The organism is Rahnella sp. BIGb0236 (genome assembly GCF_004364755.1).
Taxonomy (GTDB): Bacteria; Pseudomonadota; Gammaproteobacteria; order Enterobacterales; family Enterobacteriaceae; genus Rahnella; species Rahnella victoriana.
Genome location: NZ_SOAO01000005.1, coordinates 346,029 through 403,699, shown reverse-complemented (window position 1 = coordinate 403,699; position 57,671 = coordinate 346,029). Strand labels below are relative to the sequence as shown.

Annotated in this window: 54 protein-coding genes (2 of these 54 cut by a window edge); 24 read left to right on the top strand and 30 right to left on the bottom strand. The window is 52.6% G+C overall.

All coding sequences use genetic code 11. The features are described 5' to 3' along the window. The 10 genes from EDF78_RS13460 to EDF78_RS13415 form a co-directional block, all read right to left on the bottom strand. On the bottom strand, window positions 1-835 hold the 5' portion of the coding sequence (locus tag EDF78_RS13460) for a glutathione S-transferase family protein (protein WP_133823284.1). The gene continues 149 nt to the left of window position 1, outside the view; the window shows 835 of its 984 coding nt (coding positions 1-835); the start codon lies at window positions 833-835; the stop codon falls past the left edge of the window. Between the two features lie 170 nt (window positions 836-1,005). Further along, window positions 1,006-1,398, bottom strand: a complete 393-nt coding sequence (locus EDF78_RS13455; RefSeq protein WP_095924447.1) for a DoxX family protein — start codon at window positions 1,396-1,398, stop codon at window positions 1,006-1,008. A gap of 238 nt (window positions 1,399-1,636) precedes the next feature. Then, window positions 1,637-1,921, bottom strand: a complete 285-nt coding sequence (locus tag EDF78_RS13450; protein WP_095924448.1) for a YqjK-like family protein — start codon at window positions 1,919-1,921, stop codon at window positions 1,637-1,639. Next, window positions 1,918-2,325 carry a phage holin family protein gene (locus EDF78_RS13445; RefSeq protein ID WP_131693799.1) on the bottom strand — a complete coding sequence of 136 codons (408 nt, stop codon included), beginning with the start codon at window positions 2,323-2,325 and terminating at the stop codon, window positions 1,918-1,920. Before EDF78_RS13445 ends, EDF78_RS13450 begins: the two co-directional genes overlap by 4 nt. 2 nt (window positions 2,326-2,327) lie before the next feature. Continuing rightward, the gene (locus tag EDF78_RS13440; RefSeq protein ID WP_013577208.1) at window positions 2,328-2,630 is read right to left on the bottom strand and encodes a YqjD family protein; all 303 of its coding nucleotides are present in this window, start codon (window positions 2,628-2,630) and stop codon (window positions 2,328-2,330) included. A 148-nt stretch (window positions 2,631-2,778) separates the two neighbouring features. After that, complete coding sequence (locus EDF78_RS13435) at window positions 2,779-3,156, bottom strand: DUF1090 domain-containing protein (protein WP_095924450.1); 378 nt, start codon at window positions 3,154-3,156, stop codon at window positions 2,779-2,781. Window positions 3,157-3,290: 134 nt separating this feature from the next. After that, window positions 3,291-3,674 carry an EnvZ/OmpR regulon moderator MzrA gene (mzrA, locus tag EDF78_RS13430; protein ID WP_095924451.1) on the bottom strand — a complete coding sequence of 128 codons (384 nt, stop codon included), beginning with the start codon at window positions 3,672-3,674 and terminating at the stop codon, window positions 3,291-3,293. Next, complete coding sequence (locus EDF78_RS13425) at window positions 3,674-4,354, bottom strand: DedA family protein (RefSeq protein ID WP_133823283.1); 681 nt, start codon at window positions 4,352-4,354, stop codon at window positions 3,674-3,676. The genes mzrA and EDF78_RS13425 overlap by 1 nt, the downstream gene beginning before the upstream one ends. Window positions 4,355-4,740: 386 nt before the next feature. Then, window positions 4,741-5,517 carry a transcriptional regulator ExuR gene (gene exuR, locus EDF78_RS13420; protein WP_095924453.1) on the bottom strand — a complete coding sequence of 259 codons (777 nt, stop codon included), beginning with the start codon at window positions 5,515-5,517 and terminating at the stop codon, window positions 4,741-4,743. Window positions 5,518-5,706: 189 nt separating this feature from the next. Beyond that, the gene (locus EDF78_RS13415; protein ID WP_095924454.1) at window positions 5,707-6,999 is read right to left on the bottom strand and encodes an MFS transporter; all 1,293 of its coding nucleotides are present in this window, start codon (window positions 6,997-6,999) and stop codon (window positions 5,707-5,709) included. A 984-nt stretch (window positions 7,000-7,983) separates the two neighbouring features. Here EDF78_RS13415 and uxaC point away from each other — a divergent pair. From uxaC to EDF78_RS13335, 17 genes are all read left to right on the top strand, one after another. After that, window positions 7,984-9,396 carry a glucuronate isomerase gene (gene uxaC / locus EDF78_RS13410; protein ID WP_119822431.1) on the top strand — a complete coding sequence of 471 codons (1,413 nt, stop codon included), beginning with the start codon at window positions 7,984-7,986 and terminating at the stop codon, window positions 9,394-9,396. Window positions 9,397-9,566: 170 nt separating this feature from the next. Beyond that, window positions 9,567-11,018: a tagaturonate reductase gene (locus EDF78_RS13405; protein WP_133823282.1), complete on the top strand. Its 1,452-nt coding sequence runs from the start codon at window positions 9,567-9,569 to the stop codon at window positions 11,016-11,018. Window positions 11,019-11,029: 11 nt separating this feature from the next. Continuing rightward, window positions 11,030-12,520 (top strand): altronate dehydratase family protein, encoded by a 1,491-nt coding sequence (locus EDF78_RS13400; protein WP_133823281.1) that lies wholly within the window; start codon window positions 11,030-11,032, stop codon window positions 12,518-12,520. 96 nt (window positions 12,521-12,616) lie between these two features. Next, window positions 12,617-13,177 carry a YgjV family protein gene (locus EDF78_RS13395; protein WP_095924458.1) on the top strand — a complete coding sequence of 187 codons (561 nt, stop codon included), beginning with the start codon at window positions 12,617-12,619 and terminating at the stop codon, window positions 13,175-13,177. Window positions 13,178-13,352: 175 nt separating this feature from the next. Next, window positions 13,353-13,835 (top strand): hypothetical protein, encoded by a 483-nt coding sequence (locus EDF78_RS13390; RefSeq protein ID WP_133823280.1) that lies wholly within the window; start codon window positions 13,353-13,355, stop codon window positions 13,833-13,835. Continuing rightward, window positions 13,813-13,962, top strand: a complete 150-nt coding sequence (locus EDF78_RS25595; RefSeq protein ID WP_165772355.1) for a hypothetical protein — start codon at window positions 13,813-13,815, stop codon at window positions 13,960-13,962. The genes EDF78_RS13390 and EDF78_RS25595 overlap by 23 nt, the downstream gene beginning before the upstream one ends. A 263-nt stretch (window positions 13,963-14,225) precedes the next feature. Then, window positions 14,226-15,905 carry a sugar phosphorylase gene (locus EDF78_RS13385; protein ID WP_133823279.1) on the top strand — a complete coding sequence of 560 codons (1,680 nt, stop codon included), beginning with the start codon at window positions 14,226-14,228 and terminating at the stop codon, window positions 15,903-15,905. Window positions 15,906-16,008: 103 nt separating this feature from the next. Next, window positions 16,009-17,301 (top strand): extracellular solute-binding protein, encoded by a 1,293-nt coding sequence (locus EDF78_RS13380; protein ID WP_205948425.1) that lies wholly within the window; start codon window positions 16,009-16,011, stop codon window positions 17,299-17,301. 29 nt (window positions 17,302-17,330) lie between these two features. Continuing rightward, window positions 17,331-18,212 carry a sugar ABC transporter permease gene (locus tag EDF78_RS13375; protein ID WP_095924461.1) on the top strand — a complete coding sequence of 294 codons (882 nt, stop codon included), beginning with the start codon at window positions 17,331-17,333 and terminating at the stop codon, window positions 18,210-18,212. Next, window positions 18,199-19,044: a carbohydrate ABC transporter permease gene (locus EDF78_RS13370; protein ID WP_133823278.1), complete on the top strand. Its 846-nt coding sequence runs from the start codon at window positions 18,199-18,201 to the stop codon at window positions 19,042-19,044. The genes EDF78_RS13375 and EDF78_RS13370 overlap by 14 nt, the downstream gene beginning before the upstream one ends. 44 nt (window positions 19,045-19,088) lie before the next feature. Beyond that, window positions 19,089-20,141 carry a zinc-binding alcohol dehydrogenase gene (locus tag EDF78_RS13365; protein ID WP_133823277.1) on the top strand — a complete coding sequence of 351 codons (1,053 nt, stop codon included), beginning with the start codon at window positions 19,089-19,091 and terminating at the stop codon, window positions 20,139-20,141. A gap of 12 nt (window positions 20,142-20,153) precedes the next feature. Continuing rightward, window positions 20,154-20,945 (top strand): sugar phosphate isomerase/epimerase, encoded by a 792-nt coding sequence (locus EDF78_RS13360; RefSeq protein WP_133823276.1) that lies wholly within the window; start codon window positions 20,154-20,156, stop codon window positions 20,943-20,945. A gap of 15 nt (window positions 20,946-20,960) precedes the next feature. Then, window positions 20,961-22,019, top strand: a complete 1,059-nt coding sequence (locus EDF78_RS13355; RefSeq protein WP_133823275.1) for a Gfo/Idh/MocA family oxidoreductase — start codon at window positions 20,961-20,963, stop codon at window positions 22,017-22,019. Next, the gene (locus EDF78_RS13350) at window positions 22,016-24,262 is read left to right on the top strand and encodes a glycoside hydrolase family 65 protein (protein WP_133823274.1); all 2,247 of its coding nucleotides are present in this window, start codon (window positions 22,016-22,018) and stop codon (window positions 24,260-24,262) included. The genes EDF78_RS13355 and EDF78_RS13350 overlap by 4 nt, the downstream gene beginning before the upstream one ends. Beyond that, complete coding sequence (pgmB, locus tag EDF78_RS13345) at window positions 24,252-24,935, top strand: beta-phosphoglucomutase (protein WP_133823273.1); 684 nt, start codon at window positions 24,252-24,254, stop codon at window positions 24,933-24,935. Before EDF78_RS13350 ends, pgmB begins: the two co-directional genes overlap by 11 nt. Window positions 24,936-24,944: 9 nt before the next feature. Next, window positions 24,945-26,033 (top strand): sn-glycerol-3-phosphate ABC transporter ATP-binding protein UgpC, encoded by a 1,089-nt coding sequence (gene ugpC, locus EDF78_RS13340; protein ID WP_133823272.1) that lies wholly within the window; start codon window positions 24,945-24,947, stop codon window positions 26,031-26,033. 54 nt (window positions 26,034-26,087) lie between these two features. After that, window positions 26,088-27,098 (top strand): OmpG family monomeric porin, encoded by a 1,011-nt coding sequence (locus EDF78_RS13335; RefSeq protein WP_133823271.1) that lies wholly within the window; start codon window positions 26,088-26,090, stop codon window positions 27,096-27,098. Window positions 27,099-27,141: 43 nt separating this feature from the next. Here the strand turns inward: EDF78_RS13335 and EDF78_RS13330 are convergent, their stop codons facing one another. From EDF78_RS13330 to pyrB, 8 genes are all read right to left on the bottom strand, one after another. Further along, the gene (locus EDF78_RS13330) at window positions 27,142-28,173 is read right to left on the bottom strand and encodes a LacI family DNA-binding transcriptional regulator (RefSeq protein ID WP_133823270.1); all 1,032 of its coding nucleotides are present in this window, start codon (window positions 28,171-28,173) and stop codon (window positions 27,142-27,144) included. A gap of 100 nt (window positions 28,174-28,273) precedes the next feature. Continuing rightward, a complete protein-coding gene (locus tag EDF78_RS13325; protein WP_095924470.1) occupies window positions 28,274-29,005 on the bottom strand; it encodes a proteasome-type protease in 732 nt (243 codons plus the stop codon). Window positions 29,006-29,031: 26 nt separating this feature from the next. Then, on the bottom strand, window positions 29,032-29,826 hold the full coding sequence (locus tag EDF78_RS13320; RefSeq protein WP_119822434.1) for a transglutaminase family protein: 795 nt from the start codon (window positions 29,824-29,826) through the stop codon (window positions 29,032-29,034). Beyond that, window positions 29,826-30,767 carry an alpha-E domain-containing protein gene (locus tag EDF78_RS13315; RefSeq protein ID WP_095924472.1) on the bottom strand — a complete coding sequence of 314 codons (942 nt, stop codon included), beginning with the start codon at window positions 30,765-30,767 and terminating at the stop codon, window positions 29,826-29,828. The genes EDF78_RS13320 and EDF78_RS13315 overlap by 1 nt, the downstream gene beginning before the upstream one ends. Then, window positions 30,761-32,212 carry a circularly permuted type 2 ATP-grasp protein gene (locus EDF78_RS13310; protein WP_119822435.1) on the bottom strand — a complete coding sequence of 484 codons (1,452 nt, stop codon included), beginning with the start codon at window positions 32,210-32,212 and terminating at the stop codon, window positions 30,761-30,763. The genes EDF78_RS13315 and EDF78_RS13310 overlap by 7 nt, the downstream gene beginning before the upstream one ends. Before the next feature lie 208 nt (window positions 32,213-32,420). Next, entirely contained in the window at window positions 32,421-32,807 is a 387-nt protein-coding gene (ridA, locus tag EDF78_RS13305) for a 2-iminobutanoate/2-iminopropanoate deaminase (protein WP_095924478.1), read from the bottom strand. Window positions 32,808-32,862: 55 nt separating this feature from the next. Continuing rightward, window positions 32,863-33,327, bottom strand: a complete 465-nt coding sequence (pyrI, locus tag EDF78_RS13300) for an aspartate carbamoyltransferase regulatory subunit (RefSeq protein WP_095924479.1) — start codon at window positions 33,325-33,327, stop codon at window positions 32,863-32,865. A 19-nt stretch (window positions 33,328-33,346) separates the two neighbouring features. Then, window positions 33,347-34,282: an aspartate carbamoyltransferase gene (pyrB, locus tag EDF78_RS13295; RefSeq protein ID WP_095924480.1), complete on the bottom strand. Its 936-nt coding sequence runs from the start codon at window positions 34,280-34,282 to the stop codon at window positions 33,347-33,349. A 381-nt stretch (window positions 34,283-34,663) separates the two neighbouring features. Here pyrB and EDF78_RS13290 point away from each other — a divergent pair, with 381 nt between their 5' ends. Beyond that, window positions 34,664-35,140 carry a YhcH/YjgK/YiaL family protein gene (locus tag EDF78_RS13290; protein ID WP_095924481.1) on the top strand — a complete coding sequence of 159 codons (477 nt, stop codon included), beginning with the start codon at window positions 34,664-34,666 and terminating at the stop codon, window positions 35,138-35,140. Here the strand turns inward: EDF78_RS13290 and EDF78_RS13285 are convergent. Continuing rightward, window positions 35,115-36,917, bottom strand: coding sequence for a sugar phosphorylase (locus tag EDF78_RS13285; protein ID WP_095924482.1), 1,803 nt, complete (start codon window positions 36,915-36,917; stop codon window positions 35,115-35,117). The two genes, EDF78_RS13290 and EDF78_RS13285, sit on opposite strands and share 26 nt — an antisense overlap. Window positions 36,918-37,092: 175 nt before the next feature. After that, the gene (gene argF / locus EDF78_RS13280; RefSeq protein ID WP_095924483.1) at window positions 37,093-38,100 is read right to left on the bottom strand and encodes an ornithine carbamoyltransferase; all 1,008 of its coding nucleotides are present in this window, start codon (window positions 38,098-38,100) and stop codon (window positions 37,093-37,095) included. 168 nt (window positions 38,101-38,268) lie between these two features. Between argF and rraB the strand changes: the two genes are divergently transcribed. The 3 genes from rraB (at window position 38,269) to EDF78_RS13265 (ending at window position 41,898) form a co-directional block, all read left to right on the top strand. Next, window positions 38,269-38,694, top strand: coding sequence for a ribonuclease E inhibitor RraB (gene rraB / locus EDF78_RS13275; RefSeq protein ID WP_095924484.1), 426 nt, complete (start codon window positions 38,269-38,271; stop codon window positions 38,692-38,694). A 200-nt stretch (window positions 38,695-38,894) separates the two neighbouring features. After that, a complete protein-coding gene (locus tag EDF78_RS13270) occupies window positions 38,895-40,325 on the top strand; it encodes a glycoside-pentoside-hexuronide (GPH):cation symporter (RefSeq protein WP_095924485.1) in 1,431 nt (476 codons plus the stop codon). Between the two features lie 13 nt (window positions 40,326-40,338). Then, a complete protein-coding gene (locus EDF78_RS13265) occupies window positions 40,339-41,898 on the top strand; it encodes a glycoside hydrolase 43 family protein (RefSeq protein WP_119822440.1) in 1,560 nt (519 codons plus the stop codon). Window positions 41,899-41,936: 38 nt separating this feature from the next. Here EDF78_RS13265 and EDF78_RS13260 read toward each other — a convergent pair whose 3' ends face one another. From EDF78_RS13260 to EDF78_RS13245, 4 genes are all read right to left on the bottom strand, one after another. Further along, a complete protein-coding gene (locus EDF78_RS13260) occupies window positions 41,937-43,370 on the bottom strand; it encodes a 6-phospho-beta-glucosidase (RefSeq protein ID WP_119822441.1) in 1,434 nt (477 codons plus the stop codon). 56 nt (window positions 43,371-43,426) lie between these two features. Beyond that, window positions 43,427-44,959: a PTS transporter subunit EIIC gene (locus EDF78_RS13255; RefSeq protein WP_133823269.1), complete on the bottom strand. Its 1,533-nt coding sequence runs from the start codon at window positions 44,957-44,959 to the stop codon at window positions 43,427-43,429. Between the two features lie 147 nt (window positions 44,960-45,106). Continuing rightward, on the bottom strand, window positions 45,107-45,847 hold the full coding sequence (locus EDF78_RS13250; protein ID WP_133823268.1) for a MurR/RpiR family transcriptional regulator: 741 nt from the start codon (window positions 45,845-45,847) through the stop codon (window positions 45,107-45,109). Between the two features lie 44 nt (window positions 45,848-45,891). Then, window positions 45,892-46,395, bottom strand: coding sequence for a GNAT family N-acetyltransferase (locus EDF78_RS13245; protein ID WP_095924490.1), 504 nt, complete (start codon window positions 46,393-46,395; stop codon window positions 45,892-45,894). 259 nt (window positions 46,396-46,654) lie between these two features. On the opposite strand from EDF78_RS13245, the gene EDF78_RS13240 reads away from it, so the two are divergent. Together EDF78_RS13240 and EDF78_RS13235 are read left to right on the top strand one after the other, a co-directional pair. Beyond that, complete coding sequence (locus EDF78_RS13240) at window positions 46,655-47,845, top strand: DUF898 family protein (protein ID WP_133823267.1); 1,191 nt, start codon at window positions 46,655-46,657, stop codon at window positions 47,843-47,845. 3 nt (window positions 47,846-47,848) lie between these two features. Continuing rightward, window positions 47,849-48,874, top strand: a complete 1,026-nt coding sequence (locus EDF78_RS13235; RefSeq protein WP_133823266.1) for a M48 family metallopeptidase — start codon at window positions 47,849-47,851, stop codon at window positions 48,872-48,874. A 58-nt stretch (window positions 48,875-48,932) separates the two neighbouring features. On the opposite strand, the gene EDF78_RS13230 is transcribed toward EDF78_RS13235, so the two are convergent. The 5 genes from EDF78_RS13230 to EDF78_RS13210 form a co-directional block, all read right to left on the bottom strand. Beyond that, window positions 48,933-49,892 (bottom strand): fimbrial protein, encoded by a 960-nt coding sequence (locus tag EDF78_RS13230; protein ID WP_095924493.1) that lies wholly within the window; start codon window positions 49,890-49,892, stop codon window positions 48,933-48,935. Window positions 49,893-49,908: 16 nt separating this feature from the next. Continuing rightward, window positions 49,909-52,566, bottom strand: a complete 2,658-nt coding sequence (locus tag EDF78_RS13225) for a fimbria/pilus outer membrane usher protein (RefSeq protein WP_133823265.1) — start codon at window positions 52,564-52,566, stop codon at window positions 49,909-49,911. A gap of 38 nt (window positions 52,567-52,604) precedes the next feature. Continuing rightward, entirely contained in the window at window positions 52,605-53,279 is a 675-nt protein-coding gene (locus EDF78_RS13220; RefSeq protein WP_133823264.1) for a molecular chaperone, read from the bottom strand. 121 nt (window positions 53,280-53,400) lie between these two features. Next, window positions 53,401-53,934, bottom strand: coding sequence for a fimbrial protein (locus EDF78_RS13215; protein ID WP_133823263.1), 534 nt, complete (start codon window positions 53,932-53,934; stop codon window positions 53,401-53,403). A 76-nt stretch (window positions 53,935-54,010) separates the two neighbouring features. Then, on the bottom strand, window positions 54,011-54,538 hold the full coding sequence (locus tag EDF78_RS13210; RefSeq protein WP_133823262.1) for a fimbrial protein: 528 nt from the start codon (window positions 54,536-54,538) through the stop codon (window positions 54,011-54,013). Between the two features lie 480 nt (window positions 54,539-55,018). Here EDF78_RS13210 and EDF78_RS13205 point away from each other — a divergent pair, with 480 nt between their 5' ends. Beyond that, window positions 55,019-55,975, top strand: coding sequence for a LysR family transcriptional regulator (locus EDF78_RS13205; RefSeq protein ID WP_205948383.1), 957 nt, complete (start codon window positions 55,019-55,021; stop codon window positions 55,973-55,975). Window positions 55,976-56,063: 88 nt separating this feature from the next. Here the strand turns inward: EDF78_RS13205 and EDF78_RS13200 are convergent, their stop codons facing one another. Continuing rightward, window positions 56,064-57,671, bottom strand: the 3' portion of a protein-coding gene (locus tag EDF78_RS13200; protein WP_133823261.1) for a valine--tRNA ligase. The gene runs 1,248 nt beyond the window's last position; 1,608 of the gene's 2,856 nt are visible here — the last part of the coding sequence; its start codon lies beyond the right edge, outside the window — the gene reads right to left on this strand; the stop codon is at window positions 56,064-56,066.

The window sequence follows — 57,671 nt, the reverse complement described above, 5'->3', positions numbered from 1 at the left end:
GGTAGATATCCCGCAGGAAACCGTATAGGTTCGGGTAATCGCTGATGCGGTAGCGGTCGCATTTAAAGTGCGTGACGTACACCGGATCAAACCGCACCAGCGTGGTCCATAAACGCAGATCGGCTTCGGTCAGATGATTGCCGGTCAGATAGCGGTGCTTGCCCAGTAACTCCTCGGCGCGTTCCAGCGCAGCAAACACGCCATCAACCGCCTCATCATAGGCTTCCTGAGACGTCGCAAACCCTGCCTTGTACACGCCGTTGTTGATCTGCGGATACACCCACTCATTAATTGCATCAATCTCTGAGCGCAACGCCTGCGGATAATAATCCCCGGCTTTGGCGCCGGTGGCATCAAATGCACTGTTGAACATGCGGATGATATCGGCGGATTCATTGCTGACAATGGTCTGCTGTTTTTTATCCCACAGGATCGGCACAGTGACGCGGCCGGTGTAATCGTTCTGCGCCCGCAGATAGATTTCATAGGCGTAATTCAGATCATACAAATCATCGCCAGTGGCAGCCGGGAAGTCGGTACCAAATGTCCAGCCGTGTTCCAGCATCAGCGGATGCACCACAGACACCGGAATAATGTCTTCCAGACCTTTCAGGGTACGCATCAGTAAAGTGCGGTGCGCCCACGGACAGGCCAGCGAAACATACAAATGATAACGGTCGCGTTCAGCGGCAAAGCCCCCGACGCCATGCTCGCCCGGCGCGCCATCCGGTGTGATCCAGTTGCGGAACTGCGCTGCTGAACGTTTGAAATGACCGCCGGTCGATTTGGTGTCGTACCAGGTGTCCTGCCAAACGCCATTCACGAGTTGTCCCATGTTTCCTCCTTTCCCATCCTCCTTTGAGCCGCTTTGATGCAACCCGAATGATTCAGGGGAGATGTGCAGATACGTCATAAAAAAGGGCGAGGTGATAAATCACATCGCCCTGCAGGTATTCTTGTCTTATTTCATTATAGTCTGGTTACTGCGCCCTGGTGTCGGAGCAATTACCAGTTTTTCTTGATCAGGCGGTCGATGCTGAATGCGCCAGGACCGGAAGCAAACAGGACGAAGAAACCACCCGCGATGGACAGGTTTTTCATGAACATCATCTGGTTCACGCCCTGTGCAAAATCAGTGTGGAAGATCAGGGCGGTCAGGATAGTAAAGATGGCCGTGATCAGCGCAGTAGTACGGGTAAAGAAACCAAACAGAATCGCCAGACCGCCGCCGAATTCAAGCAGGATAGTCAGTGGCAGGAAGAAGCTTGGCACGCCCATGGATGTCATGTAACCCGCCGTTGCGGTGTAACCGTTAATTTTTCCCCAGCCTGCAACAATAAACAGAATTGGCATCAAAATACGGGCAACCAGTAAAGCTGTGTCGTTTAACTTATTCATCATCATTCCTGTAGCCCAAATCAGGCTCAATTATTTAAGTATTACCGGTACGGTCGGAAAATGTTTCCTGCCGTTACCGCATCAGTTGATGACGAGATAATAAGTCGGATGAATAAGTTATGTTAGCAAGTAAATCTGTCTGAATGATTCAAATAAATTGAACAGCCACCAGATTGTTATTCAAAAAGAAAAGGGCTGCCTGTTTCCAGTCAGCCCTTTTTACAGGAAGGAGGTTGCGCTATTTGTTGCCGATGGTTTTACGGAACAATTTGACCGTACCCCAGATGCCGAAAGCACGCCGGGACCAGCGGATAACGGCACTGGGATGACGGATACCGTAAACCGCCAGCAGGCTTGAGCCTACGACCAGATATTTACGCATATCCACCAGTTTTACCCAGTAGTGATCCACTTTGGCAGTGGCCTCCAGCCAGTCTGAACCGGCCTGAGAAAGCTCGCCGCGCTGACGTTCAATCTTGCGCAGCAACCTGACTTTTTCGACAGCACGGTTCGGAATACTCATTGCTCGTCATCCTTTTCCAGCAGGGCACGATCGACGTCCAGTTGCTTACGGGTGAGGCTCAGCAGGGTTGAACGTTTGGCTTTCGCCAGCGTCATCGCGCCGAGGATCACGGCCAGAAGCAGTAAAACGCCGGTTGTCGTGGCTATCGCCGTCAGACGATAGGCCGGGTCAATGGCCCAGAATAAAACAACCAGCAGACTCATAAGACCAAAGGCAGTAAAGATCAGGGTAATGCCAGCCATGAGCAGCAATTGGAAAATATTGGCCTTTTCCTCTTCCAGCTCAACCACGGCCAGACGGACACGCGTTTCAACAATGCTCACCACCACGGTGGCGATGCGGGAAACGATGTCAAACAGCCCTTTACCCGGACCTTGCGGTGAAGGTTTGATCGGTTCAGGCATAATCAGCGACGGGCTAACAGAACGCCAATCACAACACCGACCGCGGCACCAATACCGACGCCCGTCCAGGGTTTTTCATGCACGTAATCGTCAGCTTTGCCGGCAATTTCTTTAGTCTGATAGGCAATTTTATCGCCTGTATCGCTCAGACGTTCGCGGGTATCTTTCAGCAGGGATTCTGCTTTGCCACGCAGTTTGTCGAGTTCAGCTTTCGGCTTGTCGGTAGAGGTCTGGAGAACTTCTTCCAGGGTGTCCGCCAATGACTTGAGTTCAGCGCGCAGTTGTTCTGATGTATTACTAGCCATGTGTAAGTCACTCCATACGTTAACTGATTCGAACTTTTAACATAGCGGATATTCAGGTGATCGCAAATGCGAATTGTCTGTTTCAAAAGGCAAGTTCACTGAAAAATCCGCTATGGCGTGAGACAAAATCTGTCAGGCTGACAAGCGATTAACGGCTTTCAGCCTCTTTCAGTTCAGACCTGGCTTCTTCCAGTTTTTGCTGTTTCTTGCTGATTTTCTCGTGATCACCGTTCGCCTGAGCTTCTTTCAGCTCCTGCTCACGTTCGGCAACTTTTTCACGTTTCTCTTCAACACGTTTCTGGTTTTCCGCTTTCAGACCCGCATCGGTGCAATGCGCCTGATTTTCGCGCAAGGCTTTCTCCAGACCGTCAACGCGGTTCTGGTTTTTATGCGCACGGGCTTCGTCGATCTGTTTCTGGATTTCCTGTTGCTTGGTGACGCAGCTTTCATGCTGAGGTGCGGCCAGAGCAGCGGTGGTGAACAGTAAGGCAGGGACAAGCGTGAGGGCAGATAAAGTGAGTTTCATCGTCGGGCTTCCTTTTGACCATTAAGTGAGTGTGGCACTTAATTCCATTTGTTGATGTGTTTTTTGAATAACTAGCCGCTCAATCATATCACCACTGAATATATGGTGATATGAGACAAATCCTGAGCGCTGGCTTATCCGAACTTGAGGCGGTCACGATCCAGTTTCGCCACCCAGGCTTTGGCGTGCGGCGGTTCGCAGTACTGGATCACGAACCCGGCAGGTAAAATATCCTGCAACACGGTTTCGGCCATTTTGCGTTGTGAGGCGGAATCCAGCTGTACCACAAGACCGTCGTTAAGCGGGGTGATGCTTTTGATATGAATGCCGCGCTGACTCAGGCCCTGATAGACATAAAAACCGTCGGGTAGCGCGACGCCTGCTCTGGCAGGACGGATTTGCAGGGCGCTGGCCGGCGCCGGAAGACGGGACACCGCCAGCCCGAGCACCGCGGCCGTGGCCAGCAGCATCAGCACCACAGGCCAGATAAATGAACGTTTGAGAAATCTGCGGCTCATTATGCGTTTTTGCCTTTGTTCTGGCGGTCGGCGTGTTTTTTACGCCACAGCATCACAATCGAACCGACCAGTCCGCCGATCAACAACAGCACCGGCAACAGCATCAGGCAGTTCATCACCTGATCTTCATATTTCAGGAACAGCGGCGTTTTTCCGAGGAAATAGCCCAGCGATGTCAGGATCAGGATCCACAGCAATCCGCTGACCCAGTTGAAAAACTGAAAGCGGCTGTTGCTCAGGCCAGACAGACCGGCAATCGTTGGCAGCAGGGTGCGCACAAAGGCCAGAAAACGGCCCACTAACAGCGCGGAAAGCCCGTGTTTATGGAAAAGCGCATGGGCGCGTTCGTGATAATGCACCGGTAAATGTGCCAGCCAGCTCTGAACCAGCCTGGTGTTGCCGAGCCATTTCCCCTGTGCGTAACTCAGCCAGCAGCCCAGACTGGCGGCGCTGGTGAGCAGGAAAATCGTCAGCGGGAAATTCATCGCGTCTTTGGCAATCAGTACGCCAACCAAAATCAGCAGGCTGTCGCCCGGCAAAAACGCAGCGGGCAGCAAACCATTTTCCAGGAAAATAATCATGAATAAAATCAGGTACAACGCCCAGACCAACTGCGGATTAGCCAGGGTTTTATAATCTTGTTGCCACAAGGCATCGATAAGCGAACTGATAATTTCCATCTGTGTCGTAAAACTCCATCATTTGCAGTGGGTCAGCGAAAAAAACATCAGCGGAGAATGTGTCTCGACGCAGCCTGTTTTGCTGATAAGGTCGCCTCTTCCCTGGCGGGCTTTCTGGTCAAACGCGGTTCGGGGGTTTACACGTTTTTCGGCGTGTTACACACGGCCTGAACGGGTAAAAAAAGTGGTCTAACTGTAACAAAATAACAATACCTCAGACAGGTAAATATAGCGCGTTGCGACGGATCATTTAAGTCCGCAGCACGTTATGGAAAAGGGTTTTACATTGACTGACACTACCCGACAGTATCTGACAGGTGAGGGGGAGAAGGGCACAGAGGGAGAAAAAAGGCAGGTTGGGGAAGAAAACCTGCCTTAAGTGGAATTTATTTGCTGTTCAGCAAAGGCGGATCGAGATGAACAACCGGGTTTTCTGAATAAAGATAACGGTCTACGTTAAACTCGAAATCATCACTGGTGGCGCGGAAAAGCATTTGTTTGGTGTTTTCCAGATGCTGCCACATCGCCAGCTTGGCGGCGTGCGGATCACGACGGATCAACGCTTTGAGGATCAGATCGTGTTCCTCACACCAGCTTTCGATCGACTTCTCGTCGATGTGTTCATGCAGCTTGCGCCAGTAAGGGTTATGCAAACGCTGACTCCACATCTTCTCGACGATGGTGGCCAGTGCGTTGTTTTGCGTAGCCTGCGCGACCTGCACATGGAACTTCAAATCCCACTCAGAATCACGGAAGCGGTCTTCCTGCCGGGCGTGTTCCTGAATTTCCATCAGACGCATGATGTCCTGCTTGGTCACCTGCGTGGCGGCGAATTCAGCGATATTACTTTCGATTAACTGGCGTGCCTGCAACAACTCAAACGGACCGGCGGTGCCAAACTCGCTGCCGCAATCGGGCACGACAAGATGACGCTGCTGGTTTGACATCACATGAATTCCCGACCCTTTACGCACTTCTACATAACCTTCCACTTCCAGCATGATGATCGCTTCGCGCACCACGGTGCGGCTGACATCCATTTCATCCGAAATCAGACGTTCGGCAGGCAGCTTCTCGCCAACCGGATATAAACCTGTTTCGATGCGTTCCTTGAGCGTGGCAGCCAGTTGTTGATATAGGCGTCTGGTGTCTGTGGATTCCATATGAGTGCTCTTTAAAGTAGTGAAACCTGTAAGAAGTGAGTGTCGGACAGACCTGTGAACTTATTATACAAGTACCAGTATACGTTTTACGAAAGGTTGATGCACCGTGCATTAGCCAGAAAGGAGTGGGAGAAATGTCAGAAAAAAGCAAAGCCCGGTAAAGGATCTTACCGGGCTGATAACCGTGGATCAGGCTTTCGCAGCGTGCAGCGTAGCCGGTTGAGGTTCGACGGCTGAGCGGTTTTGCAACACAGTCCAGATGATGATGGCACCGAGCAGGTCGAAGACCGCAAGGGCTGCAAACAGCGGGCTGAAGCCGATGGTATCGGCCAGCGCACCCACCACCAGAGCGAACATGGTACTGGCCATCCAGGCCGCCATACCGGTCAGACCGTTGGCAGTCGCCACTTCGTTACGTCCGAACACGTCAGAGGAAAGCGTGATCAGCGCGCCGGACAGTGACTGGTGAGCAAAACCACCGACACACAGTAAAGCGATAGCGGCGTACGGGCTGGTGAACAGGCCGATCATGCCAGGGCCGATCATCAGTACCGCACCCAGCGTCACCACCATTTTACGGGAGACGATCAGGTTCACTTTGAAGTATTTCTGGAACAACGGTGGCATATAACCGCCGAGGATACAGCCGAGGTCAGCAAACAGCATCGGCATCCAGGCAAACATCGCGATTTCTTTCAGGTTAAAGCCATACACCTTGAACATGAACAGCGGGATCCAGGCGTTGAATGTCCCCCAGGCTGGTTCAGCCAGAAAACGTGGCAGCGCAATGCCCCAGAACTGACGGTTACGCAGGATCTGCCAGGCAGACATTTTCTTGCCGTTGTCGGTCTGATGCTGTGCTTCCTGACCTTCCAGAATGTATTCACGCTCTTCAGGGCTGAGTTTCTTTTGATCTTTAGGATGCTTGTAGAAGACCAGCCAGCTCAGTGCCCAGATCAGGCTCAGCGCACCGGTAATGATGAAGGCTAACTGCCAGCTGTGCATCACGATACACCAGACGACCAGCGGCGGCGCAATCATCCCGCCGATAGAGGAACCGACGTTGAAGTAGCCGACGGCAATAGAACGTTCTTTTGCCGGGAACCATTCGCTGCTGGCTTTCAGACCGGCAGGGATCATTGCGGCTTCCGCCATACCGACCGCACCGCGGGCGATGGCCAGGCCACCCCAGCTGCTTGCCAGCGCGGTCGCCATACAGAAGACGGCCCACATCACGGCGAACATGGCGTAACCGACTTTGGTGCCCATGACGTCAAGGACATAACCGGCCACCGGCTGCATCAGGGTATAGCATGCGGAATAGGCGGCGATAATATAAGAATATTGCTGTGTGGTGATGTTCAGCTGGCTCATCAGCGTTGGCGCTGCGGCGGCAATGGCGTTACGTGTTAAATAACCTAATACAGTGCCGCATGTGACCAGTGCGATCATGTACCAGCGTAACCCTTTAATCTTACCCATTTAACTCTCTCCCAGTAAATAATCCGGCGATGACAGCGTCAGGCTGTCAGGGCGTATTTCTCACCACCTGTACAAGCATGGGGTTCTGGCTTTCCTTAACGTGTTTTCCGGGAATGTCGCCGCCAGATGATTTCACTGGGAGCTGCCCGTGCTATTACGCACTGCGTTATTGTTATCTGTGCGTAAGTGTCCGATGAACGTCCTGAACACCAGAATTACTGCTTCACCAGGGGCGGAGTGCGCCAGGGAAGTGTTTTGCCCGGGCAACAGCGAAAGGACGTGGCAGGTAATCTCTGACGCTCTTGTCCGGGCGATGCAAAGATAACTTGTCATACAGATTTAAAATTTGAATGACATCACAAAACCACATTTAAATTGTGTGGTTACTTAACTTTTTTAACTACAGGCTTATTTACTTGATTTTACAATGAAAAGTGCCTTTCGTTTGATCGGCTTCACACTTTTCCGCCCATGAGTAACAATGACAACCTGATTATCGAAACGTAATTGGTGTAACAACTTTACGAAACGATCACATTTAAAACGAACAGTTAATGAACGACCTTATTTGTTCGCTTATGAGAAAGAGGCTGTACAACGAATGAACGAACCGATCGCCTGCGCCTTGCTGTGCGGCGATCTGCCCTGGCAGGGAAGACGGCGGGACGGGGCCAAAGGCGCTATAAAGCCGAAATAAAGCGACAACGGGGCTTTTGTCACATTTGGTACGAATTAACTTGTCATACAGATTTAAAGTTTGAGTAACATCACAAAATGACACTCTAATTGTGAGGATAATACGCACCAGTACCTGATGGTGATAAAGCCATTATTTTACAGCGAATTAGTTTGGGTTTTTGGAATGAAATCAGGCGTTTTAGCGGCTTTGCTGCGTTAAAAAGTACTGGACGATAGCTTAAATTGGTGTGATAACTTCGCACCATTGAGTGACAACTCTACAGAATTGATGATGAGGAACTTAAGATGGCGCAGTTTTTAACGGAAGACTTCCTTCTTGACACTGAATTCGCACGTCGCCTGTATCACGACTACGCGAAAGATGAGCCCATTTTTGACTACCACTGCCATTTGCCACCTGAGCTGATTGCGCAGGACTACAAATTCAAAAACCTGTATGACATCTGGCTGAAAGGCGATCACTACAAATGGCGCGCGATGCGTACCAATGGTGTGCCTGAGCGTATGTGTACCGGTGATGCCAGTGACCGTGAAAAATTTGATGCCTGGGCTGCAACGGTTCCTCACACGATCGGTAACCCGCTGTACCACTGGACGCACTTAGAACTGCGCCGTCCGTTCGGTATCACCGGAAAACTGCTTTCTCCGTCTACGGCGGGCGAAATCTGGGAACGCGGTAATGAACTGCTGGCGCAGGATCAATTCTCTGCCCGCGGCATCATGAAACAGATGAACGTGAAAATGGTCGGCACCACCGATGACCCGATCGATTCGCTGGAACATCATAAAGCTGTCGCACAAGATGCCGGTTTTGACATTAAAGTGCTGCCAAGCTGGCGTCCGGATAAAGCCTTCAACATTGAAGCGGCCACGTTCGTGGATTACATGAAGAAACTGGAAGCGGCGGCTGACGTCTCTATTACCCGTTTCAGCGATCTGCGTGATGCCCTGAAAAAACGTATGGATCACTTCGCGGCGCACGGTTGCAAAGTGTCTGACCACGCGCTGGATGTGGTGGTGTACGGCGAAGCGGATGACGCCACGCTGGACGGCATTCTGGCCCGTCGTCTGAACGGCGAAACGCCAACTGCGCAGGAAATTGCCCAGTTCAAAACCGGCGTGCTGTTGTATCTGGCTTCTGAATATCAACGTCGTGAATGGGTACAGCAATACCACATTGGCGCGCTGCGCAATAACAACACCCGTATGTTCCAGCTGATTGGTGCAGACGTCGGTTTCGACTCCATTAACGACCAGCCGCTGGCAGAACCGCTGTCCAAACTGCTGGGCGCGCAGGGTCTGGCCGGTGGCCTGCCAAAAACTATCCTGTATTGCCTGAACCCGCGTGATAACGAAGTGATCGGCACCATGGTCGGTAACTTCCAGGGCGAAGGGATGCCGGGCAAAATGCAGTTCGGTTCCGGCTGGTGGTTTAACGATCAGAAAGACGGCATGCAACGTCAGATGACCCAGCTTGCCAATCTGGGCTTACTGAGCCGTTTCGTCGGCATGCTGACTGACAGCCGCAGCTTCTTGTCCTATACGCGTCATGAATATTTCCGTCGCATCCTGTGCCAGATGATCGGCCGCTGGGTGGAAGATGGCGAAGCACCGGCAGATATCGAACTGCTGGGCAGCATGGTGAAAAATATCTGCTTCGATAATGCCAAACAGTATTTCCAGATTGAACTGAACTGATCTGCAAAAACTGAGCTTCATAGATTAAGTAGTTCGACGGAGCGCAGGTCCCTGCGCTCCTGAAATAAACACTGTAATAACAACTAACTATCCCAACAGAGAACGACGGCCACGGGGCATTTTTCCCGCCCTCAAAGACCGGAGTCTGAGCAAATTAAGGTGAATGTGAGATGCAAAGGTTAAATCGCCGTGACTTCCCTGGCCGTCAACATCCGGACAAAATTATCCAGTTTGGTGAAGGTAACTTTTTGCGGGCGTTTGTTGACTGGCAAATCGACCTGCTGAATGAACACACCGATCTGGATGCCGGGATCGTGGTCATTCGCCCGATTGATACCGACTTCCCACCTTCACTGAGCACGCAGGATGGTCTGTATACCACCATCATCAGCGGCCTGAACGAACAGGGTGAAACGGTGCGTGATACCCGCATCATCCGTTCCGTTAACCGCGAAATTAATATTTATCATCAGTTTGATGAGTATCTGGCGCTGGCCCGCGACCCGAATATCCGCTTCGTGTTCTCCAACACCACCGAAGCCGGTATCAGTTATGTAGAAAGCGATCGCCTTGAAGATGCGCCTCCGGCCAGTTTCCCGGCCAAACTGACCCGTTTGCTGTTTGAACGTTTCACGCATTTCTCCGGTGCGGCCGATAAAGGCTGGGTGCTGCTGCCTTGCGAACTGATCGACTATAACGGTGAAGCATTGCAGGAACTGGTGCTGCGTTACGCGCAACAATGGGCGTTGCCTGCGGCCTTCACGCAGTGGCTGGAAAACAGCAATACATTCTGTTCGACGCTGGTTGACCGCATCGTGACCGGTTATCCGCGCAGCGAAATTGACAGCCTGCAGGAAGAACTGGGCTATCAGGACAGCTTCTTTGACAGCGCCGAGCACTTCTACCTGTTCGTCATTCAGGGGCCAAAAAGTCTGGCTCAGGAACTGCGTCTGGACAAACTGCCGCTGAATATCCGTCTGGTTGACGACATCAAACCGTACAAAGAACGCAAAGTGGCGATCCTCAACGGCGCGCACACCGCGCTGGTGCCGGTGGCCTTCCTGTCAGGGCTGAATACCGTGGGCGAATCCATGAATGATCCGCAGATCAGCCGCTTTGTGGAACTGGCCATTGCCGAGGAAATCTCGCCAGTGCTGGATCTGCCGCAGGATGAACTGACGTCCTTTGCCCAGGCGGTACTCAGCCGTTTCCGCAACCCTTTCATTCAGCATCAGCTGCTGTCGATTGCCCTGAACGGCATGACCAAATACCGCACCCGTATTCTGCCGCAACTGCTGGCGAGTCAGGAAAAGAACCAGATGCTGCCTCCGCGTCTGACCTTTGCGCTGGCGGCGCTGCTGGCGTTCTACCGTGGCGAGCGTCACGATGAAATCTATCCGTTGCAGGACGATGCACACTGGCTGAGCCGTTTCTCCGAACTCTGGGGCGATGTGCGCAGTGGCAGTCTGCCGCTGATCGGGCTGGTGGAAACCGTGCTGGCCGATGAAGAACACTGGGGACGTGACCTGAACACCGTGCCGGGTCTGACTGCCAAAGTCACCGAACAACTGCAGGCGATTGAAGACCGTGGCATGCGCGATGCGCTGGCGGCTTACAGCTAAGAGAGCGATCTATGCAAAGTATCATTCAAATTCATACCGCTGATAACGTTGCTGTCGCGCTGCGCGACATCGAAGCAGGCGAGCAGGTTGAAGCAGGCGGTTACACCGTCGTCCTGCCGCAGCCTGTGGCCCGTGGTCATAAATTCGCCCTCCGCCCGATTGCGGCGGGGGAGAACATTGTTAAATACGGTTTGCCGATCGGGCATGCGCTGGCGGCCATTGAGCCGGGTGTGCATATCCACTCGCAAAACGGCAAAACCAATCTCAGCGATCTGGACGAATACCAGTATCAGCCGGATTTCGCCAGCTTGCCGGAACAGATGGCAGATCGCGATATACAGATCTTCCGTCGTAAAAACGGACAGGTGGGGATCCGCAATGAATTGTGGCTGATCCCGACGGTGGGTTGCGTCAACGGGATCGCCCGTCAGATCCAGTCACGTTTTCTGAAAGAAACCAATGACGCGGAAGGCATCGATGGCGTTTTCCTGTTCACCCATCCGTTCGGTTGTTCACAGCTGGGCGACGACCATGTGAACACCCGCACCATGCTGCAAAACATGGTTCGTCATCCGAACGCGGGCGCGGTGCTGGTGATCGGCCTCGGTTGTGAAAACAATCAGGTGGACGTGTTCCGCGACACGCTGGGCGACGTTGACGAAGAGCGCGTGCGTTTCATGACGCTGCAAAAATTCGACGACGAAGTGGAAGCCGGTCTGGAACGTCTGCGCGAGCTGTATGCCGTGATGCGTGACGATAAACGCGTGCCGGGCAAACTCAGCGAACTGAAATTCGGTCTGGAATGTGGGGGGTCTGACGGCTTGTCCGGGATCACCGCCAACCCGCTGCTCGGCCGCTTCTCCGATTATGTGATCGCTAACGGCGGTACCTCCGTACTGACCGAAGTGCCGGAAATGTTTGGCGCGGAACGCATTCTGATGAGCCGCTGCCGTGATGAAGGCACGTTTGAAAAAACCGTTCACATGGTGAATGATTTCAAACAGTACTTTATCGAGCATAACCAGCCGATTTATGAGAATCCGTCTCCGGGTAACAAAGCCGGTGGCATCACCACGCTGGAAGAAAAATCCCTCGGCTGTACGCAGAAAGCCGGTCAAAGCCCGGTGATGGACGTGCTGAAATACGGCGAACGTCTGACCACGCCGGGTCTGAACCTGCTGAGTGCGCCGGGTAACGACGCCGTCGCCACCAGTGCGCTGGCCGGTGCCGGATGCCATATGGTGCTGTTCAGTACTGGCCGCGGTACGCCATACGGTGGTTTTGTGCCGACGGTGAAACTGGCGACTAACAGTGAACTGGCGACCAAAAAACCGCACTGGATCGATTTTGATGCCGGACGCCTGATCCACGATGTCAGCATGGATCAACTGCTGGGTGAATTTGTGGATCTGATCGTGGCGATCGCCGATGGGCGCAAAGCCAAAAACGAACTCAATGATTTCCGCGAATTAGCCATCTTTAAAAGCGGTGTCACATTGTAACCGGTCAGGTTTATCGTTAGGATGAAACGGCGTTTCAGTTATGAAGCGCCGTTTGCTTTTGCAGCGCAAGAACTCCACGTATGAGACTCCTGACAAATGACGTATTACTGGTTTGCCCAGTCAGTTGGTGTTGTGGCCTTCATGGTCGGCATCACGATGTTTTTCAACCGCAGCGACCGCCGCTTTAAACAACAACTTTCTGCTTACAGCGCCATTATCGGCGTGCATTTCCTGATGATGGGTGCTGCGCCTGCGGGCATGAGCGCCTTACTCAACTCTCTGCGCACGCTGATTTCCCTGCGTACCCGTAACCAGTGGATCATGGTAATTTTCATCGTCCTGACGCTGGGATTAGGGCTAAGCCGCGCCCATCACTGGGTGGAGCTTTTGCCGGTCGGCGCCACGGTAGTCAGCACCTGGGCGCTGTTCCGCACCAGCGGGCTGACCACGCGATGCATAATGTGGTGCTCAACCTGCTGCTGGGTGGCGCACAACATCTGGCTCGGCTCGATCGGTGGCTCACTGATCGAAGGCAGTTTTCTGGTGATGAACGGTTTTAACATCATCCGCTTCCGTCGCCTGCAACTGCGCGGCATCGACCCGTTTGAGGTCGAGAAGAAGATAGTCCAGAAAATGGATGAAAATAAAGCAGAATAACAATGAGATCCACGATTGTGGATCTCCCTCGTAAACTTTTCCTGCAACGGTGTAAGCCGTTAAGTTTATTTCGATCCGTCCTGGAAATAAAACTTCCCCTGGTTGCCAACCTGACGTTATTCGTTAAATTCCTTCCCGAATATATTTTAACTTTGTACAAAATATCGGGAGAGCTATGCCTGTTCAGCTAAGTGACCAGTTTAACGAATTGCAGGAAAATGGTTTTCATTACCAATCATTCAAATTTATGATAAATGGATTTCCTTTTATCATGGTGTTTTTTGAAATAATGAGAAGTCATCAGGAATATCTCGCGGAAAGAGAAAATGAAATCGGAGTCATCATTCCGCAAGGCAGTTACGACGTTAAATTCGATAGACAACATAATGTGGATAAGAAAGAATACTACCAGCCTGCAACGCCTGATGAGCAGCTTAACATCAGAGGGATGGCGGCGCTGGGACTGGCTTTAGAAATGATTCTGGAAATGCATATTGAAAGATATCATTCACGATTCTTTCTGGCCGTTGCCGATAATCCGCGACTTAAACGTTTCTACGACAGGTTAGTCAGCAAAAAGAGACACTCACAAAGATATACCATCATGACAAATATAGGATATGGAGGAAATGGATATGCCATCACTGCCCACTATTGAGCAATACCGTGCAATGACATTACGCGAACGTCAGATCCTGAGTATGGAGTTATTTAAATCCGCCTATGATAAGAATATGGCGGAAATGAATAAGCTGACTGAAACAGACCGGCTGGATCAGCAATAAAAGTCTGGTATGTAAACTGCACTGAAATAATAACGGATCCCTGTTACATCCCTTTGTTAAACGCCGTCAGCCCGTTGCAGCAGACCCTTGCACCTGATGGCGTCTCTTTTCCCCTTTATTTTGAATCTGCTCACAGATTGAAGTAATAGTCTGCCGTTTATCCTGATATTGATTCTTTCCCTCTTCTGGCCTCGTTGACAACTTCCGGTCTCAGGAGTAGTTTTCTTTTTCGTGGGAGCGGTCCCACGGAAAAGGGAAAAATCATGGACGTTATTCAGGGATTACTGAAAGAGATATACGCGGGAAAACTGTCAGCCGTATTTTTAGACGATCTCATTACACGTATTGAGGTCGCCAGAAAGCAGATAGGGTATTCTGCCAAGCAGGGCTGGGATGAAAATGATGTGGTATTGATCACTTATGCCGATCAGTTCACGCAAAAAGATAAAAAGACACTTTCCGTATTTAACGCCTTCTATCAGCAATATCTGGGCGATGTTTTTAATATCGTTCATCTGTTGCCCTTTTACCCTTATTCGTCTGATGATGGTTTCTCGGTAATGGATTATCAGCAGGTTAATCCGGTCGCGGGCGGCTGGGATGATATCCGCGCACTGGGACAGTCGACCCGGCTGATGTTTGATTATGTCTGTAACCATATTTCCGCTGGCAGCGAATGGTTTAAACACTATCTGGCAGGCAATCCTAAATATGAAAATTATTTCCTCAGCCTTGACGCGAATACGGATTTATCTGCGGTGACCCGTCCGCGCAGATCGCCACTGTTAACGCCTTTTTGCGTTGATAATGGCGAAACCCGCCACGTCTGGACCACCTTTAGCGCCGACCAGATCGACCTGAATTTTGCTCATCCGGACGTATTGCGCGACATGCTTGATGTGCTGCTCAGATACCTGTCGGAAGGCGCGGAATATGTGCGTCTCGATGCGGTAGGCTATATGTGGAAAACCCCTGGCACCTCCTGTATTAATCTGCCTGAAACGCATTTACTGGTGAAGTTATTCCGCGCGGTGGTGGATTATGTTTCGCCGGGCACGGTGATTATTACCGAAACCAACGTGCCGCATCAGGACAACATCAGTTACTTCGGCAACGGATTTGATGAAGCGCAGATGGTGTACCAGTTCCCGCTGCCACCGCTGGTTTTGCATGCCATTCACAGTGAAAATGCCACCACGCTCGCCCGCTGGGCCGCTGACCTTGATGGCTGTACGCCCGCCACTACGTTCTTTAATTTTCTCGCCTCCCATGACGGCATTGGCCTGAATCCGTTGCGCGGATTATTGCCGGAACCGGAGATCCTCCGGCTGGTCGATGCGCTGCAACAGGAAGGCGCGCGGGTGTCGTTTAAAAATAATCCCGATGGCAGCAGCACCCCGTATGAAGTCAACGTCACTTATATGGATGCGCTAAACCGGCAGGGCGATCACGACGATTTACGCCTGCGACGCTTCATGCTGGCACACGCCATTTTACTGGCTTTTCCCGGCGTCCCGGCGTTGTATATCCAGAGCATTCTCGGTTCGCGTAATGATATTGAAGGCATGGAAAGTGCCGGGCATAACCGGGCCATTAACCGGCAGAAATATGATATCGCCCACATTGAGCAGGCATTATCCGAACCGGATTCATTACGCGCCCGGGTATTTCGTGCCCTGAAAGCGTTAATCGCCTGCAGAATAAAACAACCGGCATTTCATCCTTCCGCACCGATGCAGGTCATGGATTATGGTGACTCTGTTTTTGCCTTTATTCGTGGCCGTGGCCGCGATGAAATAATGTGTCTGTTTAATGTTTCCGGTAAAAAAGTGGAGGCTGAAATTCCTGCCGGACATTATCAGATATTACCGGATAATGAAGGGTGGCAGTGCGAAGGGGAAATAATTCTCGAGCCATATCAGGCTGTCTGGCTACGTCGTTAATTTAGTTTTCGCTTAATTTATTCCAGTGACAGGGTGTTAATTTTCACGGCCAGTGCTTGCGGCTGGCTTAAAAACAGCAAAGGAGATGTTCATGAATATAATAATGAGCCGTAAATATATCCTTATGACCCCGCTATTATTATCTGCGTTATGTTTATCGGCCTGTGATGAAGCCAGAGAAAAACAGGTCACGATTGAATTTATGCATTCCTCGGTAGAACAGGAACGGCAGGTGGTCATTAATCAGCTGATCGCCCAATTCGAAAAGGAAAATCCGCAGATCATTATCAAACCGGTGCCGGTGGAAGAGGACGCCTATAACACCAAAGTGATTACGCTGGCCCGAACCGGTGCACTGCCTGCGGTCATCGAGGTCAGCCACGATTACGCCAAAGTGATGGATCAGGAACAGCTGATTGACCGCGATGCCATCAGGCAGGTGATCGACGGCATTGGCGCTGACCAGTTCTATCCCGGCGTATTGCGTATCGTGCGCACCGAAGAAGGCCAGCATTACACCGGCGTGCCGATCCACGGCTGGATACAGGGGATCTGGTACAACAAATCGCAACTGGCCGCAGCCGGATTTTCTGCGCCGGAAAACTGGCAGGACGTTACCCGTATTGCCACGGCGTTTAATCATCCCGCACAGAAAAAATACGGTATCGCCTTACCGACCGCAGAAAGTGTGCTGACTGAACAGGCTTTCTCGCAGTTTGCGCTTTCCAACGACGCCAACGTCTTTGATGCGCAGGGGAAAATCACCGTCGATACGCCGCCCATGCAGCAGGCACTGGATTACTACCGGCAGCTCGCGACTTTCTCCATGCCCGGCTCCAATGACGTCATGGAAATCAAAGACGCCTTTATGAACGGCACCGTGCCGATGGCGATTTACTCCACTTATCTTCTCCCGGCGGTATACAGCGAAGGTAAAGCGGCCGATCTCGGGTTTGCTGTACCGACCGAAAAATCCAAAGCCGTCTACGGCACCATCACTTCCCTGACCATTTCTAACGGGCTGGATGCGCCGGAACGTGAAGCCGCTGAACAGTGGGTCAGTTTCCTGGAGAAACCGGATAACGCCACGGCGTGGGTACTGATGTCGCCGGGTGCGGCGCTGCCGGTGACCAAAGGCGTGACCGGTAATGCCATCTGGCAAAACAATCCGGTGATCAAAGCCTTTGGTACGTTGCCACAAATGCTGGTGAACGAGTTCGCCAACGTGCAGGTGTTCGGCTCCGTCGGGGAGAAAAACTTCGCGGCGATGGGGGATATCACCGGCTCGGCCGTACTCAGTGAAATGCTCAATGGCGTGACCGTCGGGAAAAAGGATCCGCAGCAGTCGCTGACGGAAGGGCAAAAGCGTATCGAAGTCCTGATGCAAAAACGCTAAGTGCAGGAGCCTGAACCTCAGGGAAGATCATGAAATCACGTAAATTTAACCATTCTGATGGCCGTTTCGCGCTGCTTCTGCTCGCCCCCAGTCTCTTTTTGCTGGGGCTGCTGGTGGCCTATCCGATGCTGTCGAATATTCAGATCAGCTTTCTGCAAATCCCGCTGAATCCGCGTCTCGATAACCGGTTCGTTGGTCTGGATAACTACCTCAGTATTCTCACCGATCCGGGTTTTTATCACTCGCTGTGGATTACGTTCTGGTACACCGCGCTGGTGGTGACGGGCAGTACCGGGCTGGGGCTGGGTGTCGCGCTGTTTTTTAACCGTGAATTCCGCTTTCGTAAAACGGCGCGTTCGCTGGTGATTTTGTCCTACGTGACGCCTTCTATTTCGCTGGTGTTTGCCTGGAAATACATGTTCAACAACGGCTACGGCATTGTGAATGTGATCGGTGCGGATATGCTGCACCTGTTCGACGATGCCCCGTTGTGGTTCGACAATCCGGTCAGCAGTTTCGTGCTGGTGGTGCTGTTCGCCATCTGGCGCTATTTCCCCTACGCCTTTATTTCGTTTCTGGCGATTTTGCAGACCGTAGACAAATCGCTGTACGAAGCCGCAGGCATGGACGGCGCTAACGCATGGCAGAAATTCCGCATCGTGACGCTGCCCGCCATTATGCCGGTGCTGGCTACGGTGGTGACCCTGCGCGCCATCTGGATGTTCTACATGTTTGCCGACGTTTATTTGCTGACCAACAAGGTCAACATTCTCGGTGTGTATCTCTACAAAACCGCCTTTGCATTTAACGATTTAGGCAAAGCTGCCGCCATTTCCATGGTGCTGTTTGCCCTGATCTTTATCGTTATCCTTCTTGCCAGAAAACGGGTGAATATCAATGGCAGCAACTAACCGCAAGATCCTGCGCAAAGCGGGCTTTTATGCCAGCCTGCTGATTTTTCTTGGCGCGATGTTATTTCCTTTTTTCATCATGCTGATGACCTCGTTCAAAAGCAGCAAAGAGGCGATTTCCCGCCATCCGACGCTGTTCCCGCAGGAGTGGGATTTCCATCATTACGTGGATATTTTCAATCCGCAGATTTTCCCGTTCCTCAGTTACTTTAAAAACAGCCTGACCGTGTCGGTGCTGGCCTCCGTGATCGCCGTGTTCTTTGGCATCCTCGGGGCTTACGCCTTATCGCGGCTGCGGTTTAAAGGGCGGGTCACCATCAATGCCAGCTTTTATACCGTCTACATGTTTTCCGGCATTTTGCTGGTGGTGCCGCTGTTCAAGATTATTTCGACACTCGGCCTGTATGACACCACCACCGCGCTGGTGATCACCATGGTGGTTCAGACATTACCGACGGCGGTGTTCATGCTGAAAAGCTATTTCGACACCATTCCCCACGACATTGAAGAGGCGGCGATGATGGACGGCCTTAACCGGCTGCAAATCATTTTCTACATCACCGTGCCGCTGGCGATCTCCGGCATCATTTCGGTGTTTGTGTACTGCTTTATGGTGGCCTGGAACGACTATCTGTTCGCCTCTATTTTTCTCTCCAGCTCGGCCAATTTCACCCTGCCTGTCGGCCTGAACACCCTGTTCAGCACGCCGGATTATGTCTGGGGAAGAATGATGGCCGCCTCGCTGGTGACCGCGCTGCCGGTGGTTCTGATGTACGCGCTTTCGGAGCGGTTTATCAAAGGCAATCTTACTGACGGCGGCGTAAAAGGCTGACGTTAACGACTCACATTGACGTAGTAACGATGAAGGAATATCTGATGAAAAAACTGGTCGCAACCCAGCCGCGTGTGGCTGAACTGATGGATTATGAGGACCGCCCGGTCGCGGCGCATGAAGTCAAAATTCGCGTGAAATTTGGCGCGCCGAAACACGGCACCGAAGTGGTGGATTTTCGCGGCGTCAGCCCGTTTATCGACGAGGAGTTTTCGGCGGAATGGGGAATGTTTGTCCCGCGTCCCGCGGATGCGCCGCGCGGTATTGTGTTCGGCGAATTCCAGCTCGGCAACATGGTGGTCGGTATTGTGTGCGAAAAGGGCAGCGAGGTGACGGATTACGCACTCGGAGATGAGGTGTGCACTTACGGCCCGCTGAGCGAAACGGTGATCGTCAACGCGGTGAACAACTACAAATTACGCAAAATGCCTGCCGGTGCCTCATGGAAAAACGCCGTTTGTTATGACCCGGCGCAGTTCGCCATGAGCGGGGTGCGCGACGGCAATGTCCGCGTAGGGGATTTCGTGGTGATCGTCGGGCTGGGCGCTATCGGGCAGATCGCCGTGCAACTGGCGAAAAAAGCCGGGGCCAGCATCGTGATTGGCGTCGATCCGCTGGAAAAACGCGGCGAGATTGCGCTGAAAAACGGCGCGGATGCGGTGTTTAACCCGATCGGCACGGACATCGGGCTGGAGATCAAAAAGCTCACCGGTAAGCAGGGGGCGGACGTGATCATCGAAACCAGCGGCAACGCTCAGGCCTTACAGGCGGCGCTGCGGGGGATCGCTTATGGCGGCACCATCTCCTATGTCGCCTTTGCCAAACCTTTCGCCGAAGGCTTCAACCTCGGGCGCGAAGCGCATTTCAATAACGCCAGAATCGTCTTTTCCCGCGCCTGCAGCGAACCCAATCCTGATTACCCGCGCTGGAGCCGTAAACGCATCGAAGAGTCCTGCTGGGAACTGCTGATGAACGGCTACCTCAACTGTGAAGACCTGATCGACCCGGTGGTGACGTTCAGCAACAGTGCGGAAAGCTACATGACGTACGTCGACCAACATCCCGATCAGAGCATCAAGCTCGGCATCACTTTCTAAAAGGACTCAGACATGAAAATCGGCACACAAAATCAGGCGTTCTTCCCGGAAAACATTCTGGAGAAATTCAAATTTATTCAGGCAATGGGTTTTGACGGTTTTGAAATCGACGGCAAATTGCTGGTCAGTCATCTGGATGACGTGAAGGCCGCCATCGCGCAAACCGGTCTGCCGGTGATCACCGCCTGCGGCGGCTACGACGGCTGGATCGGTGATTTTATCGAAGAACGCCGCCTGAACGGGTTACAGCAAATTACCGCCATTCTGGAAGCGCTGGCGCAGGTCGGCGGTAAAGGGATTATCGTGCCTGCCGCCTGGGGCATGTTTACCTACCGTCTGCCGCCGATGACCTCGCCGCGCAGTCAGGCGGGGGATCGTCTGGCGGTCAGCGCCTCGCTGCGGGAACTGGACAACGTGGCTAAACGCACCGGCACCACCGTGTATCTCGAGCCGCTGAACCGCTATCAGGATCACATGATCAATACGCTGGCCGACGCGCGCCGTTATATCGACGAAGGCGGCCTTGAGCACGTCAAAATCATCGGTGATTTCTACCATATGAGCATTGAGGAAGATTGCCTCAGTGCCGCGTTCCATCAGCAGCGCGACCTGCTCGGCCATGTGCATATTGCGGATAACCATCGTTACCAGCCGGGCAGCGGCTGCATTGATTTTGGCCGCGCGTTTGCGCAGCTGAAAGATGATGGCTACGACGGCTATATCGTCTACGAATGCCGCGTACGGGCGGAGGATCCGGCGCAGGCTTATCAGGATTCACTGACTTATCTTCGCACTTTACTCTGACGGACAGACCGTAAAATGGAATTTATAACGAAACCGGCAGGCGCCTTGAAAGTGGCGCTGATCGGTGCCGGTCAGGTGGCGGAAAAGGTCCATGCGGCCTGCTACCGGCCGCTTCCCGGCGTTGAACTGGTGGCGGTGGTGGATTGTGATGCCGCCCGCGCTGAGGCGTTTGCCGGGCGCAACGGCGTCGCCCGTGCTTATACCTCGCCGGAAGACATGCTGGAGGCTGAACGGCCTGACATCGTCAGCATCTGTACGCCCAACCTGTTCCATCATCAGCAGGTGATCACCGCATTGCAGCATGGCTGCCATGTGTTCTGTGAAAAACCGCCCGCCATGACCGCCGCGCAGGCGCTGGAAATGTGGCAGGCGGCGGAACAGGCCGGAAGGCTGCTGGCCTATGATTTTCATCACCGTTTCGCCGAGGATGCGCGCATTTTGCGTCAGAAAGTGGATGAAGGCGAACTGGGCGACGTCTATGTCACCACCGCCCGGGCATTGCGCCGCTGCGGCGTGCCCGGCTGGGGGAATTTCATTGATAAAACCCAGTCCGGCGGCGGGCCGCTGATCGACATCGGTATTCATATGCTGGATGCCGCGATGTACGTGCTCGGCTTTCCGGCGGTGCGCAAAGTCACCGCGCAGATGTTTCAGAAAATCGGCCACCGCAAAAGTGAAGGGCAGTTCGGCAGCTGGGACCCGCAGAAATACAGCGTGGAAGATTCGGTGTTTGCCGCCATTGAGTTCTGCAACGGCGGGCTGCTGCGGCTGGAAACCGCATTTGCGCTGAACATTCAGCCGCAGTCGGTGATGAACGTCGAGTTTTGCGGGGATAAAGCCGGGGCCACGCTGTTTCCGGCGCAGGTGTATACCGATGACAAAGGCGAACTGGTGACGTTATTCCAGCGTGAGGTTGCTGACGATCAGCGCCACCTGCGCAGCGTTCAGGCGTTTGTGGCGGCAGTGCGCGGGGAAAGGGTCAGTCTGGCGGATGCGGAACAGGGATACCGGATCCAGCAACTGGTGACGGCCATTTATGCGTCGGCAGAATCGGGGGAGAGTGTGTATTTATGATCCAGACTCAGATCCTGCACGAAGCGCCTTTTTCACCGCATCGCCTGAACAAATACGCCAGCCTGCATGCCTGCGGCAACGGACGGATCGGCATTCGTGGCTGTCATGAGGAAGCCTATACCGATCAGCAACGGGGCATGTTTGTTGCCGGTTTTTATCACCGTGCCAATGCCACGGAAGTCACCGAACTGGTGAATCTGCCGGATATTACCGGCATGCGCATTGAGCTGGATGGCGAAAGTTTATCGCTGCTTTCCGGCACGCTGGTGTCTTATCAGCGCGAGTTGCGCACCATGAACGGCGAGCTTTACCGCGAACTGGTCTGGCAGTCGCCCGCCGGTCAGCGGTTCAGAATCGAAACCCGCCGTTTCGTGGCGCTTTCGCCGCTGGCGCTGGTGGCCTGTCGTTTAACCGTGACCGCGCTGGACGCCGCCGCGCATCTGGGCGTCAGTACCGGTATCGACGCCACGCAGACCAACAGCGGCAGACAACACCTGAACGAGCGATCGGTGCGGGTGTTCGATCAAAACGTGCTGCAGGGTGGGTATGACACGACCGACGGGCAGCAACAGGCGATGATCACCAGCCAGTGCCGGATCCCGTCCGGTGCCAGCAGCAGTTTTTCCGCCAAAAATCGCCGGTTGCTGCAACATATCAGCCTGCCATTACCGGCGGGGGAAGCGGTCACGCTGGAAAAATTCAGCTGGATTGCCACCTCGCTCGACGCGGATTTTCTGCCGGAAAGTGACTGGTCGTCACGTTGCCTGGCGTCGCTTTCTGCCTGCGCGCAGCAGGGCTACGGCCATCTGCTGATGGAAAATACCCGTCACTGGCAGCATTACTGGCAGGATTCTCGCGTGTGCGTGACGTCCGATCATCCGCAGGATCAGCGCGCGCTGGATTTTGCGCTGTATCACCTGAAGCTGATGATCCCGGCGCATGATGCGCGTGCCAGCGTGGCGGCGAAAGGGCTGACCGGCGAAGGCTACAAAGGGCATGTGTTCTGGGATACCGAAATATTTATCCTGCCTTTTGCGCTGCTGAATGCGCCGGAACAGGCGCGCAAACTGCTGGAATACCGTTACCTGAATCTGACGCAGGCGCAGGAGAAAGCCCGTCGCAGCGGTTATCAGGGCGCGCTGTTCCCGTGGGAATGCGCCTTCAGCGGTGAAGAAGAAACGCCGGAATTCGCCGCCATTAACATCCGTACCGGACAGCGGCAACGGGTGGCATCGGCAATGGCCGAGCATCATCTGGTGGCGGATATCGCCTATGCCACGGTGGGCTATTTTCAGGCCACGCACGACCGCGAATTTATGCAGCAAATGGGGCTGGCGCTGCTGAAGGAAACGGCGCTGTTCTGGATGAGTCGTGCGCAGCGGCGGGGTGACCGGCTGGACATTCTCAACGTGATTGGTCCGGATGAATACACCGAACACGTTGATAACAATGCGTTTACCAATTATATGGCGCACGACAATGTGCAGGCCGCCTGCCGTTATCTGCGTGAATGTGATCAGCAGGATGCCGCGTTTCTGGCGCAGGCAGAGGATTTTCTGGCGCATCTGTATTTACCGCAGCCGGATGAACAGGGCGTGATCGCTCAGGATGATACCTTCTTCAGCAAGCCGCAGTGCGACCTGACGGCCTATAAATCGCAGCAGGGCACACAGGCCATCTTGCTGGATTATTCCCGTGCTGAAATCAACGAGATGCAGGTGCTGAAACAGGCCGATGTGGTGATGCTGATGCATCTCTTGCCGGAAAAATTCACCTCCGGTTGCCTGTCCGCCAACCTCGCGTTCTATGAACCCCGCACCATTCACGATTCCTCCCTGAGCAAATCGGTACACGGGATTGTTGCCGCACGAAGCGGGCAGACGGCGCAGGCATTGCAGTTTTACCGCGAGGCCTGTCGTATCGATCTGGGTGAGGAACCGCATTCTTCTGACGACGGCATTCATGCCGCAGCGACGGCGGCCATCTGGCTGGGCGCAGTGACGGGGTTTGCCGGGCTGACGTATCAGTCGGGGGAACTGCATTTCCGGCCCTCGCTGCCGCCGGGCTGGTCGCGGTTGCAGTTCCCTGTGCGCTGGCGCGGTGCGTGCCTGACGGTGTGTCTGGAACCGCAGCAGTTCATCCTCAGCAAAACGGACGCGCAGCCGCTGACGGTCCGCATCAACGGCACGGCCCACACCTTTACGGAAAGCCTCGTACTGAAAGGAACGCATGATGAAAACTGACACTCTGCCGCGCGCCGTCATTTTTGACCTCGACGGCGTCGTGGTCGATACCGCCCATCTGCATTTTCTCGCCTGGCAGCGGCTGGCGCAGCGTATCGGCATCCACATTGATGCGGCGTTTAATGAACAACTGAAAGGCGTCAGTCGTCAGGGTTCACTGGCGCGCATTCTGGCCGCAGGGGGAAAAACGCAGAGGTTTACCCAGGCAGAATGCGAAAGCCTGGCGACGGAAAAGAACGCGGATTACGTCGGATTACTCGCCGGACTGACCCCTGCCGATATTCTGCCGGGCATCGGCGACCTGCTGCGCGCGCTGCGTCAGCACGGGATCCTCACCGGTCTGGCTTCCGCTTCACAAAATGCCCCGCAGGTGCTTGCGGCGCTGGGGTTACAGCCGGCATTTGATTATGTGGCTGACAGCGGGCAGATCACGCATTCGAAACCGCATCCGGAAATTTTCCTCACCGTGTGTGATGCGCTGAACGTCGCGCCGCAACAGGCGGTGGGGGTTGAAGATGCGCAGGCGGGGATTGATGCATTACGGGCCGGAGGCATTTTCGCCATCGGTATCGGCGCCACGCTGGAAGGGGCAGATTACCGTCTGGATTCCACCGGGGCCTTGTCGCTGGCCGTTATCGGGCAACAGTGGGCGCGCCATCAGGCTGACATTTAAGGAAAAATTATGGCTCAGATTTCACTGCAACATATTCAGAAGATTTACGACAAGCAGGTTCACGTGGTGAAGGATTTCAATCTGGAGATCGCGGATAAGGAATTTATCGTGTTTGTCGGGCCGTCCGGCTGCGGTAAATCCACCACTTTGCGCATGATTGCCGGGCTGGAGGAGATCTCGTCAGGCGAGCTGCTGATTGACGGCGTGCGCATGAACGACGTCGCGCCGAAAGATCGCGAAATCGCCATGGTGTTTCAGAACTACGCGCTGTATCCGCATATGTCCGTTTACGACAACATGGCGTTTGGCCTGAAACTGAGAAAGATTGCGCCGGAGGAGATCAGTCAGCGGGTGGAATATGCCGCACAGATCCTCGGGCTGAAGGAGTATCTGGCGCGACGTCCGGGCGCGTTATCCGGCGGCCAGCGTCAGCGCGTGGCGCTCGGGCGCGCGATTGTGCGCGATGCCAAAGTCTTTTTAATGGATGAACCGCTGTCGAATCTCGATGCCAAGCTGCGGGTTCAGATGCGTGCCGAAATCAGCAAGCTGCACCATAAACTCGATACCACGATGATTTATGTCACCCACGATCAGACCGAAGCCATGACCATGGCCACGCGGATTGTGGTGATGAAAGACGGCGTGATCCAGCAGGTCGGCGCGCCGAAAGCGGTGTATAACCATCCGCAAAATATGTTTGTGGCCGGTTTTATTGGATCGCCTGCGATGAACTTTATCCGTGGCGCGCTGGACGATGACTGTTTCGTCACTGAAAGTCTGCGCATTCCGGTGCCGGAAGAGCCACTGGCGACACTCAATGCACAAGGTTATCAGCGTAAGCCGCTGGTACTCGGCATCCGCCCGGAAGATATCGCCGGTGCGGATCCGCAGAACGCCCATTTCGACGCGCGTATTACCGTGGCGGAACTGACCGGCGCGGAATTTATGTTGTATTGCTCGATTGGCGGCCATGAATTTGTCTGCCGCTCAAATGCCAATACCGATTATCAGGCCGGACAATTATTATCCATGCGCTTTGATATGGCGAAATGTCATTTCTTCGATTGTGATTCTGAAGACGTTATTTCCGATTTTTAAAAGAGGTTACCCGTTGTCTTAATAGCTGTCCCTACTGTAAAAGGAATTATTATAATGAAAATAAAAGTGGCTGCCGCATTATTATGCGGCGCAGTCTGCTCGTCTGCGTTTTCTGCTGAGAGCGAAAGTGTGAATAAGAATGAAGATCATAATACCCGCGAAATGCTGACACCGGTGCCGATCGGTACCGCTGCGCTGCCCGCTGAACCCTGGAAGATCCAGATCGGCGCCATGCAGGAAACCGAGAACACAGAAGGACAGGGCGATAAAGACGGCGCCTATGAACCGACGGTGTTTATCAACTTCAGCAAAGGGAAATGGAACCTGTACGGCGCGTTTTATCAGGAAGATCATAATGTCGATTATTCCGAAGATACCCGCAGCGACTGGTTTAATCAGATCGAGTTCGACGCGCATTATCAGTTCGCCGACAACGCAGATTATGCGCTGGGACTGATGCTGGGGTTCAGAAACTATCAGTGGCAATATAATGATGACAAAAAGAAAGACGATAAGTCTTATCATACCCAGCGTTATACCGTTCAGCCAGACTGGTCGGTGTCACTGAGTCAGAGATTAAAATTTAACGGCTGGATGGCGTTATATAATTACTACAATAATATGGATAATAATGGTTATCTTAATAAAGAATTTGAAGGTGAGACCGGACTGAAATACAGCTTCACCGACGATATTGCGCTGCAGGTCAGTTATTATCTCGATCGCGGATGGAATACCGGCGACAGCCAGCGCGGTGAATTTGCCAAACAGGAAGCCCGCGTTTATTTGCCGCTGAGTGTGGATCTGTTTACCAGCGGTAAAACGGTCCTGACGCCGTATGCCCGCCGCACACTGGATACGTATTATTACAATGATGAGCGGGGCGAGCGTGAAGGGGAAACCGATACCCGTTTCGGGCTGTTAATTAATCAGCCGTTGCCCAACGGTTTCGCCATATCGCTGGAATATGCCTACGAATTGCAGCTGCACGATAATACCGATGCCAGCGCCAATGCGAAGACCAAATTCCATTATACCGGGGTCGGCGTGACCTACAGCTTCTGATGACTTTTCTCACTCAACAGGCGCGTCCGGCCTGTTGAGTGTTTTATTTCCCGGTGGTGATATTTCTGGCGGAATGATTGACCACCAGCTGCGTCGGCACCAGCGTGCGGGAATCTGTACACGGGCGATCAAAAATCTTATCAAACAATAAGCTGCAACCTTGCCAGCCTAATTCGCGGATCGGAATTTCAATGCCAGTCAGCCCCGGAGACAGGATCGGCGAAATATTGTCGCTGCTGTAACCGGTGACGGAAAGCGCGTCCGGAATGGTTTTTTTCTGTTCCTGCGCGGCGCGGTAAATACTCATGACTTTGACCGCGTCGGTGGCAAATACCGCCGTTGGCGGTGTCGCACTTTGCAGCAGCGCGGTCGCGGCCAGACAGGCGCTTTCCGTGGTATAGCCGCCGTCAATCATCAGACCGGATTGCAAAGGCAGACCGGCATCCTGCATGGCGCGTTTGTACCCGGCCAGCCGGTCAATGGACACATGGTAATCCAGCGGCGCATGCAGGCAGGCAATATCGCGGTGACCGAGGGAAATCAGGTGCTGCGTCAGCCGGTAGCTGTCCTGAAAGTTATCGGTATCGACCGAAAAAACGTGCTGATAACGTCCTTCGATATTGCCGATCACCACCACGGGCACCTGATAATGGTCGAGCTGTTCCAGAATATGTTCATCGGCCGGTGAGCTGAGCAATATCACGCCCTTGACCATTTTTTCCGTTATTTTGGCGACGCATTTCTGCAAATCTTCTTCGCTATTTTTTGAGGTTTGCAAAATAACGTCAAAGCCTTCTTCTTCCGCCCGCAAGGCAATGGATTGCAATATTTCAGAAAAGAAGGGATTACCGGCAGTGGTTTTGGAAGAGCGGGTTGAGATGACTAAAACGGCATCAAAACCTTTGGAGGTCAGCGCCCGCGCCAGTTTGCTCGGCTGATAATTCAGGGTGCGGATCGCCGCCAGCACGCGCTCACGGGCATCCGGCGAAATATTGGTTTGATTGGTGATGACCCGGGATACAGTGGATTTTGAAACATTGGCCAGACGGGCAATATCATAAATAGTGACTGCCACGATATATTCACCTCAAATATCCGTATTAAGGACGGGATATTGATAATACGGGGGCGGTCCTGGGTTGTCCATTTCCCCCGGACCAGATGTGGCGGATTATTTACTCGTCCAGCTTAAGCGGTGGCAACTGGGCAAAAATGCTCAGCAAACCCTCGCCCCAGCCTTTGCGGATCATGTCGAAATACGGGTGCGTTTCGGTGATCCGGTGCTGCTGCGCGGCGCTGAAACTGTCGGTCGGATAGGTCATGACATCCAGCGGCAGGCCGACGGAAAGGTTGCTGCGCAGCGTCGAATCCATCGAAATCAGCGCACATTGCATCGCCTGATCCAGCGCGGTGTCGTAGTTCAGCACCCGGTCGATGATCGGTTTGCCGTACTTACTTTCGCCAATCTGGAAATACGGCGTGTCATGTGTGGCTTCGATGAAATTCCCCTGCGGATAAATATGGAACAGCCGCAGACCCTCGCCTTTGATCTGGCCGCCGAGCAACAGGTTACAGCTGAAATCGGTGTTGCCGCCCTGATTGGCACCGCTGTCCCGCGCAATCACTTCACGCACCGTTTCCCCCAGCAGGCTGGCGGCATCGTACAGCGACTTCACGTTCAGCAGGTTTTCCCGTTCATCATCCAGACAGCGGCGGTGCAGCAGACTGATAATGCTCTGTGTGGTCGCCAGATTACCGGCGCTCTGGATCACCAGCACCCTCTCATCGCTTTGATGAAAGACATGCAGCTTGCGGAAAGTGGAAATATGGTCCACTCCGGCATTGGTGCGTGAATCTGAAACGAACACCAGGCCAGAGGATAAGCGCATGGCCACACAGTAAGTCATAAAAAAGTTTCCTCAGGCATTCAGGATCATTGCGGAACGTCGAGCATGGCGACGGCCGCGACAGTGCGCATGTCTTCGCTTCCTCCGCCCAGCCGGACGCCGCGAACCGGGCATGCATCAAGATAATCTATGCCGATAGCCAGTTTCAAATGCTGATTCGGTTTGCAGGTGTTGTTGGTGACGTCAAAGCTCTGCCAGCGGTCATCCAGCCAGGCTTCCGCCCAGGCGTGCATGGCGACATGAGTGGAATCCTCCGAGTAAAGATAGCCGCTGACGTAGCGTGCCGGAATGCCCAGACTGCGGCAGCAGGCGAGGAACACGTGAGTGTGATCCTGACAGACGCCGGTTTGTGCCGAAAACGCCTGCGAGGCGCTGTCTTTCACCGTGGTACTGCCGGGGTTATACGGCATTTTCAGCAGCAATTCGCCCATCAGATTGCACAGACTTTCATGTTGCGCCTGTGGCCGGTAATAGCGGCTGGCGAAATCGCGGATGGCACCGTCGGCCAGCGTCAGCGGGCTGGTGCGTAAAAACACCAGCGGCGAGAGGTGTCCGCAACTGTCATCTTCCGTGTTGTCTTCAATTTCTACCACGCCATTGGCTTCAATGGTGATGGCCTGATGAGGCTGATCGAGCGTCAGAACATGCAGCACATTGCCGTAGGCATCCAGCGTGCGGGTGGCGTATTCCGGCAGGGTCAGATCCCAGGATAAAATTTTCTGATGGCTGGAATCCTGCGGGGTCAGGCGCAGGTATTGCGTGCTGTGTTTAACCTGTTGCGCATAGGTGTAATGCGTCTGATGTGTGACATTCAGTTTCATTATTGAGCCTCCAGATAGGTTTGATGAATGCTCTCAGCGATGGCGTTGGTCTGATCCAGAAACTGCATCAGCCAGGGGCTGAGACCCATCTCAACGATCTCGTCCATTTCGGTAAAACGAAGTTGTGCATGAAGGGTATGGACGCGGCGGCGTGGCAAATTGCCCGCGCTGCCGCCGATTTCCTCCAGCTGTTCGGCCATGATTTCGACACAGGAAAGCAGGGAGCGCGGTAACTCGCGGCGCAGCACCAGCAGCTCCGCAATACGTTTCTGGCTGAGTTGCTGTTTGTAGAGGGTGTGGAACGCCTCGCGGGCGCTGACGGCGCGCAGCAAGGTATCCATCCGGTAGTATTCGCGCACCGGATCTTCATCGGCATTCAGTAACTGGTTTTTGGCATCCAGCAGGCGCGCGGTGCTGTCTGCGCGTTCCAGCATGGTGCCGAGGCGGATAAAATTCTGTGCATCGCTGCGCAACAACGTGCCGAACATCGCGCCGCGAAACAGATGTGAACGTTCCTTCACCCAGTCGAAGAAGGAATCCGCTCCGGCAGAACCGACGCCCTGACGGCGGATCAGTTTCATCTCAATCCAGGTGGCATTGATGCTTTCCCAGACCTCAGACGACAGGCTGCCGCGCACGGCATGGGCATTGTTCCACGCCATCTGCAAACAGCTGAAAATGCTGCTGTGGTTGACACTGTCCAGCGCAAAAAAGTTGAGCAGATTGCTCATGGTTTCCTGCGGATAATGCTCACTGAATAAGGTGCGCGTACCGGTCATGGTCAGCGGCACCAGCAGGTCGTTATTTTCATCACGTGCGCTGACATCGCGGATCGACATCATCGACAGTTTGTTGGTCACGTCCAGCAGACGTGCGATATTCTCGGCGCGTTCCAGATAACGCGCCATCCAGTACAGTTCGCTGGCTGTTCTGCTTAGCATGCGTCATCCTCCGTCGGATTTTCTTCCAGCACCCAGGTGTCTTTGGTTCCGCCGCCCTGAGATGAATTGACCACCAGCGAACCTTCCGCCAGCGCCACACGGGTTAACCCGCCCGGCACCAGACGGATTTCCGCACCGGTCAGGGCAAAAGGCCGCAGGTCGATATGGCGCGGTGCCAGCCCGTTACCGACAAAGGTCGGGCAGGTGGACAGCGCCAGCGTTTCCTGTGCGATGTAGTTTTCCGGGCGGGTACGCAGCAATTCGCGGAAGCGGTCGATTTCCGCCTTACTGGCTGTCGGGCCAATCAGCATGCCGTAACCGCCTGCGCCATGAACCTCCTTCACCACCATTTTTTCCAGATTCGCCAGCACGAAAGAGAGATCGCTTTCCTTGCGGCATTGCCAGGTCGGCACGTTATTGAGGATCGGATCTTCCGCCAGATAGTAGCGGATCATTTCCGGCACATACGGGTATATCGATTTGTCATCCGCCACGCCGGTGCCGATGGCATTCGCCAGCACCACGCCACCGGATCGATACACCGACAGCAGGCCGGGCACGCCGAGCATCGAATCGGCGCGGAACGCCAGCGGATCGAGGAATGCATCGTCGATACGCCGGTAAATCACGTCAATTTTGCACGGCCCGGCGGTGGTGCGCATAAACACCGCGCCGTCTTTCACAAACAGATCGACGCTTTCTACCAGCTCAACGCCCATTTGCTGCGCGAGGAAACTGTGCTCGAAATAGGCACTGTTAAAGCGGCCCGGCGTCAGCACGACAACGGTCGGATCATTGACCGTGGTGCTTTCGCGCAGGGTTTGCAGTAAGTGGGAAGGGTAGCGGGACACCGGCGCAATACGCTGCTCGGCAAACAGTTCGGGGTATAACCGCATCATCATTTTGCGGTTTTCCATCATGTACGACACGCCGGACGGCGTACGCAGGTTGTCTTCCAGCACGTAATATTCGCCATCGCCGCCGCGCACCATGTCGGTGCCGGCAATGTGCGCGTAGGTATCGCGATGAAGATCAATGCCCTGCATGCACGGCTGATACTGATCGTTGGCCAGCACCTGTTCCGCCGGGACGATCCCCGCTTTGAGGATCTTCTGGTCGTGGTAAATATCGTGCAGAAAAGCATTCAGCGCCTGAACCCGCTGGCGGATCCCGCGATCGAGCATCTGCCATTCGCTGGCCGGAATAATGCGCGGCACGCTGTCGAACGGGATCAGCCGTTCCGCGCCATCATCTTCACCGTAAACATTAAAGGTAATTCCCACCCGATGGAACAACAGCGCGGCTTCCTCTTTTTTGCGCTGAACTGCCTGTTGGTCGGCTTGCTGCAACCACTGCCAGTAGGCCTGATAATGGCTGCGGTGTTTCCCTTCAGCCATTAACATCTCATCAAAAAAGGGTGAATCGGAAAGGTCAATCTTGATCATCATCACCTCACAAACTGGACAGGCCGCAATTGAATCGTTCAATAACAATGAAGATCAGGCATAAAGTGTGCCAGCGTGCAAAACGCAGAGAAAATCAGGGGAAATGAGGCAGGTCTGCTTAATTATAGAGCGATAAAAGGATCCTTTGCCTGAAAACAGGGCAAAAAAAACCAGCCCGCAGGCTGGTCTGGTGCATCACTGGCGCGGATTAACGGCGGACGGCGATGGCTTCGATTTCGATTTTCACGTCTTTTGGCAGACGGGCCACTTCAACGCAAGAACGGGCCGGGAAGGGCGCGTTGTGCTCGGTGAAGAAGGCTTCATACGTGGCGTTAACGGTGGCGAAGTCATTCAGATCTTTCACGAAAACGGTGGTTTTCACGATGTCTGAAACTTTCAGGCCAGCCGCTTCCACGATCGCCTGCACGTTGTCCAGTGACTGACGCGCCTGCGCAGAAATATCGTCAGCGACAGCGCCGGTTTTAGGATCCACAGGGATCTGGCCGGAAGTGATGATCATGCTGCCCAGATCCACGCCCTGAACGTAAGGACCGATAGCGGCAGGGGCGTTTTCAGTGCTGATTTCGCGGGACATAATGTCTCCTGATTTGAGTTAAGGTGAATAAAAAATTATCCCTCAGTATAAAGGGTTAATCGTTGTTCAGCACGACCTGATGCTCAAACTCTTTCTCGCAATATTTGCATTTCAGATGCACACCGTCCGCACGCTGCCTGACCGCAAAGCTGGAATCCACCGGTTCAAAACGGCTGATGCAGTTGCCGTTCGGGCAGCGCAGCACGCCGACAATCCGCTCCGGCAGCGTCGGCATCAGCTTTTTCACCACGTCGTAATTGTCGATGCGGTTGACCGTCGCACGCGGGGCATACACCGCCAGCTGATTAACCTGTTCGTCGGTGAGGAAGGTGTTCTCGATTTTGATGATGTCTTTGCGGCCCAGTTCGCCGGAAGGCAGGTTCAGGCCGACGGTCACGCGCTGTTCGGTCTGGGTAAACTTGAACAGGGACAGTAATTTAAAGCCGACCTGCGCCGGAATATGGTCAATCACCGTGCCGCATTTGATGGCTTCAACCTGAAGTTTATTGTCGTGTGTCATGATCGTGTTCTCCTCAAGTTTACTGTGCAGTGTCTGCGTTCAGGACCAGCGCCAGTAACGCCTGACGCGCAAAAATGCCGTTACCGGCCTGCTGGAAATACCAGGCGTAAGGCGTTTTATCGACATCCGGCGTGATCTCGTCGATACGCGGCAGCGGATGCAGCACTTTCAGGTGCGGCTGGGCATTCGTCAGGTCGGCCGCGCGCAGGATAAACTGCGCTTTCACATTGGCGTATTCCGACGGATCCAGACGCTCTTTTTGTACGCGGGTCATGTACAGAATGTCGATGTCAGACACCACTTCCTCGATGCTGCTGTGCAGGCTGTATTCGATGCCTTTCTCTTCCAGCAGGCTGAGGATGTAGCCCGGCATCGCCAGCGCATCCGGCGCGATAAAGTAGAAACGGTTACCGTTAAATTTCGCCAGCGCCTGCGCCAGGGAATGCACCGTGCGGCCGTATTTCAGGTCGCCGACCATGGCGATTTTGATGTTGTCGAGACGCCCCTGCGTTTCCTGAATGGTGAACAAATCCAGCAGGGTTTGCGTCGGATGCTGGTTCGCGCCGTCGCCTGCGTTGAGCACCGGAATGCCGCCGGAGAATTCGGTCGCCAGACGCGCCGCGCCTTCCTGCGGGTGACGCATCACAATCGCATCGACATAGGTGCTGATAACCGAAATGGTGTCGGCCAGCGTTTCGCCTTTTTTGCCGAGCGAGGTGTTGCTGCTGTCGGAGAAACCGACCACCGAGGCACCCAAACGATGCATGGATGTTTCAAACGACAGACGGGTTCGGGTTGAGGCTTCGAAGAAACAACTGGCGATCACTTTGTGTTTCAGCAATTCAGGCTGCGGGTTGGCTTTCAGGCTGGCAGCGGTATCGAGTACCAGTTCCAGCTCTTCGCGGCTGAGATCGTTGATAGAAATGATGTCTTTCTGATACAGCGGATTGGCCATAGTCATTCTCCTGTTCTTTACGCGTAAAAAATCGGCTACTCAAATTCCGGACAAAAAAAAGCCCCTCAATGAGGGGCTTTCAGTAAAACGGCAATACCACGGAAGAACAACGGCAGCGGGCTGCCTGATGGCACGGTGTTTGGTCGATCATCTGAGCACAAAACGTGGCGATTGTTCATGGGTTCTCCCGGCAAATTGTGGCGCATTATACGCGGGTCATCGACGACATCAAGCGGAAAAACGGCCTGAAGGCAAACGATTGGTATGACGGAAAACGAAGATAAAAACTGTTAACTGGATCAAAGGGTGTCGCCTTCGGGTGCATTATTATGGGCAGACATTGAAACAGTATTTCATTTTCACATTAGCGAAGGGAAAACCATGATAACCGGCAATATCCATCAACTGCATCTCGTCCCTTATCTGCCTGCAGAACTGCGCGAGGCCATTGAATACGTTAAGCAACATATCACTGCGGACACGCCGCTGGGCAAACACGATATCCGTGGCGACGACGCGTTTGTGCTGATTTCCAATGACATGACGGCCCCGATGGCTGAGCGCCGCGCTGAGTTCCATGCGCGTAATCTGGATATCCAGATTATCCTCAACGGCACCGAAGGCATGACATTCAGCAACTTACCGGCCGGTTATATCGATACCGACTGGCTGGAAGATAAAGACATCGCGTTTCTGGCTGCCGGTGAGCAGGAAAAAACCATGATCATGCAGACCGGCGATTTCGTGGTGTTTTATCCGGGCGAAGTGCATAAGCCGCTGTGCGCCGTCGGCGAACCGGCGAACGTGCGTAAAGCGGTAGTGAAAATGAACGTCAGCGCATTGAGCGCTTCACGCTGATTGTGTAGCGTTTTGTCCGCTTGATCAGCTTCATCCGCCAGCGACGCAGCCTGCCGAGACGTTCCGGCGCTTTGAGTTTATGTTTGATCCACACCACCTGCCACGGCTGGAGTCGCATCTGGCCGTTAAACACTTCTCCGCCAATCAGATCTTTCCCTTCCACCGCCAGTTTCAGCATCTGAGAATGATCGCTGATATTGAAAATGCAGCTGATCCGATCTTCGGTTATCGGATCATAACGTTCCATGGCAAACAGCGATTTACCCAGATCGAACACGCGCTGACCGGCCTGCGGTGAAAAAGCCGGATGCTCACGGCGGTGTCTGATCAGGGCCTGTAAACCGTAAAACACGCGCGCACGCAAACCGTCTTGTTTTTCCAGTTCGGCCTCGATAGTCGGCAGATCCAGCTTTTTACGGTTAATACGGCGGTTGATCCCCGACTGATGCATCCCTTCAAGATCGTTCTCGCTGCCCAGCAGGCTGTGGATGTAAATCGCCGGTACGCCGATAAACGACAGCAACAGCGCCTGCGCCGCCAGAAACTTACGGACTTTCAGTTCGGTATCGTCTTCCGGTTCGGTCAGCGCGCTGAGGTAATTGATGTTCAGTTCATACGGCGAATGCGTGCCGTCGCCGTTGTCTTTGTAGGAGACGCGGCCTTCCTTACGCAGCGTTTCCTGCGCCATGAATTTGCGCTCGTCATCGCTGAGGAAGGTTTCTGTCGGGCGTAAACCGATGCCGTCGTGGCTGGCAAGGAAGTTGAAATAAGTGGTGTCAGGATAGCGGGCTTCCGCGTTCAGACTCTGCGCCCATTGCGTGAGCGTGGTGGTGTCCTGACGCAAAAAGGCGTGCAAGGTCAGCGGCGGCAGCGGGAACTGATACACCATGTGCGCTTCATCGCCTTCACCGAAATAGCTGATGTTTTCGTGATGCGGCACGTTGGTTTCGGTGATGATCCGCGTGCCGGGGATCACTTCATCAAGGATCGTCCGCCAGACTTTGATGATGTTATGCGCCTGCGGCATGTGGATACAGCGCGTCCCGGCTTCCTTCCAGATATACCCAATCGCATCGAGGCGGATCGACTGCCCGCCGCTGGCGGCGTACTGCAACAGCACATCGATACTTTCCAGCAGCACCTGCGGATTTTTGAAATTGATATCCACCTGATCTTCACTGAAGGTCGTCCACAGATAGAGTTCGGTGCCGTCGGTTTTGATAAAAGGCGAGAGCAGCGGCGAGGCGCGCGGGCGCACGACACGGCTGTAATCCAGCTCGGGATTCGCGGCGATAAAATAATCTTTGTAATACGGATCGTCGTGCAGATAGCCTTTCATCCACGCGCTTGAGCGGGATATGTGGTTGATCACGCAGTCAAACATCAGGTTGAAATTGTCCGAAAGGTGATGAATGTCGGACCATCCGCCGAGATGTTCGTCGATTTTCCGGTAGTCGATGACGCTGAAACCGTCATCCGAACTGTAGGGGTACATCGGCAGAATATGGATGTCACTGATAATGTCGCGCAGATAAGTGTTGGCGAAGTGATTGAGCGTCGCCAGCGGCGGCTGATCGCCGTGGCGGATGTTATCGCCGTAGGTAATCAGGTAAATGTTGGTGCCATCCACCCAGCGGGTGGTGCGGTGTTTGCCGTAATTCCATTTGTCGGCGAGATGCAGGATTTTTTTCAGCAGGTCGGCGATGTGTTCCCTGGGGTATATCCTGCTCAACAGGCTTTCCAGCCGCAGGACATACTCAAGATTAACTGAGCTCATATCGGTTCCTTCTTACTGCGTTTCTGTTTTTTTGTTGGATACGTTAAAACCAAAGCGCTCTGAAAAGGGTAGCTGAAAATGAGGTCTTCTGACGGGAACAGGCGGGATAAAGTGCAAAACGATGTAAAAACGGAAACGTGCAGGAAGCGGATCCTTTCTGCACGCCGGAGAAAAATCAGAGGTTGCCGAGGGTGGCGACCATCACCGCTTTGATGGTGTGCAGACGGTTTTCTGCCTGATCGAACACCACGCTGTGGCTGGATTCAAACACGTCATCGGTGACTTCCATGCCGCCGTGCAGACCGTATTCTTCCGCCATCTGCTTGCCGAGGGTGGTCTGGTCGTCATGAAACGCAGGCAGACAATGCAGGAATTTCACCTGCGGATTGCCGGTCAGCGCCAGCATCGCGCGGTTGACCTGATAAGGACGCAGCAGAGCGATGCGTTCTTTCCAGGCTTCTTTCGGCTCGCCCATGGACACCCAGACGTCGGTATACAGGAAATCGGCATCCTTCACGCCGGTCGCGATATCTTCCGTCAGGGTGATGCTGCCGCCGTTTTCTTTGGCCAGTTGTTCGCAGGTGGCGACCAGTTCGGCTTCCGGCCAGCAGGCGGAGGGCGCGACCAGACGTAAATCCAGCCCGCACAACGCGGCGGCTTCCAGCAGGGAATTGCCCATATTGTTACGGGTGTCGCCCAGATAGGCCAGACGCATACCTTTCAGCGGTTTGCCCGGCAGATGCTCCTGCATGGTCAGCAGGTCAGCCAGCAACTGGGTCGGGTGGAATTCATCGGTTAAGCCGTTCCACACCGGCACGCCGGCGTATTGCGCCAGAATTTCCACTTTTTCCTGACCATAACCACGATACTGAATACCGTCGTACATCCGGCCAAGGACGCGGGCGGTGTCTTTCATGGATTCTTTATGGCCGATCTGGCTGCCACTTGGGCCGAGATAGGTGACTTTCGCCCCCTGATCGTATGCGGCAACTTCGAAAGAGCATCGGGTGCGGGTTGAGTCTTTTTCGAAGATGAGCGCGATGTTTTTGCCTTGCAGGCTGGCTTTTTCGCTGCCGTTTTTCTTGGCGGCTTTCAGCTCTGCGGAGAGTTTCAGCAGGGACGAAATCTCTGACGGGGTAAAATCCAGTAATCTGAGAAAATGACGTTTACTCAACAAACTCATGATGTCGCTCCATAGCGCGTAAGCATTTCGGATTGAATTTAAATTCAATTTAACTGGATGAATATGCAAATACAACCCCGGCGAGAAAACTTTCTCTTTAATAGTGGAGACGCGCCCTGCGGTGTGTGAAAATAGCGTACAAACGTCACATTGATTGAGGACAGAGATATGGCAAACCGTGAATTGCTTGAAGAACAACGTGAAGAGACTCGCTTAATCATCGAAGAACTGCTGGATGATGGCAGTGATCCTGACGCGCTTTACACCATCGAACACCATTTATCTTCAGAGAAGTTTGAAGTGCTGGAGAAAGCGGCGGTCGAAGCTTTCAAACTGGGTTATGAAGTCACTGACGCTGAAGAGCTGGAAGTGGAAGACGGGTCTGTCGTGATGTGCTGTGACGTGATCAGCGAAATCGCGCTGAAAGCGGAACTGATCGACACTCAGGTTGAGCAACTGATGAATCTGGCCGAAGCCAACGGCGTCAGCTACGACGGCTGGGGCACTTACTTCGAAGGCGATGACGACGAAGAAGGTGAAGACGGCGAAGACGAAGATGTCGTTGATGAAGATGATGACGGAAAACGTCATTAATTTTTTCTGAATCTGAAACAAAAGGGCTGCTGAATAAAGCAGCCTTTTTTATTTCTGTTGCCCCCCCCTCCTTTGTGAGACGCCTCTCGTTTGGTAAATTTCATAAACCATAAGCAAAATATGGTTAAATTCAATACACCTGCCAAAAGTTAACATACCAATTCTGAAAGATATTCTACCTCATGACGTGGAGTCAGATTATGGCAGCCGTAAAGAAATTGTCTGTTATAGAAAAACTCGGTTTTGGTATGGGTGACGCAGCTTGCGGGATTGTTTATTCCTCAGTGACGATGTTTCTGACGTACTTTTATACCGATATCTACGGGCTTTCCGCCGCTGCTGTCGGGGTAATGTTTCTGGTTACGCGCATTCTGGATGCCGTCAGCGATCCGCTAACTGGCATTATCGCGGACCGCGTGAAAACCCGCTGGGGGCATTTTCGTCCGTGGCTGATTTGGTTTGCTATTCCTTATGCCGTGCTGGCAGTGATGACCTTCACCACGCCTGATTTCGGCCATTCCGGAAAACTGCTTTACGCCTACATTACTTATTCATTGCTGATGCTGTGTTACACCTTTATCAATATTCCGTACTGCGCGCTGGGCGGTGTAATTACCACGGATGATAAAGACCGGCTGTCTGCGCAATCCTATCGGTTCACTATTTCTTCCCTGGCAGGTTTACTGGTTTCTGTCGGCACTTTGTGGCTGGTGGATTATTTCGGTAAAGAAAATCTGCAGGCCGGATATCAGGCGACGATGGCAGTAATGGGTGCGATTGCTGTTTGTATGCTGGTGTTCTGTTTTTGTTTCACCAAAGAACGGATCACGGCGGAGGATACCCGTCAGGTATCGGTGTTCAGTGACTTGAAAAATCTGCTGTCGAACGATCAGTGGCGTATTGTCGCCATCATTACCTTTTTCTCCAGCATGGCCGGGGTGATGCGCAGTTCCGCGACATTGTATTACGCGACGTATCTGATGCTGGATAAAGGACAGAGTCTGGTCAGTGGCACGGCGATGAAAAGTACGTTTATCACTACCAGCGTAGTCGGCACGATATTTGGGGCGATAGCGGCGGGGTACTTTGCCAAACGGTTTAGCACGCTGACGATGTTTAAGAATATCAATCTGCTGTTGGTCCTTGCGGGCGTGGTGATGTTTTTTGTCCCGCCGAAATACCTGCCGGTTATTTTTCCACTGTATTTCATCATTGGTTTTTTACACCAGATGTACCAGCCGTTTAAATGGAACATGATGGCTAATGCGGCGGATTATGGTGAGTGGAAAACAGGCCGGCGGATCACCGGGCTGTCTTTTTCCGGCAATCTGTTCGCCTTAAAACTGGGTATGGCTTTTGCGGGGGCATTTGTTGGCTTTTCACTGGGCTGGTTTGGCTATCATGCGGGTGCAGAAACACAGACAGCGCTGGCAACCACCGGCATTATTGGCCTTCTGACCGTTGGGCCTTCAGTGTCGTATCTGATCCTCTATTTCCTGGCTCGTTTCTACAAACTCGATGATGCCACGATGAAGAATATTCAGACCGATCTGGCGAAACGCAGTGGGGATATTGTCCGCGAGCAGGAAAATGAAGCCGGTAATCTGGATCCGGTGATGGTTGTTAAATAAGGGGGAGTTCGATATGGAGATGACTAACCACTCTGGCTGGCATGCCGATTTGGGTGACGGGCATTATCAGAATCCTGTTTTGCATGCAGATTATTCAGACCCGGATATTGTCTGTGTGGGCGACGATATTTACATGGTGGCCTCGAGTTTTAATCATATTCCGGGTCTGCCCGTGCTTCATTCAACCGATCTGGTGAACTGGAAGATTATTAACCATGTTGTGCAGCGGATTAACTATCCGGCCTATGACAGTGTGCAGCCCGGAAAAGGGATCTGGGCGCCGAGTATTCGTTATCACAAGGGCTTGTTCTGGGTGTTTTACAGCATGCCCGATGAAGGCATTTTTATGTCTTACGCCGAAGATCCGGCTAAAGACTGGAGCGAGCCGCATTGTATTAAAGCGGTGAAGGGCTGGATCGACCCTTGTCCGTTCTGGGATGAAGACGGGCGCGCATGGCTGGTTCATGCATTTGCCTATAGCCGTTCCGGGATCAAACATCAGTTACAGCTTTGCGAAATGGCTCCTGACGCAACATCATTGCTCGACCAGGGCCAAATCATTTTTGATGGCGCAGTTTCCCATCCGACCATTGAGGGGCCAAAAGTCTACCGGCGTAATGGTTGGTATTATATTTTTGCGCCTGCCGGAGGCGTCGAAAGTGGCTGGCAGACCGTATTACGCTCCCGCCAGATGAGCGGCCCGTTTGAGGTTCGCGATGTTTTGCATCAGGGCACCTCGAAAGTGAACGGTCCCCACCAGGGTGGCTGGGTGGAACTGAAAAATGGCGAATGTTGGTTTGTTCATTTTCAGGATGCCGCCCACAATGGCCGGATAGTGCATTTGCAGCCCCTGCGCTGGAACCACGACGACTGGCCGGAAATCGGCGAAGAAATGAATGCTGAAGGACTGGGGCAGCCGGTATCCATGTATGTTAAACCCGCCGTCTATCCGCACGGATTGCGATGCGATCCGCAAACGTCGGACAGTTTTGCAGAGGGGCGCTTCGGTCTGCAATGGCAGTGGCAGGCTAACCCGCAACGTGACTGGATTATCCCGTCGCCGGCGGGCCTTAAAGTGGCCTGCCGTCCATTTGGCGCACGGTCTTTATATGACACGCCACAACTGCTTTTGCAGAAATTCCCGGCACCAGAATTCACGGTGACCACACGTTTGGATCCGCATTTTAACCACGACGGTGAGCAAAGTGGTTTGATAATGTATGGCGAAAGATACGGCGCGGTTTCGGTGTGCCAGCAGGAAGGCAAGTGGGTGCTGGTGTTTGACTTCGGGTGGATGAGTGATAAAGGCGTTCTGAGCCAGGAAAGAACCGTGCTGGCGGCACTCATTCGCCATGAGGCGGTGTTCATCAGGGCAGAGGTATTGCAACGTGGCATCTGCCATTTCTTTTTCAGACAGGCCGAAACCGAAGACTGGAAAGCGGTTGCACCTCCATTAGCCATTTCTGCAGGGAAGTGGGTGGGGGCGAAAACCGGCATTTACTCGGCGGCGTCAGAAGTGAATTCTGATACGGGATACGGCGAGTTTTCATATTTCCAGATGAGCGCCCGATAATCCATAAAGCCAGCTCGCGAGAGCTGGCTATCATCTTCTTAAAGTACGTCCCCGTTACTCTCAATCACTTTCTGATACCAGCCGAAACTCTCTTTTTTCGAGCGTGCCATTGTGCCGCTGCCATCATCGTTTTTATCGACGTGAATGAAGCCATAACGTTTGCTGTATTGTCCGGTGGTAAACGACACGCAGTCGATGCAGCCCCACGGCGTATAACCCATCAGATCCACACCGTCTTCCAGCACGGCTTTTTTCATCTGCTCAATGTGCGCTTTCAGATAGGCGATGCGGTAATCGTCATGAATAACGCCATCGTCGCCCGCTTTATCAATCGCACCGAAGCCATTTTCCACAATAAACAGCGGCTTCTGGTAACGCTCGTACAGGATATTCAGGGTGTAGCGCAGACCGACCGGATCAATCTGCCAGCCCCAGTCGGAGGCTTTTACGTGCGGGTTCGGCACGCTGCCCGCAAAGCCGGACAAGCCGTTATCATCACTCGGATTGTGCGCGGAAATGGCGTTGCTCATGTAATAGCTCAGGCCGATGTAATCCGCGCAGCCGTCACGCAGCGCCTGCAAATCGCCGTCTTCCATTTTGATGTTGAAGCCACGGCGTTCCCACTCTTTCAGGGCATAGGCCGGGTAATAACCGCGCATATGCACGTCGCTGAACAGGAAACGTTCGTGCATCGCCTCCACGGAATACATCACGTCGTCCGGATGGCAGGAGAACGGATACAGCGGCACCATGGCGATCATGCAGCCAATCTGGAAATCAGGGTTGATGTCATGGCCGAGTTTCACCACTTTGGCGCTGGCCACGAACTGGTGATGCAGCACCTGATACATGGTTTCTTCCGGATTTTCATGCTCGGTGAACACCACGCCGGAACAGCAATAACCGAACAGCGGGTATTTCCAGTTACGCTGGTTATTGATCTCGTTAAAGGTCATCCAGTATTTCACTTTGCCTTTATAACGCTCCATCACCACCTGACTGAAACGCACAAAGAAATCCACCACCTGACGGTTTTTCCAGCCGCCGTACTCCTTCACCAGATGCCACGGCATTTCAAAGTGGGAAAGGGTGATCACCGGCTCGATATTGTGTTTGAGCAGCTCATCAAACATGTCGTCATAGAATTGCAGACCGGCTTCATTTGGCTGTAATTCGTCACCGTTCGGGAAGATACGCGTCCAGGCAATCGAGGTGCGGAAGCATTTGAAGCCCATCTCAGCGAATAACGCGATGTCTTCTTTGTAGTGCGAGTAGAAATCGACAGCTTCGTGGTTCGGATAGCTGTAACCGTCCAGCACGCCGTCGGTCATCACGCGATCCACGCCGTGCGCGCCGCCGGAAAGGACGTCACAAATGCTGATGCCTTTGCCGCCCTGGTTCCAGCCGCCTTCAACCTGATGCGCCGCAACCGCGCCGCCCCATAAGAAATCTTTTGGTAACTGATGACTCATTCCGTTCTCCCTTGATGCGGGCGGAAACTCCCGCCCGATACACTGTAATTTAAGACTTAATTCATTTCGGCCTGTGTGGCGCGTCGGGTTTCTGCCTGCACTTTTTTGGTCGCGGCAACGTCGGGTTCATCTTTAAATCCGACCAGCCAGGTGAACAGCGCGCCGAGCACAAAGGCTACGGTAATCGACAGCAGGAAACCGAGGAACTGCGGCATGTGGCCTTCTTTGAAGAACACCGGCAGCACGGCGATACCCGGCAGGCAGTAACTCCAGGAAACGGCATTAAAGGAACCGGCAATTGCACCGCCGATACCGCCCGCGACACAGCTGCACAGGAAAGGTTTTTTCAGGCGCAGCGCCACACCGTAAATGGCGGGTTCGGTGATACCGAACAGGCCGGTGACGCCAGCCGACAATGAGATACCTTTCATTTCGCGGCTGCGGGTTTTCAGGTACACGCCGAACATGCTGCCGGTCATCGCGAAGACAGCAGACGCCTGCAGGCCGGTGAAGGTGTCGTAACCCAGTGTGGCGTAGTTGCCAACGGTAACCGGCGTAATGCCCCAGTGAACGCCCAGCGTCACCAGTGGCTGCCAGAACGCACCGACCACGAAACCGGCAATGGTCGGGCTGAGGTGATAGAGGTAGTTGTACACGCCGCCAATCGCGCCACCAATCAGGTTACCGACCGGGCCAAACACCAGCAGGGTCATCGGCACCATAATGGCGATACAGAACATCGGCGTGAACAGGTTACGGATCACCACCGGCAGCACTTTATTGAAGAAGTGTTCGATGTACGACATCGCCCAGACCATCAGAATGATCGGGATAACCGACGCGGTGTAACTGAGGTATTTCACCGGAATGCCGAGAAAATCCAGCGTCGGCGCGGACACCGGAATACCGACCACGTTTTGCAGGATATTGGCGATATCAGGATTGTTCACGGCTTCACGCATCAGTTGCTGCATGGCCGGATCGGCGGAATTGATCGAGGTGATTTTAAACGCCGTCAGCATATTCATGTAATCAGGGCTGATCAGCGCGCAGGCCGTAATCACCGCTGTGAAAGGATTGACGTTGAATTTTTTCGCGGCGGTAAACGCAATCATCACCGGCAGGAAGGTAAACGCCGTCCATGACACAAAGTTGAGAATACGGTAGGTGCCGCTGTTGGCGTCCATAATGCCGACGGCGGCCAGGAAGGAAATAATCCCCTGCAAGATACCGCAGGCGGCCAGCTGATAAAGGAAAGGGGTAAAGATGCTGGAGATCACGTCCATCACGCGGCTGACGATGCCGACATTGGGCGCGGAGACCGGGGCGTTTTCATCAATCTCAATCAGTTTCAGCACCTGCTTATAGGCATCGCTGACATGGTTGCCGATAACGACCTGCATCTGACCGCCGGCCTCAATCACGGTAATCACGCCTTTTACCCGTTTTAATTCTTCTTTATCGACGGCTTTATTATCTTTAAGAACGAAACGTAATCGGGTGGCACAATGTGTGACGCTAATCACATTATTATCGCCGCCAATATATTTAACAATATCCTGAGCTGTTTGAGCGTAATCAATGGCCATTATTTATTATTCTCCTGCGGGTATACAGAGGTGAGCTTTTTTGTTTTTTTACTCGTTGGCAGGAGTGTAGCAAAAGAAAGGGTATTGTCACGATATAACAAAAAACAGGTTGGGTGATTTGTTACATCTTAAAAACACCCTGTTTTTTCATTGCGCTGTGTCACGTTTTATTAAAGGTAATTTTTTTCCGATGGTCTCAATAATATAAAGTACCGGGATCTGAGTGGTAATATTGTATTCCCCCTCAAGCACAATTTGCGGCATGTGATAGGAGATGTTGAGGTCTGCCATCCGCGCCAGTGTTGAGGTCTCACTGTTGGTCAGGCTGATGATCTTGCAATTGTGCTGACTGAACTGGGTGGCGAAACGCAGCACTTCTTCCGTTTCACCGGAAACAGAAAGAATAATCGCAATGGCGTCTTTATACATGTCGCTGTTGATCGGAAAATAAGGGTCATCAATAAAGGTGCTGAATTTACCGACGTTAGAGAAAAAACGTGCGCTGTATTTTCCTAATGAACCCGATGTCCCGACGCCGACAAATATAATGCGTTGCGCCCCGGAAATCTGGCGGGCCGCGTTATCTAATAATTCATCGAACTCGCTGTTATTAATACTTTTAAAATAACTGATGATCTCGCTGATCCCAAAAGACACCGGCGGTTTTTCTTCATGTTCTAAAAACAGTTTAAAACGGATACGAAACTCGGAGTAACCGTCGCAGTCCATTTTCTTGCAAAAGCGCAGAACGGTTGTCGTTGAGACGCCCGCCGCATCCGCCAGTTCACGAATGGTCATGTACATCACTTTATCGCCGTTTTTGACGATGTAGTTGTAAACCGTCAGCTCCAGTTCGTTTAACGCTGAAATGGCTTTATGTGTGAACATTCAGATGCCTGTTTGCAAAGAGCTAATAAAGAACGAAAACGGTGTCAGAGATGTTTTAACATCGTCACTTCACAATCGACATGGCCGGTGTTGCCAAGTGCGCTGTCAATGTGGTGGAAACCCAGACGCTCATACAGGGCGATGGCCTGAGTCAGGCTGGCGGTGGTTTCCAGATAGCAGCGGCCAAAACCCTGCTGGCGCGCATGTTCAATGGCCTGTAATGCCAGACGTTTTGCCAGCCCCTGACCGCGCAGCGCAGGCATGAAATACATCTTCTGCAATTCACAGAGATCGTTATCCGCACCGGATAACGGCGCAACACCGCCGCCGCCCGCGACCACACCATCAAGTTCCACCACCCAGTAAGCACAGCGCGGCTGACTGTAGGTTTCAAACAGGTGATCCAGATTGGGATCAGCCACGGTATAGCCTTTATCGGCGGTCAGGCCAAATTCGGCAGAAACGTGGCGGATCACGTTGGCGATGGCAGCATTATCTTCATGGCGGATCGGGCGCACCAACACGCTGACAGGCAGGGAGGTCGTCATGTTACTCACTCAGTTTCTATAACAGGCAATCAAACAGACCGTTTTAATACCATTTTAGGGCGTGCCGATGCAACGCCGCAGGCGTTCTCCGGCGGTTTTACTTAACTCAAATGAGAACTTTTTTCATTGGCAGACGCAATAATCCATTGCCTGAAAGTACAGGTACATGATTAAATCTTCATCGTTACACAATGTGCTATGCCCCTTTCTTTATTTTAAGAAAGGCGGTTTCCCATTCCTTTCAGGACGAAAGATAAAAATGTCAGATAATAATCAATTCAACGATAACCTTCATCAGGTTCGTTTTCATGGCAAGGGCGGAGAATATTTCGCAATATGGCTGGTTAATGCATTATTAACCATCATCACTCTGGGGATTTATTCGGCATGGGCGACCGTTCGCCGTCGTCGTTATTTCCTGGGAAATACCGAAATTAATGGCGACCGGTTTGATTATCACGCCAAACCCATTCAGATATTGAAAGGGCGTTTGCTGGTGGTGGGCGGTATTATCGTTTTCTATATTCTGGCTGCAATATTACCGCAACTGGCATTGCTCATCGCGCTGGCCTTCCTCGCGTTGTTGCCGTGGGTGGTGATCCGCAGCTGGCGTTATAACGCGATCATGACCAGTTACCGTGGCGTGCGTTTTAACTATCACTGCAAAGTCGGGCGTGCTTACTGGACAATGTATCTGTGTCCGATTCTGTTAATGCTGGCGCTGTATATTCCGATCACGGCCGTGGTATTAATTGCCGTTCAGATGGCCAGTATCAGCGCGATCCTGATCAGTGTGGTGTTAGTGGCGGTGGCATTGGTACCGGGCGTGGCTGCGGTGCAGGGTATTATCAGCGCCATGACTCACGACCTGTATGTGAATAATCTCTTTTTCGGAAATACCGCTTTCCGCGCTGATCTGAAAAAAGCGGCGTTTATTAAATACAGCCTGCTGGGCATTGTTTTATTCCTGCCTTTCCTGATCGTCGCCCTGTGGCTGATGGGTTCATTCTTCACCACGCTCTTACAAATGGCGTATATGGGCGGCATGTCTGAGGACATGGCGGGTGCGATGCTGCTGAGCAACTTATTCAGCTTCATCCTGGCCTTCGTCATTATGTTTGTCGGCGCACTGGTCGTGGCGAGCTATCAGGTGGTCGCGGTGCGTAATTACGTCTTTAACCAGACGCAAATCGGTGACCGCGTCAGACTGCGCTCTTCCATGAAAACCGCCTCTTATCTTGGCCTGCTGTTCACCAATGCCTTGATTGTGGTGTTTTCGCTGGGGCTGGCGACGCCGGTCGCGCATGTCCGCTCCGCACGTTATATGGCGGCCTGCACGGCGGTGACTGGTGATTTGTCGCTGCTGGAAGTTCAGGCGCATACCGACAATGCCAATACCGCCGTGGCGGAAGAAGTCGCTCAGGCGTTTGATCTCGGCGTCGGAATGTAATGCATGATCATTGAAGGCTTTTATCAGCCTCCGGGACGGGCAGCACGTGAGGCTGCCCGCCTTTTTTTGGACGACGATCAGCGTCTGACTCTTGATGCGCCACCTGCAATTAAGGTTTTTTCTCTGCGCGATATCGAGGTTTCTGACGCGCTGGGCTCCATTCCCCTGTTTCTGACGTTTCCCGACGGAAGTCGTTTTGTGCCTGCTGATGACAGTGCGTTCCGGCACTGGTTGCGCCAGCACCGCAGGCCGGGGTGGATATACCGCATGGAAAGCCATAAACGCGGCTTGCTTCTCACACTGGCAGCGACCTGCGTGTTGGTGGCCTTTTATATCTGGGGCGTGCTGCCGTGGGTAAGCAATGTCATTGCGCAGCGAATACCGACGACGATTGAACAAAATCTCGGGCATCACACACTGACACTTTTGAGAGCCAGTGATTTCCAGGATTCGACGTTGCCTGAAGAAAAGCAGAAAGCCCTTCAGCAGCTCTTTCAGCAGGTGACGCCACCTTCATTACGCCATGACCGTACCCCGGTCAGACTGAAGCTAATGAATATTCCGGACGTCGCCAATGCCTTTATGCTGGCGGATGGCACGCTGATCCTCAGCGATAAACTGGTGGCACTGAGCCCCGGAGATGATGCCCTGGCGGGTGTTATGCTGCACGAAATGGGTCATCACGCTTACCGCCACCCGATGCGCATGCTGGTGAGGTTTTCGCTGGTCTCTCTGACGTTGTTGTGGATGACGGGGGACGTGAGCGGTATCGGCGATACCCTGTTGCAAACCGCATCACTGGCGAATGAGTTACAGTTTTCGCGCGGGATGGAGCGTGAAGCGGATGACTGGGCAATAGCTGAAATGCAGCGGGAAAGGCGTTCGCTGGAACCGATGGCTGAGATTTACAGCCGGTTATCTGCAGAGGGGCAGGATGAGAAAATAAAGGGATATTTGCCTGACTGGCTGAGTACGCATCCGGCTATGGCGTCGCGAATAGAGCATATCAGGGAGGCTGAGAGGGAGTAGATGTTGTCCGTAAATGTGTCTGACGGATTAGGGCCAAGAACCCGTCAGACGCTAACGATTATTCGTAGGTTATGGTGAAGTTCGCGACCGCTTTTGCTTCTCCGGCTTTGATAACCTGGTCAGTTCGTATATATGCCGCCGTTAAAGGAATATTGAAAGTGCCTTCTTTAGTCGTTTTGGTGACAAATGTTTTTGTATCGAATTCAACCGGCTTATCATTCATTTTCAATTGAATACCGACACCTTCTGCCCCACCTTCGGCTAAATCGATAATTCCATTACCCAGAGAAGAGAGCGCATCAAATTTGATATTCACCGTGGTATCAGTATGACATTGCAGTGGGATCTGGACATTCACCGGGGTAAGGGTTGAATTTATACCGCCAAAATCTTCTTTTTGGGCAACACCCATCGGTACAGGGATCGCGCTTGACCCCGTGATTTCACACGAACGCGCCTTCACAACTACAGTGCCGATTTCCACTGAAAATACTTCTTTTGTGCCAGCACTGTCTTCAAAAGACACTTGCGTTAATTTTCCTGGTGTTACACTGCCGGGTACGATGTCTCCTGTTTTAACGAAATTAACCTCTACCTTTCGAATAACAATCGGGGTGGAACCGTCTCCGCTAAGATTCTTAATATTATTGTTGGTGGGTACGAGCTCATTGCTTATTAACACCCGGATCCCTACCCCGGTAACACCGCTTTTATAGGTAGTACTGTCATATACCGGAAAAGTGCCAGTTGTATATTGGCGGTAATCACCAGTACAACTGTTAGCCAGCGTATATCGCTGGCTCATACTATAGCCTCCGAGTACGGCACCTACGGGCAGGTTTCCTGTATCCGCAATTTCCTGGTTGAGCGTCAATTTTCCGAATGTTGCAGGGTAATCACAAACGCCCAGTGCCATGGCATTATGCATGCCACAGATCAATAGCAGCACGGCCAGCAGCGACCGCAGACTATTATTTGCGGTGCCTAATTTTTTTATATTTCCAATGAAATTATTCATTTTACTTCCTTATGCCTTAGTGGCATTGCGCCGTAATTTGTTTGATCAGCGCAGACGGGTCACTGTTATTACTGACTGTCAGCGAGTAAGCGCCTTTACATTGCTCGTTGCTGCCGTTGCCCCATTTCGCCATGATGTTGCCGGTTTCCGGCAGGCCGGTCAGGTAGACTTCGCCGTTGTCACTGACAATGCCGGTGACGGTGCTGTCGTTATCCAGCAGGCTGACGGTGGCACCGAACGGCACCGGTTTACCCATAAACAGCATCTGCACTAAGGCACGCTGACCGACGCGGGTTTTGAAATCTGCACGCACTACCGCGCCACGGGTTGGAATAACTGTCTGGCTGTTCATGTCCATATCCACATCATCACCAAAGCTTTCCGTTTCCAGCGTCACGCTGTTTTTACGGTATGGCTGGGCGTACGGCACCACGGCATAGCCACGCCAGTCGGTATGGACACCGCTGTTGTTTTCGACATCAACGTCATCGGCTCCCGGCGCTTTCACCAGCGCGATGGTATCGCCCAGCGGTTGGGACAGCGTGATGCCGTTTTCGTGGATCAGTACGCCGCCCTGAATACCGTAGCTCCACTGGCGGGTGTCCTGGTCATAGCTGTAACCGAGGCTGCCTTCGCCGGAGCCGCCTTTGTAATCCATGCTGGCATTACCGGACGTGCCGTTGCCCTGATTTTCATACCCCTGCTGCGCGGAATAACTCAGGTTTTTATCATCCAGCAAGGTGCCGCTGATACCGGCCTGCTGAACGGTGGAGCCGTGGCGTTTGCTGCTCATGCTGTAGGTTGCCCAGGTGCCGGAAGGCCCCATGAACTTGTCGAGCGGTACGGACATGTTGAACGCAAATACCTGATCTGCCTCGGTCATGCCCGGGTTTTTCGAGTAGTTGTAGTTAAAGCCGTAACTGATGCCGTAAATGCTGGTGTTGTAACCGAGCTGCAACAGCTTCTCTTTACCGTCGCCGCCCCAGTAATCCTGCTGGCTGCCGCTGACATAAATCGAACCGTAGTCACCCATCGACTGGTTGATGGACAACTGCATTTTGCTGCGCTGGTTGTGCGAGCGGTTGTAGTTGTCGAAATCGCTGTCCGTCTCATGCTGGTAATCCTGCACGTCCTGGAAGGCGTAATACCCTTCGGTGGAGTAGCGGTAACCGGCGATTTGCAGGTTGGTATCGGTCGCTTCAAAGTTCTTGGCATACATCGCCCGGTAAGACTGGCCTTTTTTGGTGCCAATCGACTCATCATCGAATTCGCTGGTGGCCTGCGTGGCATCAAAGGACACCGCACCGACGGAACCTAAGTCGAAACCGACGCCGACGTTAGCCGCACGATAGTTTTCGGCGTACTGAATACCGCCGTAAACGGTGGTGCGCGCCGTCAGACCGTAGATATTTGACAGCTGAATAAAGTTCGGTGTCTGCGTATCGTCATTACCTGAGCGGTATTTACCCAATGCCAGGTTGTATTTGAAGCGATGTTCACGCTGCAAAATTGGCACCGAGCTGCTGGCAATGGTGAATTTGGTGGTGGTGCCGTCAGATTCGGTCACCGTCACTTCCATATCACCGCCGTTACCGGACGGATAAAGGTCGGTAATCGCAAACGGCCCCGGCGACACGTTGGACTGGTAGATCACATAGCCGTTCTGCCTGATGGTGACCTGCGCGTTCGATTTGGCGATACCGCGCACCGTTGGCGCAAACTGGCTCATGGAATCCGGCAGCATCTGGTCGTCAGAGGCCAGTTGCGCACCGGTAAACTGCACGCTGTCAAACACGTCAGACGGTGTGGAGTATTCACCGAGGGTCAGTTGTCCGCCCTGCAGGAAACGCACGTCACGCTGCACGTAGGTGTTAATCGACTCAAACTTGCTGGTGTTAGTGTCGTCGCCGCCGTGCGAGCCTTCGTTCTGCTGATTGCTGTAGGTCGAATAGTTACGCAGACGCCACGCACCCAGGTTTGCCCCGCTGCGCAGGTTCACGAAATTGCTCTTTGACTGACCGCTGCCGTCGCGCTGGGTGGTCGAACCGGAATAGCTGTAATTGAGCATAAAGGCGGCGATGCCGTTATCCCAGCGCTTCGGGTCAACCGAGTTGCGCGGACGCATGCTGACGCCGATTTGCGGCACGGTAATGTCATAACGCTTACGGTTTAAATCCAGGTTCTCGGTGGCCTGCGGCACATACGCACTCAGCGGCTTCGTCAGCCTGGCATCAGGGGCAACGGCTTTCAAGTCCGGGAAGGCGTCCAGCTTGACGCCGTACTCCGCCATCTCCGCAGGGGTGATCGCCCCATAGAGTTTGCCCGGTGCATCCGGCAGGCTGACGAACTCGATGTTACGTGAGTCCACCTGCTGGTTATTCAGGTAAATATCGACCTGATAGGTGCCGGGCATCTGGCCGCCTTTTTCGGCGAAATAATCCAGATTGACGTTTTCCAGATCGCCACCGCCGCCAACGTTTTTAAGCATTTCCGCGTTAAAGGTTTCAGCCGAAAAAGCTAAGCCGGGCAAAGATAACAATATGAAAAATGATAAGGGTGTTAATAAAAAGGAGCGGGCAGCCGAATGACTTTTCAGTGCGCCGCGCCTGTTTTTATTACCTTTTCTTCTGGTGCTGTCTTTTTCCTGACGACTTTTAATATTGTTATTTTCCATAATAAACAGACATTCCCGATTCTAATCTTTCGACTTTATTAAATTGATGCTTTGGCTTTTTCTGTCAGTCCGCCAAAATCATTAATAGCCTGCCAGCTGATACTGTTGCCCATCGGTGCATTGTCAATTTTTGTGGAAGACTTTGGTGGAACCATAAAGCCTTCTTTTAAGTCTTTACCGTTAATGCTGACTTTGGTCAGATTGACATAATAAGGCGTCGGATTGTTGGCGGTTAAGCCATTGCCTGAGCGGGAGAAAGTAATTTGCTGCCAGGCTTTTGCGATCGCTTCTTTATTATTTAATGCTGTCGGGCGATAGATCAGTTTGATACGGGTATTAATAGAGAACTGCAGAGAGTTCTTTTCTTTCGCAGCAGGAGGGATTGCCAGCGTATTCAGCCAGTAAACGGACTCTTTGTCCTGCGGTAAGGACGATGAGGTCTGTGTGATACGGATGGAGTTATCCTGACCTGGTTCGATGCGGAACAACGGAGGGGTGGTAATAAACGGAACTTTTTCACCTTCTTTATCAGCACTCACCCAGGAGTGAATAAGGTATATATTCGAGTCTTCGGTGTTTTTAACAGAGAGTGAGGCTTCTTTTGCATTACCGTTATAAATAACGCGCGTGGCACCTACAGAAAAACCGGCGAATGAAGGAGAAGATAATGCGATGAGTAATAATGAAAGTACGGATTTTTTTAAAATAGTCATCATTAACCTTGGGAGTTAAAAGTTAGAATTAATAATCTCACTGTAATTGGGCTGGCATTAGATGAAATGGCTGAGTGTTACCTCAGCCATTTTATTAAAAAACACACTGATTACAGAAATATTACTCGTAAGACATGGTAAAGGTTACTGGCACATCAATAGTACCTTCAACAGCAGCGCTTTCTGCTGAAGTTTTAGTTAAACCAACGAGGTAGTTCAACGTATTCTCACCAGCAACAATGGCTTTATCATTGCCGAATGCTTTTGGTCTAATAACAGCACCAGTATCAGCATCAGAAATCATAATACCCACGTAACGTGCAGTTGAGTTACCTACAAATGCATTTGGGACGAGACCGGAAGTTGTACCATCCAGTTTAATTTTAGCAACAGAAACGCCTTCAGGGCAGCCAGCGAGGGTGATGCTGAAAGGTTTTTGCAGTGATGCGTTGGTGGAACCCACAGCGACTGAATCTATAGATGCAGCTGCGAAACTATCAAAGGTCACAGGAATGACTGTGCTGTTTGCAGCAACAGAACAAGAGCTGGAAGTCACTACACCAGAGAAGTTCAGGGAACCATCATCTGCCTGAGCAGCAGAAACACCCAGGCCCAACATAACAACTACAGCAGCACTTAATTTTTTCATATTCATGGTCGGTTTAATCCTTTTAACCAAATTCTATTAACTTGAGGTTTTATTTGTCAGCAAGTTAATAAATCGGGAAATATTAGTTGTAAGACAGAGTGAAGGTAGTTGTTGCGTTGAAAGCACCACCGGTTACAGCATCCGCTGTAGACATTGCGGCCGCTTCCAGATTTATAGTTGCAGTGCCAGCTTCAGCATCAATTGGTGCAGCAGCGGAAGCAGAATGCATTGGGATCAGGTCGCCGCCTTTGTTATAAAGAGCGATACCCAGGCCTGATGCGATAGAATCAGCAGACAGTGCCAGCAACTGGTTATTGGTTGCATCAGCAGCGCCGTTTGCAGCAAACATTACGCCAGTCTGAGACAGCGGGCAGCCGGTCAGGTTAAGCGTGATATCTTGCTTAGGGGAAATGCTACCAACTGCAGTAAAATCTGCTGCTGACAGAGTACCCATTGGCACGTCTGTTGTGCTGCTTGGGTCAACAACACAAGAACTTGCAATAACAGTACCTGTTACATTCAGGACGCCGGTATCGCCAGCATTTGCACCCATTGCTGCAACCATACCGGCAGCCAGTACACTCATTTTAAAAAACGAAGTCATTTTCATTACTATTCCTTTATTTAACAAAAACACACTCTTGATATAAGAGTTAGTGGGGGAAGATAAAGAAGTAAATAAGCCGGCACCCTTTATCGTTGGAGCGCATTATTCCTAGTTGTCGTCGTAATCGCCATGGCATACGCTGAATGTACTATTCAGTAAACTTAAGAACAGATATATCCGTATGAATCATGGCGTATTTATACGATATTTTTATTTTTGATGGAATATGATGGATTTTAATTTAAGTTCTTTAAAGGTATGATTCAGTAAAGTTTATTCTGTATTTTATTATGTCTAATGTATCTGTTTTGAGTGTCATTATCTGTTGATTTTATTTGCATGATTAAATTAAAACATTAGATATTCTGATTAATATATTAAAACAAAATCCGGTTTGGAGACCAAAAATTGAAAATCTTGACTATGATTGATGTTGATAATACGAATTCCCGTATTTCACCAGAGATCAGGGGACTGGACAGGATGAAAGAAAACACACTCACCGATCGCTTTAAGATGGTGAAGAACTTTGACCTCAATCTTTTAACCACTTTTGAGGCTGTTTTCATTCATCGCAGCGGAACCAAAGCTGCAGATGCACTGGGTATCACCCCTTCAGCTGTCAGCCAGGCGCTCGGGCGTTTGCGTGTTCATTATAATGACGCGTTGTTTATCCGGGACGGAAAGGCACTGGCACCGACCACTGTCGCCATTGGAATACACGAAGGTCTGGCGGATGCGTACGATAACTTAGTCGCTAAACTGCAGAATATCTCGTTTGATTCCGTGCCAACCCGTCTTGTTGCCCATTGTTCAGCATATCTTTCCACTTTTACGCTGAATGTCATGCGCAGCGTGCTGGATGAGATTGCGCCCGATTGTGAGATTGTTCACAGCATCAGTAATAACTCGATTACTGAAATTGAAGACGCGCTGATTTTCCGTAAAGCCGATATTATTTTTGACGTTCATCCGCATATCGGACATTCGCGCGTCAGTCAGCAAATATCCAGTGAGGTGCCGGTGGTCATTTGCCGTCAGCCACATCCGCGTCTCGACGGAACATTGAGTATTGAGCTGGCGCAGAATGAAACGTATACGTTTCTGGATTCCGAGAGCGCAAGCCTGTTGTCTAACCGTCTTGATGTGCATTCTATGATGAGACAGGAGCGGGTATGCCGGTTTATCAGCCCGTCCTTACTGACGATTATGTCGATGGTGGAAGCGTCCGATATGCTGGCTTTCGTGCCGGAACGTTTTTATGAAAAAATGAAAAATGCGTTCAATGTGCAGAAACTGGATGTCGATTTCACGATGCCGACTCAGCCGGTTTATATGGTGTACAACAAGGCCGCTCTGAATAACCAATTTTTTGCCACCCTGGTGAAAAAGATGCATGACATCTTTCAGCTGGAATTGCAGAGAAACGCCAAACGCTGAGCCGCGCGGAGAGAATAAAAAAAGCCAGTCAGGTTTCCCCGACTGGCTTTTTTATTTACCGCACCTGAGTGAACAGGTGCGGTGGTGATTACAGCGCAGCGATCGTAGCTTTCTGTTCTGCCAGTTTCACTTTTGCATCACCGCAAGCGGCCAGACGTTCGCGTTCTTTAGCGACAACGGCTTCAGGCGCACGCGCCACAAAACCTTCGTTAGACAGCTTGCCTTCGATGGACGCAATCTCACCATCCAGTTTCGCCATCTCTTTATCCAGACGCGCCAGCTCGGCTTCTTTATCAATCAGACCTGCCATTGGGATCAGCAACTCAGCGCCTTCCACCAGTTTGGTGACAGACACCGGGCCTTTGTCGCCAGCCGGCAGAATGGTGATGGATTCCAAACGCGCCAGAGACTTAATGAAGCTCAGGTTCTGTTCCACACGACGCTGTGCATCGGCACTCGCGCCGCGCAGCAGCAGTTCCAGTGGCCTGGCCGGAGACAAGTTCATCTCGGCACGCACGTTACGGATAGCGATGATCGCCTGTTTGATCCACTCGAGATCGGCCAGCGCCAGTTCGTCCGCTTTCGCTGCGTCAAATTCCGGGAAAGGCTGCAGCATGATGGTTTCCGCAGTAATGCCTTTCAGGGATTTCACTCGCTGCCAGATGGTTTCGGTGATGAACGGAATGATCGGATGCGCAAGACGCAGCAGACCTTCCAGCACTTCCACCAGCGTATGACGGGTGCCGCGCAGTTGTGCTTCGCTGCCCCCGTTCATGACCGGCTTGGTCAGCTCCAGATACCAGTCGCAGAACTGGTTCCAGGTAAATTCATACAGAATGCTGGCAGCCAGATCGAAGCGGTAGTTGTCCATCGCTTCACGGTAAGATTTCACTGTGCGGTTATATTCCGCCAGGATCCAGCGGTCAGCCAGTGACAGCTCAAGTTCGCCACCGTTCAGGCCACAATCCTGATCTTCGGTATTCATCAGCACGAAGCGGCTGGCGTTCCACAGCTTGTTACAGAAGTTGCGGTAGCCTTCAAGACGCTTCATATCCCAGTTGATGTCACGGCCGGTAGACGCCAGTGCCGCCAGCGTGAAGCGCAGGGCATCAGTACCGTGCGGTTCGATGCCGTTCGGGAATTGCTTCTCGGTGCGCTTGCGGATTTTCTCTGCCAGCTGTGGCTGCATCATATTGCCGGTACGTTTTTCCAGCAGGTCTTCCAGCGAGATACCGTCGATCATATCCAGCGGATCGATAACGTTACCTTTGGACTTGGACATTTTTTGTCCTTCGTCGTCGCGGATAAGACCGGTCATGTAAACGGTGTTGAACGGAACCTGCGGCTTGCCGTTTTCGTCTTTCACGAAGTGCATGGTCATCATGATCATGCGCGCGATCCAGAAGAAGATGATGTCAAAGCCACTCACCACGACGCTGGAAGGGTGGAAAGCTTTGAGGTCAGGCGTTTGTTCTGGCCAGCCCAGCGTGGAGAACGTCCACAGACCGGAAGAGAACCAGGTGTCAAGTACGTCTTCGTCCTGCGTCAGCACAACGTCGGCGGCCAGATTATTTTCGCTGCGCACTTCCGCTTCGTCACGGCCAACAAACACGTTGCCTTCGGCGTCATACCACGCCGGAATGCGGTGTCCCCACCACAGCTGACGGGAAATACACCAGTCCTGAATGTCACGCAT

Bases quoted from the DNA above. Each gene is read 5' to 3' on its own strand.
- EDF78_RS13455 (WP_095924447.1), bottom strand. From the start codon at position 1,398: ATGAATAAGTTAAACGACACAGCTTTACTGGTTGCCCGTATTTTGATG.
- EDF78_RS13450 (WP_095924448.1), bottom strand. From the start codon at position 1,921: ATGAGTATTCCGAACCGTGCTGTCGAAAAAGTCAGGTTGCTGCGCAAG.
- EDF78_RS13445 (WP_131693799.1), bottom strand. From the start codon at position 2,325: ATGCCTGAACCGATCAAACCTTCACCGCAAGGTCCGGGTAAAGGGCTG.
- EDF78_RS13440 (WP_013577208.1), bottom strand. From the start codon at position 2,630: ATGGCTAGTAATACATCAGAACAACTGCGCGCTGAACTCAAGTCATTG.
- EDF78_RS13435 (WP_095924450.1), bottom strand. From the start codon at position 3,156: ATGAAACTCACTTTATCTGCCCTCACGCTTGTCCCTGCCTTACTGTTC.
- mzrA (WP_095924451.1), bottom strand. From the start codon at position 3,674: ATGAGCCGCAGATTTCTCAAACGTTCATTTATCTGGCCTGTGGTGCTG.
- EDF78_RS13425 (WP_133823283.1), bottom strand. From the start codon at position 4,354: ATGGAAATTATCAGTTCGCTTATCGATGCCTTGTGGCAACAAGATTAT.
- exuR (WP_095924453.1), bottom strand. From the start codon at position 5,517: ATGGAATCCACAGACACCAGACGCCTATATCAACAACTGGCTGCCACG.
- EDF78_RS13415 (WP_095924454.1), bottom strand. From the start codon at position 6,999: ATGGGTAAGATTAAAGGGTTACGCTGGTACATGATCGCACTGGTCACA.
- uxaC (WP_119822431.1), top strand. From the start codon at position 7,984: ATGGCGCAGTTTTTAACGGAAGACTTCCTTCTTGACACTGAATTCGCA.
- EDF78_RS13405 (WP_133823282.1), top strand. From the start codon at position 9,567: ATGCAAAGGTTAAATCGCCGTGACTTCCCTGGCCGTCAACATCCGGAC.
- EDF78_RS13400 (WP_133823281.1), top strand. From the start codon at position 11,030: ATGCAAAGTATCATTCAAATTCATACCGCTGATAACGTTGCTGTCGCG.
- EDF78_RS13395 (WP_095924458.1), top strand. From the start codon at position 12,617: ATGACGTATTACTGGTTTGCCCAGTCAGTTGGTGTTGTGGCCTTCATG.
- EDF78_RS13390 (WP_133823280.1), top strand. From the start codon at position 13,353: ATGCCTGTTCAGCTAAGTGACCAGTTTAACGAATTGCAGGAAAATGGT.
- EDF78_RS25595 (WP_165772355.1), top strand. From the start codon at position 13,813: ATGCCATCACTGCCCACTATTGAGCAATACCGTGCAATGACATTACGC.
- EDF78_RS13385 (WP_133823279.1), top strand. From the start codon at position 14,226: ATGGACGTTATTCAGGGATTACTGAAAGAGATATACGCGGGAAAACTG.
- EDF78_RS13380 (WP_205948425.1), top strand. From the start codon at position 16,009: ATGAGCCGTAAATATATCCTTATGACCCCGCTATTATTATCTGCGTTA.
- EDF78_RS13375 (WP_095924461.1), top strand. From the start codon at position 17,331: ATGAAATCACGTAAATTTAACCATTCTGATGGCCGTTTCGCGCTGCTT.
- EDF78_RS13370 (WP_133823278.1), top strand. From the start codon at position 18,199: ATGGCAGCAACTAACCGCAAGATCCTGCGCAAAGCGGGCTTTTATGCC.
- EDF78_RS13365 (WP_133823277.1), top strand. From the start codon at position 19,089: ATGAAAAAACTGGTCGCAACCCAGCCGCGTGTGGCTGAACTGATGGAT.
- EDF78_RS13360 (WP_133823276.1), top strand. From the start codon at position 20,154: ATGAAAATCGGCACACAAAATCAGGCGTTCTTCCCGGAAAACATTCTG.
- EDF78_RS13355 (WP_133823275.1), top strand. From the start codon at position 20,961: ATGGAATTTATAACGAAACCGGCAGGCGCCTTGAAAGTGGCGCTGATC.
- EDF78_RS13350 (WP_133823274.1), top strand. From the start codon at position 22,016: ATGATCCAGACTCAGATCCTGCACGAAGCGCCTTTTTCACCGCATCGC.
- pgmB (WP_133823273.1), top strand. From the start codon at position 24,252: ATGAAAACTGACACTCTGCCGCGCGCCGTCATTTTTGACCTCGACGGC.
- ugpC (WP_133823272.1), top strand. From the start codon at position 24,945: ATGGCTCAGATTTCACTGCAACATATTCAGAAGATTTACGACAAGCAG.
- EDF78_RS13335 (WP_133823271.1), top strand. From the start codon at position 26,088: ATGAAAATAAAAGTGGCTGCCGCATTATTATGCGGCGCAGTCTGCTCG.
- EDF78_RS13325 (WP_095924470.1), bottom strand. From the start codon at position 29,005: ATGACTTACTGTGTGGCCATGCGCTTATCCTCTGGCCTGGTGTTCGTT.
- EDF78_RS13320 (WP_119822434.1), bottom strand. From the start codon at position 29,826: ATGAAACTGAATGTCACACATCAGACGCATTACACCTATGCGCAACAG.
- EDF78_RS13315 (WP_095924472.1), bottom strand. From the start codon at position 30,767: ATGCTAAGCAGAACAGCCAGCGAACTGTACTGGATGGCGCGTTATCTG.
- EDF78_RS13310 (WP_119822435.1), bottom strand. From the start codon at position 32,212: ATGATCAAGATTGACCTTTCCGATTCACCCTTTTTTGATGAGATGTTA.
- ridA (WP_095924478.1), bottom strand. From the start codon at position 32,807: ATGTCCCGCGAAATCAGCACTGAAAACGCCCCTGCCGCTATCGGTCCT.
- pyrI (WP_095924479.1), bottom strand. From the start codon at position 33,327: ATGACACACGACAATAAACTTCAGGTTGAAGCCATCAAATGCGGCACG.
- pyrB (WP_095924480.1), bottom strand. From the start codon at position 34,282: ATGGCCAATCCGCTGTATCAGAAAGACATCATTTCTATCAACGATCTC.
- EDF78_RS13290 (WP_095924481.1), top strand. From the start codon at position 34,664: ATGATAACCGGCAATATCCATCAACTGCATCTCGTCCCTTATCTGCCT.
- EDF78_RS13285 (WP_095924482.1), bottom strand. From the start codon at position 36,917: ATGAGCTCAGTTAATCTTGAGTATGTCCTGCGGCTGGAAAGCCTGTTG.
- argF (WP_095924483.1), bottom strand. From the start codon at position 38,100: ATGAGTTTGTTGAGTAAACGTCATTTTCTCAGATTACTGGATTTTACC.
- rraB (WP_095924484.1), top strand. From the start codon at position 38,269: ATGGCAAACCGTGAATTGCTTGAAGAACAACGTGAAGAGACTCGCTTA.
- EDF78_RS13270 (WP_095924485.1), top strand. From the start codon at position 38,895: ATGGCAGCCGTAAAGAAATTGTCTGTTATAGAAAAACTCGGTTTTGGT.
- EDF78_RS13265 (WP_119822440.1), top strand. From the start codon at position 40,339: ATGGAGATGACTAACCACTCTGGCTGGCATGCCGATTTGGGTGACGGG.
- EDF78_RS13260 (WP_119822441.1), bottom strand. From the start codon at position 43,370: ATGAGTCATCAGTTACCAAAAGATTTCTTATGGGGCGGCGCGGTTGCG.
- EDF78_RS13255 (WP_133823269.1), bottom strand. From the start codon at position 44,959: ATGGCCATTGATTACGCTCAAACAGCTCAGGATATTGTTAAATATATT.
- EDF78_RS13250 (WP_133823268.1), bottom strand. From the start codon at position 45,847: ATGTTCACACATAAAGCCATTTCAGCGTTAAACGAACTGGAGCTGACG.
- EDF78_RS13245 (WP_095924490.1), bottom strand. From the start codon at position 46,395: ATGACGACCTCCCTGCCTGTCAGCGTGTTGGTGCGCCCGATCCGCCAT.
- EDF78_RS13240 (WP_133823267.1), top strand. From the start codon at position 46,655: ATGTCAGATAATAATCAATTCAACGATAACCTTCATCAGGTTCGTTTT.
- EDF78_RS13235 (WP_133823266.1), top strand. From the start codon at position 47,849: ATGATCATTGAAGGCTTTTATCAGCCTCCGGGACGGGCAGCACGTGAG.
- EDF78_RS13230 (WP_095924493.1), bottom strand. From the start codon at position 49,892: ATGAATAATTTCATTGGAAATATAAAAAAATTAGGCACCGCAAATAAT.
- EDF78_RS13225 (WP_133823265.1), bottom strand. From the start codon at position 52,566: ATGGAAAATAACAATATTAAAAGTCGTCAGGAAAAAGACAGCACCAGA.
- EDF78_RS13220 (WP_133823264.1), bottom strand. From the start codon at position 53,279: ATGACTATTTTAAAAAAATCCGTACTTTCATTATTACTCATCGCATTA.
- EDF78_RS13215 (WP_133823263.1), bottom strand. From the start codon at position 53,934: ATGAATATGAAAAAATTAAGTGCTGCTGTAGTTGTTATGTTGGGCCTG.
- EDF78_RS13210 (WP_133823262.1), bottom strand. From the start codon at position 54,538: ATGAAAATGACTTCGTTTTTTAAAATGAGTGTACTGGCTGCCGGTATG.
- EDF78_RS13205 (WP_205948383.1), top strand. From the start codon at position 55,019: ATGAAAGAAAACACACTCACCGATCGCTTTAAGATGGTGAAGAACTTT.